Origin of the sequence: Cryobacterium aureum (assembly GCF_002954245.1) — a bacterium.
In the GTDB taxonomy this organism is placed as follows: Bacteria; Actinomycetota; Actinomycetes; order Actinomycetales; family Microbacteriaceae; genus Cryobacterium; species Cryobacterium aureum.
Map to the genome: position 1 here is coordinate 1 of NZ_PPTG01000027.1, position 54,841 is coordinate 54,841.

The 54,841-nt window shown below is 65.0% G+C and carries 50 protein-coding genes, 1 rRNA gene and 1 pseudogene; 7 read left to right on the forward strand and 45 right to left on the reverse strand.

Features of this window, described 5'->3' with window-relative positions:
- From CJ028_RS10315 to tyrS, 3 genes are all read right to left on the reverse strand, one after another.
- Positions 1–111 (reverse strand): 16S ribosomal RNA (locus CJ028_RS10315); the annotation flags it as partial.
- A gap of 600 nt (positions 112–711) precedes the next feature.
- Positions 712–1,251, reverse strand: coding sequence for a GNAT family N-acetyltransferase (locus tag CJ028_RS10320; protein ID WP_105035176.1), 540 nt, complete (start codon positions 1,249–1,251; stop codon positions 712–714).
- 56 nt (positions 1,252–1,307) lie between these two features.
- Entirely contained in the window at positions 1,308–2,609 is a 1,302-nt protein-coding gene (tyrS, locus tag CJ028_RS10325) for a tyrosine--tRNA ligase (protein ID WP_105035177.1), read from the reverse strand.
- 144 nt (positions 2,610–2,753) lie between these two features.
- On the opposite strand from tyrS, the gene CJ028_RS10330 reads away from it, so the two are divergent.
- Positions 2,754–3,383, forward strand: coding sequence for a DNA-binding protein (locus CJ028_RS10330; protein ID WP_105035178.1), 630 nt, complete (start codon positions 2,754–2,756; stop codon positions 3,381–3,383).
- Positions 3,380–3,979, forward strand: coding sequence for a hypothetical protein (locus CJ028_RS10335; protein ID WP_105035179.1), 600 nt, complete (start codon positions 3,380–3,382; stop codon positions 3,977–3,979). Before CJ028_RS10330 ends, CJ028_RS10335 begins: the two co-directional genes overlap by 4 nt.
- 55 nt (positions 3,980–4,034) lie before the next feature.
- Here the strand turns inward: CJ028_RS10335 and argH are convergent, their stop codons facing one another.
- The 14 genes from argH to CJ028_RS10405 form a co-directional block, all read right to left on the reverse strand.
- On the reverse strand, positions 4,035–5,471 hold the full coding sequence (gene argH, locus CJ028_RS10340) for an argininosuccinate lyase (RefSeq protein ID WP_105035180.1): 1,437 nt from the start codon (positions 5,469–5,471) through the stop codon (positions 4,035–4,037).
- Between the two features lie 7 nt (positions 5,472–5,478).
- On the reverse strand, positions 5,479–6,678 hold the full coding sequence (locus CJ028_RS10345; protein WP_105035181.1) for an argininosuccinate synthase: 1,200 nt from the start codon (positions 6,676–6,678) through the stop codon (positions 5,479–5,481).
- 167 nt (positions 6,679–6,845) lie between these two features.
- Positions 6,846–7,775 (reverse strand): ornithine carbamoyltransferase, encoded by a 930-nt coding sequence (argF, locus tag CJ028_RS10350; protein WP_105035182.1) that lies wholly within the window; start codon positions 7,773–7,775, stop codon positions 6,846–6,848.
- A gap of 104 nt (positions 7,776–7,879) precedes the next feature.
- Complete coding sequence (locus CJ028_RS10355) at positions 7,880–9,058, reverse strand: acetylornithine transaminase (RefSeq protein ID WP_105035183.1); 1,179 nt, start codon at positions 9,056–9,058, stop codon at positions 7,880–7,882.
- Entirely contained in the window at positions 9,055–9,969 is a 915-nt protein-coding gene (argB, locus tag CJ028_RS10360; protein ID WP_105035184.1) for an acetylglutamate kinase, read from the reverse strand. Before argB ends, CJ028_RS10355 begins: the two co-directional genes overlap by 4 nt.
- A gap of 2 nt (positions 9,970–9,971) precedes the next feature.
- Positions 9,972–11,153, reverse strand: a complete 1,182-nt coding sequence (argJ, locus tag CJ028_RS10365; RefSeq protein ID WP_105035185.1) for a bifunctional glutamate N-acetyltransferase/amino-acid acetyltransferase ArgJ — start codon at positions 11,151–11,153, stop codon at positions 9,972–9,974.
- Positions 11,150–12,235 (reverse strand): N-acetyl-gamma-glutamyl-phosphate reductase, encoded by a 1,086-nt coding sequence (argC, locus tag CJ028_RS10370; protein ID WP_105035186.1) that lies wholly within the window; start codon positions 12,233–12,235, stop codon positions 11,150–11,152. The genes argJ and argC overlap by 4 nt, the downstream gene beginning before the upstream one ends.
- A gap of 72 nt (positions 12,236–12,307) precedes the next feature.
- Positions 12,308–14,926: a phenylalanine--tRNA ligase subunit beta gene (gene pheT / locus CJ028_RS10375; protein ID WP_105035187.1), complete on the reverse strand. Its 2,619-nt coding sequence runs from the start codon at positions 14,924–14,926 to the stop codon at positions 12,308–12,310.
- The gene (gene pheS, locus CJ028_RS10380) at positions 14,926–15,984 is read right to left on the reverse strand and encodes a phenylalanine--tRNA ligase subunit alpha (protein WP_105035188.1); all 1,059 of its coding nucleotides are present in this window, start codon (positions 15,982–15,984) and stop codon (positions 14,926–14,928) included. Before pheS ends, pheT begins: the two co-directional genes overlap by 1 nt.
- A 29-nt stretch (positions 15,985–16,013) precedes the next feature.
- The gene (locus CJ028_RS10385) at positions 16,014–16,919 is read right to left on the reverse strand and encodes an amino acid ABC transporter permease (protein WP_105035189.1); all 906 of its coding nucleotides are present in this window, start codon (positions 16,917–16,919) and stop codon (positions 16,014–16,016) included.
- Positions 16,916–17,563, reverse strand: coding sequence for an amino acid ABC transporter permease (locus CJ028_RS10390; protein WP_105035190.1), 648 nt, complete (start codon positions 17,561–17,563; stop codon positions 16,916–16,918). The genes CJ028_RS10385 and CJ028_RS10390 overlap by 4 nt, the downstream gene beginning before the upstream one ends.
- Positions 17,564–17,720: 157 nt before the next feature.
- The gene (locus tag CJ028_RS10395; RefSeq protein WP_105035191.1) at positions 17,721–18,593 is read right to left on the reverse strand and encodes a glutamate ABC transporter substrate-binding protein; all 873 of its coding nucleotides are present in this window, start codon (positions 18,591–18,593) and stop codon (positions 17,721–17,723) included.
- Positions 18,594–18,644: 51 nt separating this feature from the next.
- Positions 18,645–19,433: an amino acid ABC transporter ATP-binding protein gene (locus CJ028_RS10400; protein ID WP_105035192.1), complete on the reverse strand. Its 789-nt coding sequence runs from the start codon at positions 19,431–19,433 to the stop codon at positions 18,645–18,647.
- Positions 19,434–19,563: 130 nt separating this feature from the next.
- Positions 19,564–20,001 (reverse strand): MFS transporter, encoded by a 438-nt coding sequence (locus CJ028_RS10405; protein WP_105035193.1) that lies wholly within the window; start codon positions 19,999–20,001, stop codon positions 19,564–19,566.
- Between the two features lie 40 nt (positions 20,002–20,041).
- Between CJ028_RS10405 and CJ028_RS10410 the strand changes: the two are divergent.
- A pseudogene (locus CJ028_RS10410) lies at positions 20,042–20,248 on the forward strand (MmyB family transcriptional regulator); the annotation flags it as partial.
- Positions 20,249–20,300: 52 nt separating this feature from the next.
- Here the strand turns inward: CJ028_RS10410 and CJ028_RS10415 are convergent.
- From CJ028_RS10415 to infC, 4 genes are all read right to left on the reverse strand, one after another.
- Positions 20,301–21,101: a TrmH family RNA methyltransferase gene (locus CJ028_RS10415; RefSeq protein ID WP_105035194.1), complete on the reverse strand. Its 801-nt coding sequence runs from the start codon at positions 21,099–21,101 to the stop codon at positions 20,301–20,303.
- Between the two features lie 156 nt (positions 21,102–21,257).
- Complete coding sequence (gene rplT / locus CJ028_RS10420; protein ID WP_104196972.1) at positions 21,258–21,650, reverse strand: 50S ribosomal protein L20; 393 nt, start codon at positions 21,648–21,650, stop codon at positions 21,258–21,260.
- Positions 21,651–21,702: 52 nt separating this feature from the next.
- Positions 21,703–21,897, reverse strand: coding sequence for a 50S ribosomal protein L35 (rpmI, locus tag CJ028_RS10425; RefSeq protein ID WP_092341054.1), 195 nt, complete (start codon positions 21,895–21,897; stop codon positions 21,703–21,705).
- Positions 21,890–22,549: a translation initiation factor IF-3 gene (gene infC / locus CJ028_RS10430; RefSeq protein ID WP_439099037.1), complete on the reverse strand. Its 660-nt coding sequence runs from the start codon at positions 22,547–22,549 to the stop codon at positions 21,890–21,892. Before infC ends, rpmI begins: the two co-directional genes overlap by 8 nt.
- Before the next feature lie 257 nt (positions 22,550–22,806).
- Between infC and CJ028_RS10435 the strand changes: the two genes are divergently transcribed.
- Complete coding sequence (locus tag CJ028_RS10435; protein ID WP_105035195.1) at positions 22,807–23,172, forward strand: DUF1844 domain-containing protein; 366 nt, start codon at positions 22,807–22,809, stop codon at positions 23,170–23,172.
- 78 nt (positions 23,173–23,250) lie between these two features.
- Here the strand turns inward: CJ028_RS10435 and CJ028_RS10440 are convergent, their stop codons facing one another.
- The 8 genes from CJ028_RS10440 to CJ028_RS10475 all read right to left on the reverse strand — a co-directional run bounded on the left by CJ028_RS10440 (position 23,251) and on the right by CJ028_RS10475 (position 33,426).
- Positions 23,251–24,039 carry a DNA-formamidopyrimidine glycosylase family protein gene (locus CJ028_RS10440; RefSeq protein WP_105035196.1) on the reverse strand — a complete coding sequence of 263 codons (789 nt, stop codon included), beginning with the start codon at positions 24,037–24,039 and terminating at the stop codon, positions 23,251–23,253.
- Complete coding sequence (locus tag CJ028_RS10445) at positions 24,032–28,660, reverse strand: ATP-dependent helicase (protein ID WP_105035197.1); 4,629 nt, start codon at positions 28,658–28,660, stop codon at positions 24,032–24,034. Before CJ028_RS10445 ends, CJ028_RS10440 begins: the two co-directional genes overlap by 8 nt.
- Positions 28,661–28,716: 56 nt before the next feature.
- Positions 28,717–29,595 carry an SseB family protein gene (locus CJ028_RS10450; protein WP_105035198.1) on the reverse strand — a complete coding sequence of 293 codons (879 nt, stop codon included), beginning with the start codon at positions 29,593–29,595 and terminating at the stop codon, positions 28,717–28,719.
- On the reverse strand, positions 29,595–30,341 hold the full coding sequence (priA, locus tag CJ028_RS10455) for a bifunctional 1-(5-phosphoribosyl)-5-((5-phosphoribosylamino)methylideneamino)imidazole-4-carboxamide isomerase/phosphoribosylanthranilate isomerase PriA (RefSeq protein ID WP_105035199.1): 747 nt from the start codon (positions 30,339–30,341) through the stop codon (positions 29,595–29,597). The genes CJ028_RS10450 and priA overlap by 1 nt, the downstream gene beginning before the upstream one ends.
- Before the next feature lie 150 nt (positions 30,342–30,491).
- Complete coding sequence (gene hisH, locus CJ028_RS10460; RefSeq protein ID WP_105035200.1) at positions 30,492–31,124, reverse strand: imidazole glycerol phosphate synthase subunit HisH; 633 nt, start codon at positions 31,122–31,124, stop codon at positions 30,492–30,494.
- The gene (gene hisB, locus CJ028_RS10465; RefSeq protein ID WP_105035201.1) at positions 31,121–31,744 is read right to left on the reverse strand and encodes an imidazoleglycerol-phosphate dehydratase HisB; all 624 of its coding nucleotides are present in this window, start codon (positions 31,742–31,744) and stop codon (positions 31,121–31,123) included. Before hisB ends, hisH begins: the two co-directional genes overlap by 4 nt.
- A 9-nt stretch (positions 31,745–31,753) precedes the next feature.
- Positions 31,754–32,896, reverse strand: a complete 1,143-nt coding sequence (locus tag CJ028_RS10470) for a histidinol-phosphate transaminase (RefSeq protein ID WP_105035202.1) — start codon at positions 32,894–32,896, stop codon at positions 31,754–31,756.
- A 101-nt stretch (positions 32,897–32,997) separates the two neighbouring features.
- Positions 32,998–33,426 (reverse strand): LysM peptidoglycan-binding domain-containing protein, encoded by a 429-nt coding sequence (locus CJ028_RS10475; RefSeq protein WP_105035203.1) that lies wholly within the window; start codon positions 33,424–33,426, stop codon positions 32,998–33,000.
- A gap of 291 nt (positions 33,427–33,717) precedes the next feature.
- Here CJ028_RS10475 and lexA point away from each other — a divergent pair, with 291 nt between their 5' ends.
- The gene (gene lexA, locus CJ028_RS10480; protein ID WP_105035204.1) at positions 33,718–34,422 is read left to right on the forward strand and encodes a transcriptional repressor LexA; all 705 of its coding nucleotides are present in this window, start codon (positions 33,718–33,720) and stop codon (positions 34,420–34,422) included.
- Positions 34,423–34,506: 84 nt separating this feature from the next.
- Here the strand turns inward: lexA and metE are convergent, their stop codons facing one another.
- Both metE and CJ028_RS10490 read right to left on the reverse strand, forming a co-directional pair.
- On the reverse strand, positions 34,507–36,849 hold the full coding sequence (metE, locus tag CJ028_RS10485) for a 5-methyltetrahydropteroyltriglutamate--homocysteine S-methyltransferase (RefSeq protein WP_105035205.1): 2,343 nt from the start codon (positions 36,847–36,849) through the stop codon (positions 34,507–34,509).
- 85 nt (positions 36,850–36,934) lie between these two features.
- Complete coding sequence (locus CJ028_RS10490) at positions 36,935–37,900, reverse strand: methylenetetrahydrofolate reductase (protein ID WP_105035206.1); 966 nt, start codon at positions 37,898–37,900, stop codon at positions 36,935–36,937.
- A gap of 412 nt (positions 37,901–38,312) precedes the next feature.
- On the opposite strand from CJ028_RS10490, the gene CJ028_RS10495 reads away from it, so the two are divergent.
- Complete coding sequence (locus tag CJ028_RS10495; protein ID WP_240607191.1) at positions 38,313–38,912, forward strand: M23 family metallopeptidase; 600 nt, start codon at positions 38,313–38,315, stop codon at positions 38,910–38,912.
- 94 nt (positions 38,913–39,006) lie between these two features.
- Here the strand turns inward: CJ028_RS10495 and hflX are convergent, their stop codons facing one another.
- Positions 39,007–40,599 (reverse strand): GTPase HflX, encoded by a 1,593-nt coding sequence (hflX, locus tag CJ028_RS10500; protein ID WP_105035208.1) that lies wholly within the window; start codon positions 40,597–40,599, stop codon positions 39,007–39,009.
- A 40-nt stretch (positions 40,600–40,639) separates the two neighbouring features.
- Here hflX and CJ028_RS10505 point away from each other — a divergent pair, with 40 nt between their 5' ends.
- A complete protein-coding gene (locus CJ028_RS10505; RefSeq protein WP_105035209.1) occupies positions 40,640–41,248 on the forward strand; it encodes a class I SAM-dependent methyltransferase in 609 nt (202 codons plus the stop codon).
- On the opposite strand, the gene dapF is transcribed toward CJ028_RS10505, so the two are convergent.
- The 13 genes from dapF to CJ028_RS10570 form a co-directional block, all read right to left on the reverse strand.
- Positions 41,245–42,126, reverse strand: coding sequence for a diaminopimelate epimerase (dapF, locus tag CJ028_RS10510; protein ID WP_105035210.1), 882 nt, complete (start codon positions 42,124–42,126; stop codon positions 41,245–41,247). The genes CJ028_RS10505 and dapF overlap by 4 nt on opposite strands.
- A gap of 53 nt (positions 42,127–42,179) precedes the next feature.
- Complete coding sequence (gene miaA / locus CJ028_RS10515; RefSeq protein WP_240607192.1) at positions 42,180–43,145, reverse strand: tRNA (adenosine(37)-N6)-dimethylallyltransferase MiaA; 966 nt, start codon at positions 43,143–43,145, stop codon at positions 42,180–42,182.
- 5 nt (positions 43,146–43,150) lie between these two features.
- Positions 43,151–44,755, reverse strand: coding sequence for a tRNA (N6-isopentenyl adenosine(37)-C2)-methylthiotransferase MiaB (miaB, locus tag CJ028_RS10520; RefSeq protein WP_105035211.1), 1,605 nt, complete (start codon positions 44,753–44,755; stop codon positions 43,151–43,153).
- Positions 44,756–44,828: 73 nt separating this feature from the next.
- Entirely contained in the window at positions 44,829–45,593 is a 765-nt protein-coding gene (locus CJ028_RS10525; RefSeq protein WP_240607193.1) for a regulatory protein RecX, read from the reverse strand.
- A gap of 59 nt (positions 45,594–45,652) precedes the next feature.
- The gene (gene recA, locus CJ028_RS10530; RefSeq protein WP_105035212.1) at positions 45,653–46,798 is read right to left on the reverse strand and encodes a recombinase RecA; all 1,146 of its coding nucleotides are present in this window, start codon (positions 46,796–46,798) and stop codon (positions 45,653–45,655) included.
- A gap of 319 nt (positions 46,799–47,117) precedes the next feature.
- Positions 47,118–47,342, reverse strand: a complete 225-nt coding sequence (locus CJ028_RS10535) for a DUF3046 domain-containing protein (RefSeq protein ID WP_105035213.1) — start codon at positions 47,340–47,342, stop codon at positions 47,118–47,120.
- Between the two features lie 95 nt (positions 47,343–47,437).
- Entirely contained in the window at positions 47,438–47,746 is a 309-nt protein-coding gene (locus CJ028_RS10540) for a helix-turn-helix domain-containing protein (RefSeq protein WP_092341034.1), read from the reverse strand.
- Positions 47,747–47,891: 145 nt separating this feature from the next.
- A complete protein-coding gene (locus tag CJ028_RS10545) occupies positions 47,892–48,413 on the reverse strand; it encodes a CinA family protein (protein ID WP_240607194.1) in 522 nt (173 codons plus the stop codon).
- The gene (gene pgsA / locus CJ028_RS10550; protein ID WP_105035214.1) at positions 48,406–48,999 is read right to left on the reverse strand and encodes a CDP-diacylglycerol--glycerol-3-phosphate 3-phosphatidyltransferase; all 594 of its coding nucleotides are present in this window, start codon (positions 48,997–48,999) and stop codon (positions 48,406–48,408) included. Before pgsA ends, CJ028_RS10545 begins: the two co-directional genes overlap by 8 nt.
- A 3-nt stretch (positions 49,000–49,002) precedes the next feature.
- Positions 49,003–51,912, reverse strand: coding sequence for an FtsK/SpoIIIE family DNA translocase (locus CJ028_RS10555; protein ID WP_105035215.1), 2,910 nt, complete (start codon positions 51,910–51,912; stop codon positions 49,003–49,005).
- Between the two features lie 97 nt (positions 51,913–52,009).
- Positions 52,010–53,236 carry an ABC transporter permease gene (locus tag CJ028_RS10560; protein WP_105035216.1) on the reverse strand — a complete coding sequence of 409 codons (1,227 nt, stop codon included), beginning with the start codon at positions 53,234–53,236 and terminating at the stop codon, positions 52,010–52,012.
- Positions 53,233–53,928 (reverse strand): ABC transporter ATP-binding protein, encoded by a 696-nt coding sequence (locus CJ028_RS10565; protein WP_105035217.1) that lies wholly within the window; start codon positions 53,926–53,928, stop codon positions 53,233–53,235. The genes CJ028_RS10560 and CJ028_RS10565 overlap by 4 nt, the downstream gene beginning before the upstream one ends.
- Entirely contained in the window at positions 53,925–54,599 is a 675-nt protein-coding gene (locus tag CJ028_RS10570; RefSeq protein ID WP_105035218.1) for an efflux RND transporter periplasmic adaptor subunit, read from the reverse strand. The genes CJ028_RS10565 and CJ028_RS10570 overlap by 4 nt, the downstream gene beginning before the upstream one ends.
- Positions 54,600–54,841 lie beyond the last annotated feature (242 nt).

The window sequence follows — 54,841 nt, forward strand, 5'->3', positions numbered from 1 at the left end:
CTCACCCGTTCGCCACTGATCCAAGGAGCAAGCTCCTCTTCACCGTTCGACTTGCATGTGTTAAGCACGCCGCCAGCGTTCGTCCTGAGCCAGGATCAAACTCTCCGTAAATGTTTGAATAGCTACCCGATTCATATAAATACAAACCGAACGCCCATCTAGTGCACCCACCAACCGGAATAGGTTGAGAAGATGCAAGTTTGAAACTGACAAGAACAAATCATTACTGACTTGCTTTGTTTAGTTGCCCAACCGAAGTCAGGACTTTTTCAATATTAATTCCAAAGGAATCTCTCAGCTGCAACCCGCTAGAAACGGGCCAACAACCACGAGGTTTTTGGCATTTGACATTGTGCACGCTGTTGAGTTCTCAAGGATCGGACACACCCNGAGTTCTCAAGGATCGGACACACCCAGCCGCCGGCCACGAAGACCATTGCACTGGAGTACTTCTCTTATTTCTTGTCGCTCAGTCAGAAGTCAATATCTCGTACTTCTGGTGAACTTCATCAAGTCACTGTCGCGCGGTAATTACCGGGCTATTTTGACTTGGGATTGGTCCCGCTTGAGGCCGGAAGCACTTGGCTTTTTCCGAACCTGTGGGGTGACTTAGATGACATTACGGTGAATCCTGATACCCCGCAACTCACTGCGTCATCCCGGGCGTGTCGTGGGCGGACATCCGCTCGAAGCATGCCTGAAACGCCACGGCTACTGCTCGGGGGCGAACGCCACGAAGAGTTCGCTCACGGAGTTGTAGTACTGGTCGGTTCGGCCCTTGTGCGTCATGCCGATACGCAGGCAGACCCGCTGCGACGGCCGGTTACTGGGCGTGGTCACCGCCACTACCCGGTCGATACCGGTCTTCCAGCCTTCGGCCAGTACAGCGGACGCCGCTTCGGTCGCGTAGCCGTGATGCCACGCGTTCGGGTGAAAGTGCCAGCCGATCTCGGTGTCCCCCGACGGCACGAGTGGAGTGACCGAGCTCGACGCCGGAATGGACTTGAGCAACAGGTTGCCGAAGATTTCGCCGGTGTCGGCATCCGTTACCGCCCGAATGGCGTGAACGGGATGCTCCATCCCCTGCCAGCGGTTGATCACCGCGACCGCCTCGGCGCGATCGGTCATCACCCGCGGGTGCAGCCCGATGTGCTGTTGCACAGACCATAGGGAGTACAGCCCGAAGACGAAGTCGGTGTCATCGAGGGTCCAAGGGCGCAGCAGCAGGTGTTCGGTTCGAAGAGTTTCCACGTCGACATCTTGCCACCCGCACCTGCCGACCCCATGCAACGGAGCCGCGCAGGTGACTACTCGACGAAAATACCGGCCAGCGTCTTCTTGCCGCGGCGCAGCACTGCTACTCCCCCGGGCAGCACGGATCCTTCAATGGTCAGGTCGAGACTGGTGACCTTCTCGTTGTTGAGATACACCCCACCCTGTTGCACCGCACGTCGGGCGTCACCGATGCTCTTCGACAGCTCGGTATCGACGAGCAGCTGCAGCACGGTCGCGTGCGGCGCCGTCGTGGTGTGCGGAAGTTCGCGCAGCGCGGCTTCGAGGGTATCCGGGTCGAGCTCGGCGAGGTCACCCTGGCCGAACAGGGCTTCGGCGGCGTGGATAGCGGCATCCGTTGCGGCTTGACCGTGCACGAGGCTGGTCACCTCGAGGGCGAGTCGGCGCTGCGCTTCACGGCGGAACGGCTCGGTTTCGACGAGTTCGGCGAACCTGTCGATCTCAGTGCGCGTGAGAAACGTGAATACCTTGAGCCGAAAGACCACGTCGGCATCGTCGGTGTTGAGCCAGAACTGGTAGAAGGCATACGGGCTCGTGAGGTTCGGGTCGAGCCAGACTGCGTTGCCCTCGCTTTTGCCGAACTTGGTGCCGTCGCTGTTGGTGATGAGGGGGGTGCCGATGGCGTGCACGGTGCCGCTTTCGGCGCGGCGGATTAGATCGGTTCCACTCGTGAGGTTGCCCCACTGGTCGCTGCCGCCGGTCTGCAGCACACAGCCGTAGCTGCGGAACAGTTCGAGGTAGTCCAGGCCCTGCAGAATCTGGTAGCTGAACTCGGTGTAGCTGATGCCGGCGTCGGAATTGAGGCGCGCGCTGACGGCATCCTTTTTGAGCATGGTGCCGACGCGGTAGTACTTGCCGATTTCGCGCAAGAAATCGATGGCGCTCAGCGGCGCGGTCCAGTCCAGGTTGTTCACCAGGGTGACGGCGTTGTCGCCTTCGGAGCTAAGAAACCGGGACACCTGCGCCTGCAGGTAGCCGACCCACTCGGCGACGGTGTCGGTGGGCGTGAGCGTGCGCTCGGCGGTGGGGCGCGGGTCGCCGATGAGTCCGGTGGAACCACCGACCAGGCCGAGCGGATGGTGTCCAGCCAGTTGCAGGCGCCGCATCAGCAGCAGCTGCACCAGGTTGCCCAGGTGCAGGCTCGCCGCAGTCGGGTCGAATCCGCAGTAATAGGTGATCGGGTCACCATCGAGCAGCGCTTTGAGCTCGGTCTCGTCGGTGGAGACGTGCACGAGGCCGCGCCAGTTGATCTCCTCCCACACGGAATCGAAGGAGGGATCATTGGTCTGCTGGGCAAGAATGGTGGGGTCTGACACGCGTTCAGATTACCAGCCGGGGCCGCCTCGCCGGGTCGGCGACAGCATCCGCTCCCCGTGCGTGTCAATTCAGCCTTAAGCCTATATTAGGTTTGATTTAGCCTGTGAGCTTAATTAGACTAAATACAGGACGGAGCCTGAGCCATGTTTGTCATCACCGCTGACCAGATCGACAGCCGCAACGATCACGATCGTGCGCGGGAGATGATCGCCCAACTCCTGGCGCAGAACCCGGATGCCTTCAGTCTGCCGCCCGACCAAACCGCCGGCGATGAGATTCAGCTGCTCGTATCGGCGGCCCAGCCGACGCTCTCCACCATTCTCGCGTTGCATCGTTCCGGCCATTGGAGCGTCGGGCTCGGAATCGGCGCCGTGCGCACGCCTCTGCCGGTGTCGACCCGGCAGGCCACCGGCGGCGCGTTCATCGCGGCCCGCGATGCCGTGGTGCGCGCGAAGCGAACCGAGGCGCACTTTGCCCTCGAGGTCAGCCAAACGGATGCCGCCGCCACTGATACCGCCGCCGGCATCGAGGCGCTACTCACCATGCTGTTGCTGCTGCGTCAACGCCGCACCCCGCAGGGCTGGGAGGCCGGCGACCTGTTCGAAAGCGGGCTGGCCCAAACCGACATCGCTTCGGAGCTCAAAATCACGACCGGAGCCGTGAGCCAGCGGCTCAAGGCGGCACAGTACCGGGTCGAGCAGGCAGCGCGGCCGGCGTTGGTTAGGCTGTTGGAGCAGCTCGACCACAACGCGAACGAATCGGAAACCCTATGACTTTCACCGTTCTCACGTTTCTGTACTGGGTCGCGCTGATCCTGGTTGCCCTCGCCTCGCTCACCTGCGCCGCGATCGCCTTCAAACTGCATCGTCAGCTCTACGCCATCGCCGCCATCGCGGGACTTGCCGTAGCGCTGGTGTTGGCCGCTGTAGCCGTCGGGCCCGGCCCGAGCGCTTTCGGCATTGTGCTCGGCATGCTCGCGCTGGCCCTGGCCGTTATCGGCGGCGGTCCGGTCGCGGTACTCGCCCTCGATCTCGCTACCAACAACTCGGTGCCGCCGGGCCAGCACGGCGGAATCATGGTGCTGAACGCCGGCAAACCGGCTCCGACCATGGCCGGGGTCAGGGACCCGGAAACCCACGAGGTGCTGCGCGGCGGCGTGACCATCGGCATCCTGGAACGGCTCGCCGTGGCCGGAGCGATTCTCGCCGGTTTCCCTGAGGCCATCGCCATCGTCGTCGCCATCAAGGGTGTCGGCCGGTTCACCGAGCTGGCCGCGGCCGAATCCCGCGAACGGTTCATCATCGGCACACTGTCGAGCCTCACCTGGGCCTGTGCCTGCGCCGCACTCGTGCCGATGGCGCTGGTCTAGCGCCGCGGTTTATTTCCTCGCAGGCACACGTGTGCGCCGCCGATACAGCACTGCTCTACCGGCTCAGTGCGGCCGTCAGGTCGCGCACGCGAGCCACGAGGTGGGCCCGCTGCTCGGCGACCCGCGCCGGCGCGGTTCCGCCGACGCCGTCGCGGCTGTCGACCGATCCGCGAATGGTGAGCACCTCGCGCACCTCGGGGACGAGGTGCGGCGACAACGCCTGGAGATCGTCGTCACTGACCTCGTGCAGGTCGAGATTGTTCGTCTCAGCGAACTTCACCAGGGACCCGGTAATTTCGTGCGCATCACGGAACGAGACGTGGCGTTTGACCAGCCATTCCGCGACATCCGTGGCGAGGGAGAAACCCTGCGGCGCGAGCTCAGCCATCCGCTCGGTGTGGAAGGTGAGGGTGGCGACCATGCCGGTGAAGGCGGGCAGCAGCACTTCGAGGGTGTTGATCGAGTCAAGGACCGGCTCTTTGTCTTCCTGCAGGTCGCGGTTGTACGCCAGCGGCAGCCCCTTGAGCGTGGTCAGCAGCCCGGTGAGGTTGCCGATCATGCGGCCGGATTTGCCGCGGGCGAGCTCGGCGATATCGGGGTTCTTCTTCTGCGGCATGATCGAGGAGCCGGTGGAATAGGCGTCGTCGAGGGTGACGAAACCAAATTCGCGGGTGTTCCAGAGAATGATCTCCTCGGCCAGCCGCGACATGTCGATGCCGATTTGCGCGGTGATGTAGGCGAATTCGGCGACCAGGTCACGGCTCGCGGTGCCGTCGATGGAGTTCTCGACCACGGCGGCGAAGCCAAGGTCCACGGCCACCAGGTGCGCGTCGAGACCGAGGGTATTTCCGGCGAGGGCGCCGGATCCGTAGGGGGACGCATCCGCTCGGCGTTTCCAGTCCGCGAAGCGGTCGAGGTCGCGCACGAGCGGCCAGCAATGGGCGAGCAGGTGGTGTGCGAGCAGCACTGGCTGGGCGTGCTGCAGGTGGGTGCGGCCGGGCATGATGGCGTCTTCGTGCGCTTCGGCCTGCGCGGCGAGGGCATCGATGAGTTCGATGACGAGGGACGCGAGAATGGCGGCGTGGTCGCGCAGCCACATCCGCACGAGAGTCGCGACCTGGTCATTACGGCTGCGGCCGGCGCGGAGTTTGCCGCCCACTTCGACGCCGATTATGTCGATGAGTCCCCGCTCAAGGGCGGAGTGCACGTCTTCATCAGCTTCGGCCGGAAGAAATTCGCCAACCCGAACGGCGCGCTCGAGTTCTTCGAGCGCGCCGACCATTTTGGTCAATTCGGTGTCGGTGAGATACCCGGCGGCGGCGAGGGCCCGAGCATGCGCCCGGCTGCCCTGCAGGTCGTATTCGGCCAGCATCCAGTCGAACTGGGTCGACTTGCTTAGCCGTGCCAGTTCCGGCGACGGTCCCCCGGCGAAACGGCCGCCCCAGAGGGCGCCTGCCTTGCCGGCGCGGTTCGCGTTCTTCTCACTCGACACGCGGGCCCTACTTTGCTGCGGCGTCGCGTCGTGCGGCGACCTTGCTCGGCAGCGACCACAGTTCGATGAAACCCTTGGCCATGGTCTGGTCGAAGGAGTCGCCGGTGTCGTAGGTGGCGAGATTGAAGTCGTACAGGCTGGTCGTGCTGGTGCGGCCGGTGACGACGGCGCTGCCGGCGTGCATTTTCAAGCGGATGTCGCCGGTCACGTACTTCTGCGTGTCTTCGATGAACACGTCGAGGCTCTTCTTCAAACCGGAGAACCAGAGTCCGTCGTAGACGAGCTCGGCCCACTTGCTCTCGACGCCGCGCTTGTAGCGGGCAACGTCGCGCTCCAGGGTCATGTTTTCGAGTTCCTCGTGGGCGGCGATCAAGGCGATACCGGCCGGAGCTTCGTAGATCTCGCGGCTCTTGATGCCGACCAGGCGGTCCTCGACGATGTCGACGCGGCCGACACCCTGATCGCCGGCGCGACGATTCATCAGCTGGATCATCTGCAGCGGGGTGACCTTCTTACCGTCGATGGCGACGGGCACGCCCTGCTCGAAGGAGATGACAACCTCGGTGGGGGCGCGGGTGATCGAGGGGTCCTGGGTGTAGGTGTAGAGGTCTTCGATCGGCGCGTTCCACGGGTCTTCGAGGAATCCGGTTTCGACGGCGCGACCCCAAACGTTCTGGTCGATGGAGTACGGGCTCTTCTTCGACTGCGCGATGGGCAGGTTGTGCTTGGCGGCGTATTCGATGGCCTTGTCACGGGTGAGCTCGAAGTCGCGCACCGGGGCGAGCGAGGTCAGGTCGGGGGCGAGGGCCGCGACGGCCGCTTCAAACCGAACCTGGTCGTTGCCCTTTCCGGTGCAACCGTGGGCGACGCTGTCGGCGCCGAGTTCCTTGGCGGTGGAGGCGAGGTACTTGGCGATCAGCGGACGGCTGATGGCCGAAACGAGCGGATATCGCTTCTGGTACAGGGCGTTCGCCTTGAGCGTGGGCACGATGTAGTCGTTGGCGAACTCGTCCTTGGCGTCGATGACGATGGATTCGACGGCGCCGCAGTCGAGGGCGCGCTGACGGATCACGTCCATGTCTTCGCCCTCCTGTCCGACGTCGACGGCGAGGGCTACGACCTCTTTGCCGGTGGCATCCTTGAGCCAGCCGATGCCGACCGAAGTATCCAGTCCACCCGAGTATGCAAGTACAACGCGTTCCGCCATGGTTCTCCCTAAATCTTGATCTGTCTAAAGTTTACGTGCTGGGGCCTGCGCCCCCGGTCGTCCGCCCTGTGCCGCGGACGGGGCCTGGGCCCCGTCCACGGGCCCAGTTTATAAACTGGGCCCCGGGTCGGGGCCCAGGCCCCGTCCCGATGGCGAGAGCGAGACGGTCAGGCCGCGTTTTGCGCGAGCAACCAGACCAGCAAAGCCTTCTGGGCGTGCAGGCGGTTCTCTGCCTCATCCCAGATGATGCTCTGCGCACCGTCGATGACCTCGGCGGTCACCTCGTAGCCGCGGTCGGCCGGCAGGCAGTGCATGAAGTGCGCGCCCGGCTTGGCCAGCCCCATCAGCTCAGCGTCGACCCGGTACTGGCCGAGGTCCCCGAGCCGCGCGGCCTTCTCCTCTTCCTTGCCCATCGACACCCAGGTATCGGTGATGACCACGTCGACGCCGGTGACGGCTTCGCGCGGGTCGGTAAACAGAGAAACCGAACCGCCGGTGCGGGCAGCGATGGCCGTCGCATCCGTTACCACCTGATCGGTCGGGGTGTACCCGACCGGCGAGGCGATGCGCACGTGCATGCCGGCGGTTGCTCCCGCCAGCAGGTAAGACTGGCCCATGTTGCAGGCTCCGTCCCCGAGAAAGGCGAGGGTTTGCCCGGCGAGGTCGCCGCGGTGTTCGCGGATGGTCATCAGGTCGGCGAGCAGCTGGCAGGGGTGAAAGTCGTCGCTGAGCGCGTTGATCACCGGCACCGTGGTGCCGAGGGCCATTTCTTCGAGTCCGGCCTGGCCGTAGGTGCGCCAGACAATCGCGGCGACCTGGCGTTCGAGCACGCGGGCGGTGTCGGAGGCTGTTTCCTTGCCGCCGAGCTGGCTGTTCGCGGTGCTGATGATGAGCGGGCTGCCGCCGAGGTCGGCGATCCCGACCGCGAAGGACACTCGGGTGCGGGTCGAAGACTTGTCGAAAATGACCGCGACGGTCTGCGGGCCGGTGAGCGGACGCACCGCAAATCGGTCTCGCTTCAGCTCCAGGGCCAGATCGAGAATCTCGGCCTGTTCGGCCGGGGAGATGTCGTCGTCGCGCAGGAAATGGCGGGTCACGGTGTCACTTTCGGTTGGAGTTTGTTCAATCGCAGAGCGGATGCTGCCACCCGCATGAGCCTCCCACGCCGGCCTGAACCGGTGCAAAGTGGGATTCGCCCAGCCTAGAGGCTGGCCAGGGCTTGCCCGAACCGCTCCTGGAAGTCGGCCAATTCGGCATCGCCCACGATCAGCGGCGGGGCAATGCGAATACTGGTCTCGTTGGCGGCGTTGATGATGAGGCCATGAGCCAGGGCCGCAGCGCCGAGCTTCAGCGCGACCGGTTCGGTCAGGCCGACGCCGAGCAGCAGGCCGCGTCCGCGAACCTCTTCGATCAGCGGCGAGTGGAACCCGAGAATGATCTCGCGCAACTGCTGGCCTCGTCGAGCGGCGTTCGCGGCGAGGTCGTCGCGTTCGATCACACCGAGCACCGCGTTTGCGGTGGCGGTGACGAGCGGGTTGCCGGCGAAAGTCGAACCGTGCTGGCCGCGCCGGAACAGGTCGGAGGCCCAGCCGAAGGTGACCAGCGCACCAATGGGAACACCGCCACCCATCCCTTTGGCGATCGTGACGGCATCCGGAAGAATCTCGGCGTGGTTGTAGGCAAACCAGGCGCCTGTGCGGGCGACTCCGGTCTGGATTTCGTCGATGATCAGCAAAACACCGTGTTCGGTGCACAGCTCGCGGGCGCGTTTCAGAAATCCTTCCGGCAGGTCGATGACGCCAGCCTCGCCCTTGACCGGCTCGAGGAACAGGGCGGCGACGGTGTTGTCGATCGTGGCTTCGAGGGCCTTGATCGTGCTGTCGATGTGTTTGACACCGCCGGGCACGGGTTCGAACGCCTCCCGCATGTGCGGCTTGCCCGACAGCGCAAGCGCGCCCATGGTGCGACCGTGGAAGGAGTCGTGCAGTGAAATGATGCGCGTGCGGTGGCCCTTATTGTTCAGCCGGGCCAGTTTGAACGCGGCCTCGTTAGCCTCGGCGCCGGAGTTGCAGAAGTAGACGCGACCTTCGTCGCCGGCACCAGTGATGCGCTTGAGGCGTTCAGCCAGTTCAATTTGCGGCGGGGTCGCGAAATAGTTCGAGACGTGGCTGATCGTGCCGATCTGCTTCGTTACCGCCGCGACGACCTCGGGGTGGGCGTGACCGAGCGAGTTCACGGCGATGCCGGCCAGAAAGTCGAGATACTTGGTGCCCTTCTCGTCCCAGACGTAACAGCCTTCACCGCGCACGAGCATAGCCAGCGGCGGGCTGAACGTGCGCATCATTGAATCGGCGAACCGGTTCTGCCAGTGTTGCGTCATGCGGGTACTACCTCCGTGCCAATGCCGCTTCCAGTGAAAATTTCGAGCAGGATCGAGTGCGGCACTCGCCCGTCGATGATTGCGGCCTTGGCGACTCCGCCGCCGACAGCGTCGAGGCAGGCCGTCATTTTGGGGATCATGCCCGATTCCAGCTCGGGCAGCAGGCCACGCAGCTCGAGAACATCAATGATGGAAACGAGCGAATCCCGGTTCGGCCAGTCGCGGTAGAGCCCAGCGACATCGGTGAGAATCACGAGCTTGGCCGCGCCGAGGGCGATCGCAAGTGCGGCAGCGGCAGCGTCGGCGTTGACGTTCAGGGACTGACCCGGAACATCCGAATCGGGAGCGATCGACGACACCACCGGGATGCGGCCGGCGGCGAGTTGCGCGAGCACCGCTTCCGGGTCGACGCCGACGACGTCACCGACGAGTCCGAGGTCGACCTCTTCGCCATCAATGACCACACCACGCCGCCGTCCCCGAAACAGGCCGGCGTCTTCGCCGCTGAGTCCGGCGGCGAGCGGGCCGTGCTGGTTAATGTGGCTGACCAGGTCGCGGTTGATCTGGCCGGTGAGCACCATGCGCACGACATCCATCGCTTCGGGGGTGGTCACCCGGTAGCCGCCAAGAAACTCGCTCTCGATGCCTAGGCGCTTCAGCATGGCCGAGATCTGCGGGCCGCCGCCGTGCACGACCACCGGGCGGATGCCCGCGTAGCGGAGATAGACCATGTCTTCGGCGAAGGCACGCTGCAACTCTTCGCTCACCATGGCGTTGCCGCCGAACTTCACCACGATGATCTGGTCGTGAAAGCGTTTGAGCCAGGGCAGGGATTCGATCAGCGTTGCCGCTTTAATGGATGCTTCGGCTTGGCTGGTCTCGTCGGGCTTCGTTCTGGGTGTCTCGGTCATGATCAGCTCGAGTACGCGCTGTTCTCTTCGACGTAGTCGTGGGTGAGGTCGTTGGTCCACAGCGTGGCCATTTCGCTGCCGGCGTGCAGGTCGATCAGTACAGTCACGCCGCGGCTCGAGAGGTCGACGAGGTCGCGCGGCTGGTCCGGCTCCCCTGCTGTGCACACCTGCACACCGTTGATAGCGACGTCGATGCCGTAGGGGTCGAACGCGGCGTCCTTGACCGGGACGGTTCCGACAGCGGCGAGCACGCGGCCCCAGTTCGGGTCGTTGCCGAAGATGGCCGACTTGAACAGGTTGCTGCGCGAGACGGCGCGGGCCACGGTGACGGCTTCGTCTTCGGAGACCGCGTTCGTGACCGTGATCGCCACGTCGTGCGCGGCACCCTCGGCGTCACCTTGTAACTGCAAGACGAGGTCGCGGCAGATCTCAATAAGCGCGGCTCGGAATTCGGCCAAGTCTGCGGCGACGCCGCTGGCGCCGGAGCAGAGCAGGCTCACGGTGTCGTTGGTCGACATGCAGCCGTCAGAGTCGAGGCGGTCGAAGGTGACCCGGGTGGCCGCGTGTAGTGCCGTGTCGAGCTCGGCCGAGTCGAGCACGGCGTCGGTCGTGATGACGACAAGCATCGTAGCAAGGCCCGGAGCGAGCATGCCGGCGCCCTTGGCCATGGCGCCGATGCTCCAACCGGCGGCAGATGTGTGCGCGGCCTGCTTCGGGCGCGTGTCGGTGGTCATGATCGCCTGCGCGGCCAGCAGGCCGGCGGCCGGCGTGGTGGCGGCATCCGTTTTGATGGCGAGGGTGGCGTCCCAGACGCCGGCGGTGACGAGGTCGAGGTTGAGCTGCTCACCGATCAGGCCGGTGGAGCAGACTAGAACGTCGCCGGAGGAGATGTCGAGGCGGGTGGCGACGGCTTCGGCGGTGGCGTGGGTGGTCTGGAAGCCGATGCTGCCGGTGTAGCAGTTGGCGCCGCCGGAGTTGAGGACGATCGCGCTGACTCGGCCATCACTCATGACCTGGGTGCTCCAGATGACCGGGTTGGCCTGGCAGCGGTTGCTCGTGAATACGGTCGCGGCGTTTTGCAGCGGGCCGAGGTTCTGCACGAGGGCGAGGTCGAGCCCGCCGGACTTCTTCAGGCCGGCGGTGACGCCGGCAGCAGCAAAACCGGCGGGAAGGGTGACACTCACGGAGCAACTCCATTCATGGTCAGACCGAGTGTTTCGGTCAGACCGAGGGCAATATTGGCGGATTGGATGGCAGCGCCGGCGGTGCCCTTGACCAGATTGTCGATCGCGGTGATGGTGACGACCCGACCGGCCGCTTCGTCGACGGCCAGCCCGATCAGAGCGGTGTTGGCGCCGAGCACGTCAGCCGTGCGCGGAAAGCGGCCAGCCGGAAGCAGGTGCACGAACGGTTCGTCGGCGTAGGCACTCTCCCAGGCGCCGCGCACGGCATCGGCGCTCGTTCCCGGCACAAGTCGGGCGGTGGCCGTTGCGAGGATGCCGCGGGCCATCGGCACGATCACCGGGGTGAAGGAGATGGTGGCCTCTCGTGGCGAAATGGATGCTGCGCTCGTCGGGTCGGCGATGCCCGGCGCTGCGGCCCAGCGCAGCGACTGCACGATTTCTGGAATGTGCCGGTGGGTACCGCCGACCGCGTACGGGTTGGCCGAACCGAGGATCTCGGCGGCGAGGTTGGGCAGCTTGAGACTCTTGCCGGCACCGCTCGGGCCGACGGCGAGCACGGCCACGAGGTCCTGCGCTTCGATCACGCCGGCGTGAATGCCTGGGGCCAAGGCGAGGGCGACCGTGCTGGCATTGCAGCCGGGCGCGGCGATGCGGCGAGCGCCGACGAGCCGGTCGCGCTGCTTGCCGTTCACGGTGGGCAGTTCGGGCACGCCGTAGGTCCAGGCACCGAAGTAGTCGCCGCCGTAGAATGCGGCCCAGTCGTCGGAACTTTCCAGGCGGTGGTCGGCGCCGCAGTCCACGACGAGGGTCTCGGCGGGCAGATGCGCGGTGAGTTCGCCGGATTTTCCGTGCGGCAGGGCCACGAAGACAACGTCGTGGCCGCTGAGATTCTGGGGCGTCGTGTCGACGAGGGTTAGGTGGGCGAGGGAACGCAGCGAGGGTTGCACGTCGATCAGTCGCTGCCCGGCGTTGCTGTGTGCGGTGACCGTGCGCACCTCGAATTCGGGGTGTCCGGCGAGCAGCCGCAACAGTTCGCCGCCCGCATACCCGCTCGCGCCCGCCACTGCCACCGAAAAAGCCATGAGTTAAACCTAGCGCGGCCCCGGCGGCCCCGTTTCCGCGGCCGCGCGGGGAGTCACGGGTGGGCACCAGCGCTACTCGCGCAGGGTGGCCCCGAAGCGGTCGGCGGCGAGGGCAACGCCGGCCAGACGGGCGGCGCTCGCCTCGGCGGCAGTCAGCGTGCGCTCCTCGCCGCGAAAACGCAGCGCGAAGGTGAGCGATTTCTGGCCGGCGTCGACGCCGGCACCGCGGTAGTCGTCGACCAGTTCGATGTTCTCGAGCAGGTTACCGGCCCCCTCAGCGACGGCCGCGCGTAAGTCGGAAGCCGGCACGGAGGCCGCGACGACGAGCGAGAGGTCCTGCGTGGCGGCGGGCATCGTGCGAATGGGCGTGACGGTGAGATCGCCGTCGGCCCGCGCGAAGACGAGCCCCAGGTTGATCTCCGCGACGGCAACGACAGCGGGCAGGTCGTAGTCGTCGGCCACCGCAGGAAGCAGTTCGCCGGCGAATCCGACCGACACCGTCGAAGCCGCGGCGGTCGCGGCGGAAACGGTGACGAACAACTCGGCGGTGCGGCCCGGGTGCATCGCCGGGTGCAGACCTTGGCGCACCTCGATACGCACGCCGGTGGCCAGAGCTACCTGCTGCACGGCGGCCAGCGCCGACTGCCAGCCAGCAGCAACGGCCGGCTGTCCCGGCTGGTGCCGCACGTCGTTGCCGACGAGAACGACGCCGACCAGGAGCGGCTGCGGAACGATTCCCGCGTTCAGCGCCGCCTCGGCCTCGGCGCTCGGGCGCTCACCTCCGGTGGGAAGCACGGCTGTGCCGTACGCCACTTCGGGTTCGGGCCGGAAAACCAGTCCCTGCTCGTAGATAGCGAGATCCACCAGTCCGCGTGAGCGGTTGCGGTGCGCGATCTGCAGCAGGCCCGGCAGCATCGAGGTGCGCAGGAACGGCGCCTCCCCGTCGAGCGGGTTCGCCACCTTCATCTGAGGAACCGCAACCGGCATAGCGGATGCCGCACCCGTCTCGGCAACGGTTGCTCCGGCATCCGCTGCACGGGTGGTCACGGGCGCAACCGCCACTCCAAACAGGTTGTTCGCCCGCTCGGACACGAACGGGTAGGTCAGCACCTCGGTGTGACCGGTTGCCGCGAGGGTCTGCGCGACGGTGCGGCGCAGCGTCTGCGTGCGGGTCAGGCCGCGGCCGGGCGGCGCGACGGGCAGCACCGAAGGAATGCGGTCGTACCCGACGATGCGGGCGACCTCCTCGGCGAGGGTCCACTTGTCAGTGAGGTCGGGTCGCCAGCTCGGCGGGGTGACCTGCAGGTCACCGTCGGCCTCGATCAGTGACGCACCGATGTCGACGAGGGCATCGCGCACCTCGTCACCGGTGTACGCCAGGCCAATGAGGCCAGATACGAACCCGGTCGGCAGCAGAATCGGCTGCGGTGCCGGGGCCTCGTCGTAGACCGAACCGAGGTCGTCGGCGGCTCCCCCGGCAAGGTCGACGAGCAGCTGCACGACTCGCGCAGCGGCAACAGCGGCAACGCGCGGGTCGACGCCACGTTCGAACCGCTTGCTCGCCTCGCTCGGCAGTTTGTGTCGGCGAGCAGAGCGCGCAATCGACACCGGGTCGAAGTTGGCGGCCTCGACAAGAACGTTGACGGTCTGCGCGGTGATTTCAGTGCTCGCCCCGCCCATCACGCCGGCCAGTCCTATCGGCCCGGATTCATCGGTGATCAGCAAATCTTCAACGCTGAGAGTGCGGGTGACCGCGTCGAGCGTGGTGAACTTCTCGCCGGCCGTCGCGCGGCGCACGATGATGCCGCCCTGTAGTTTGTCGAGGTCGTAGCCGTGCAACGGCTGGCCGAGCTCGAACATCACGTAGTTGGTCACGTCGACGACGAGGGAAATGGTGCGGATGCCCACCAGCCCCAGTCGCGCGATCATCCAGGCCGGAGTCGGCCGGGTCGGGTCGACGCCGCGCACGACGCGGGTCACGAACACGCTCGCGCCGACGTGGTCCCGAATCGGCGCCTGGTCGTCGATCGTGACCGGGAACCGGGTGACCGGGGCCACGACGGTGAGGGCAAGTGCGGGGTCGCGAAACGGCACGCCGGTGGCGTGCGAGTATTCGCGGGCGACACCGCGAATGGAGAAGGCGTAGCCGCGGTCGGGGGTGACGTTGATTTCGACGGCGCTGTCATCCAGGCCGAGCAGCGGGATGGCGTCCGTTCCCACCGGGGCGTCGATGCCGAGCGAGGCTAGGAGCAGAATGCCGTCGTGCTCGTCGCCGAGGCCGAGTTCACGGGCTGACGCAATCATGCCGTCGGAGACATGGCCGTAGGTTTTGCGGGCCGCGATCGGAAACGGGCCGGGCAGCGAGGCGCCGGGCAGGGTCACGACGACCTTGTCGCCGACGGCAAAGTTGTGCGCGCCACAGATGATGCCGTGCACGGCCGGGCCGCCGTCGGCGGCGAGTTCGTCGCCCGGTGCAACGCGCACCTGGCACCAGTTGATGGTCTTGCCGTTGGTCTGCTCTTCGCCGACGAATTCGAGTACCTCGCCGACCACGATCGGGCCGGAGACCTCGATTCGGTGGATGTCTTCCTCTTCGAGGCCGACGCTCACGAGCGCGGCGTGCACGTCTTCCGGCGTGGTGCCGGGCGCGAGGTCGACGTATTCGCCGAGCCAGCTCAGTGGTACCCGCATTAGAGGTTCATCCCGAACTGCTGGCTGAACCGAATATCGCCCTCGACCATGTCGTGCATGTCCTTTACGTCATTTCTAAACATCACAGCTCGTTCCACACCCACTCCGAACGCGAACCCGGAGTACACCTCGGGGTCGATTCCGGCCGAGCGCAGCACATTGGCGTGCACCATGCCGCAGCCGCCCCACTCGATCCAGCGTGCGCCGTCCTTGAAGGTGGGGTGCCAGACGTCGAGCTCCGCGCTCGGCTCGGTGAACGGAAAATAGTTGGGGCGCAGGCGCACCTTGGCTTCGGGGCCGAACAGTGCCTGCACGAAGTGATCGAGCGTGCCACGCAGGTTCGCCATGGTGAGTCCCTTGTCGATGGCGATGCCCTCGATCTGGTGGAACACCGGCGTGTGGGTCGCGTCGAGTTCGTCAGTGCGAAACACCCGCCCGGGCGCGACCACGTAGACCGGGAGCTCTCGCGACAGCAACGCGCGCAGCTGCACGGGCGAGGTCTGCGTGCGGAGAACGAGGTGGGCATCCGTCGGCTCAACGAAGAAGGTGTCCTGCATGGCGCGGGCCGGGTGGTCCTCGTCGAAGTTGAGACCGTCGAAGTTGAACCATTCGCTCTCCAGCTCCGGCCCTTCGGCGACTTCCCAGCCCATGGCCACGAACACATCGGCGGCACGTTCCATGAGAAGAGACGTAGGATGCCGCGCCCCGGCTTTCCAAGCGGAGCTCGCTGCCGTCACGTCCACCGTTTCAGCGAGCAGCCGCGCGGCCGCTTCAATCGCACCGATCTCGTCTTCGCGAGCGGTCAACGCCTTGGTGACGGTGCCGCGGGCCTGGCCGACGAGCTTGCCGGCAGCAGCTTTCTGGTTGCCGGGCACGCTGCGCATCAGCGCGTTGAGCTTCGACAGCGGCGACGACTCCCCCGCGTGCTCGCTGCGCACATGCTTGAGCAGTGCGGTCGTAGCAGCTACGGCGATGGCGGCCAGAGCGGCGTCAACCGCAGCGTTCACTGCCTCTTCGGTAATGGCGGGTGGGTCGATGGGACCAGCGGAATCAGACACAGTCCCTGAGTTTACCCGCCCGAGGATGCCTAGCTTCTGCTCTGGGCACCCAGCGCTTGCGGGTCGACCTGCACGGGGTCAATCGGAGGTGTCGAATCGTCCTTGGTGACGCTACCAGCCTGCGGGCCGGTGCGCTTGGCAATTCGGCGTGCCAGCCAGGACAGCGACAGGTTCATGGCCAGATAGATGGCGAGAACAATGAAGAAAAACGAGAATTTGTACTGTTCGCCGAAAAAGTTCGCCAACTGGTTCAGCCCGGCCCGGAGCAGTTCGTTGTAGCCCACGATGAAGGACAGCGACGTGTCCTTGAGTAGAACTACCAGCTGGGCGATGATGATCGGCAGCATCTGACGAAATGCCTGCGGGAACTCGATGCGGAACCGGGTGGCCACCGGGGTCAGGCCGATGGCGAGTCCAGCCTCGCGCTGCCCCCGCGGCAGGGCGTTGATCCCGGCGCGGAGTGCCTCACCGATGATGGCGCCGTTATACACGGACAGGGCAGCCACACCCGCCCAGAACGACCCGGTGGAGAACACCAGGAGGATGAAGAGCATCATGAGCAGTACAGGCATACCGCGGAAGAATTCGAGCAGCACCGTGGTGGGCACCCGGATCCAAGCGGATGCCGACAAGCGCCCGAAGGAGAACAGCACTCCGATCACGAGTGCGAAGACGGCGGCGACCGCGGCCATGCGCAGGGTCGCAAGGGCGCCGAACCCGAGGGTGCGCCAGACCAGCAGGTCGTTGAAGACGTCCCAGCGGCTAATGTCCCAGAGGCCGGGCTGCACGGCCCCGTTGGCGCTGGTCTTGGGCAGGCCGAGCACCACGATCAGGGCGAGTAAGCCACCGGCCAGGATGATCGTGCCGACAACGGAGATGAGACGCGATCGCGCGCGGGATTTCGGTCCGGGGGCGTCGTACAGTACAGAACTCATCGGAGCACCGCCACCTTCTTCTCGATCCTGCCGGCAATAAGGCCAAGAGGAATGGTGATGATCAGGTAGAACGCCGCGACCGCGAGCAAAATGGGGATGACGGCATCACCGCGGTCGTTGGTCACCTTGCGGGCGGCGCCGAACAGTTCGAAGACGAAGAACGCGCCGGCGACCGAGGTGTTCTTGGTGAGAGCGATGAGCACGTTGATCAGTGGTGGCACCACCATGCGGATGGCCTGGGGCATCACCACGAAGGTGAGCGTCTGTCCAAAGGTGAGGCCCACGCTTCGTGCTGCTTCGGCTTGCCCCACGTGCACGCCGTTGACGCCGGACCGAAGTGCTTCGGCCACGAAGGGAGAGGTGTATACCGTGAGTCCGATGGCTGCCAGCTGGAAGTATCCCGGACTGAATTCCAGAAGGGGCAGGAGGTAAGCGCAAAAAAACAAAACGAGCGTCAGCGGGGTGTTGCGAACAAGTTCCGTGTAGGCGGTCGCGAACAGGCGGAAGGACGAGATCGGCGAGATCCGCATGGCTGCGACGATCAGGCCGATTACGGATGCGCCGACTCCGGCAATGAGAAGCAGGCCCAGGGTGTTCCGGAAGCCGTCCAGGAACAGCGGCAGGTTGTCGATGACTGCGTCCACAACTCACCTCCTCGTCTTTGTCTGTCTGTGGGTCGGGCAATATTGGAACATGCTGGTGGTCACCGTGGCGACTCGCCCCAGGGCGGGTCGCCACGGCTCAGTAATACTGAGCGAGTGCTGGTCAGCGACAGCTGGCTAGCGATTTGCCGAAGTCGACCTAATAACGGTCGACGGCCGGCGGGGTGGGGGTGTCGAGCACGGTTCCTGCGGTGGATTCCCAGGCCGAGACCCAGCTTCCGTCCGCATAGGACTCTTCGAGCACGTCGTTGATGAAGTTGCGGAACTCGGTGTCGTCGTGCGCGAGGCCAATGCCGTAGGGCTCTTCGGTGAATGCGTTGTTGACGACCTCGAACTCTCCGGCGTTCTGGTCGGCCAGGCCGGCCAGAATCACGTTGTCGGTGGTCACCGCGGCGACCTCACCGCTGCGCAGCGGTCCGAGGCAGTTGGAGTAGGTGTCCGAGGCGATGATGTCGGTCGTGAACTCGGCGATGTTCTTCTCCGAGGTGGAACCGCTCACGGTACACACCTTCTTGCCGGCGAGGTCTTCGGGGCCGGTGATCTTGTCGGGGTTGCCCGCGAGTACGAGCAGGTCCTGTCCGGCAGAGTAGTACGGTCCAGCGAAGGACACGACCTCCTTGCGGGTGTCGTTGATCGTGTAGGTCGCGATCACGAGGTCGACCTGGCCGTTCTCGATGAACGGTTCGCGGTTGGCCGAAACGGCCTCGCTCCAGTTGATGCCTGAGGCCGGGATGCCGAGCTTTGCCGCGATGAGCTTGCCCATCTCAACGTCGAATCCGACCGGATCGCCACTGGGGCCGAGCAGGCCGAACAGCGGCTGGTCGAACTTGGTGCCGATGTTGATGGAACCGGCGTCGGCCAGGCGGGCCATGGTGCTTCCCTCAGGGAACGACACCGCCGTTTCCACGGGGGCGGCGGCATCGGTGGGGGCACCCGAGTCCGCGCAGCCACTGAGCACGAGCGCACTTGCGATCGCAATGGCCGAAATCACTAGACCTTTTTTGAGCCTCATGGTTTTTCTCCTGATTGCTGGTACTGCTGCTGTGTAAACCCTGTCCACCGATTAGTGGGCAAGTATTTTGGAGAGGAAGTCTTTCGCTCTCGTGCTTTGGGGGTTGGTGAAGAATTCCTCGGGAGTGGTCTCCTCCACAATCTCGCCCTCCGCCATGAAGATGACGCGGTCTGCGGCCTTGCGGGCGAAACCCATCTCATGCGTGACGACAATCATGGTCATGCCGTCGTTGGCGAGGTCGACCATGACCTCGAGCACCTCGTTGATCATTTCCGGGTCGAGGGCGCTGGTCGGCTCGTCGAGAAGGATGACCTTTGGATCCATGGCGAGGGCACGCGCGATGGCGACCCGCTGTTGCTGGCCACCGGACAGCTGTGCGGGCATTTTTTGCGCCTGATTGGCTACTCCGACGCGGTCGAGGAGTGCCATCGCCTTCTTCTCGGCGTCAGCTTTCTTCAGGCCGCGTACCTTGATCGGTCCGAGCGTGACGTTCTCGAGCACGGTCTTGTGCGCGAACAGGTTGAACGCCTGAAAGACCATGCCGACATCGGCCCGCAGGTGGGCCAGCGCTTTGCCTTCCTCGGGCAGTTTGACGCCGTCGATGGTGATGATGCCGTCATCGATAGTCTCGAGGCGGTTGATGGCCCGACAAAGAGTCGACTTGCCCGACCCACTCGGTCCGATAACTACGACCACTTCGCCGCGATTGACTACAGCGTTGATGTTCTTGAGAACGTGCAGTTCCCCGTAGTGCTTGTTGATGTCTTTGACGACGACTAGCGGTTCCCCCCGACGAACGGTGATGTTCGACGTAGCCGGGGACGAATCTGTTGGCTCCATACCCCCCAACTTAGGACAGAACAGCGGTCTAGACATGCCAAATGCCCGGACAGTAACGCATTTGTAACAGTCGAAGCCGTGACGATTTGTGATACGTAGCGAATGATCATCGGCTCATTGATCTGGGGGGTCACGCCTTCGGTTGGTTCGGCAGGCGCAAGAAGAGCTCGACAGCGAGCGATGCGACGAGGCACAGCGCCGCGTTGACGACGATGGCAACGATCGCGCTCATGATCGGGATACCCATCGTGATGCCTACCTGCTGGCTCATCGTGGCCAGTCCGGTGGCCAGCCCCTGCTCCCCGTCGGCGAGTCCAGAGGTGGCCGTGACCATGAATCCGACGATCACGACCAGGTTGGCCACCCCGCCCACGAACGTGGCGATGAGCAGCAACACGATGGAACTGTCGTTGGCGCCGAGGAACAGCAAGGCACCGGTCGCTGCTGCCTGCGCGGCAAAGCCCCCGACGATGGAGCGCTTCGTGCCCCATCGGTCGATCAGACGGGGGCCGACAACGCCGCCGAGCACGGTCCCTGTTCCCAGCACGGCGAAAGAGAGACCGGCCATCAGGGGCGAATAGCCCCACGTTTTCTGCGCGGAATTTGCGGGACTGTGGGCGAAGCATCCGGTTGCAATTTGTCTGGAGGGGCTCAAATACTTTCAGCATCCGATCGTCGGATCGCTGGAATTACACTTCGAGGTGCTCAGCACCCCCGACGATTCCGGCCACCGCATCTTGATCTACACCGCCGAACCCGGTTCGTCGAGTGCGGCCGCGCTGCAACTGCTGCAGAGCGCACCCGTCTGGAGCTAGAAACGCCCGAGGCCCGGCAGAACTGCCGGACATCGGGCGATGGTGCTGTGGCTCAGGCGCGCTGGGCGAACGCGCTCTCATACAGGCAAACGGATGCCGCGGTCGCCAGGTTCATCGACTCGGCTTCGCCATAGATCGGCACGCTGACGCTGCGGTCGACCCGGGCGAGGTCTTCGTCGGTCAGGCCGCGAGCTTCGTTGCCGAACAGCCACACGGTCGGAGCTGCGAGCAGCCCCTCGTTGCGGGCGGTGAGCAGGTCAGAGCCCTTGATATCGGCGGCGAACAGCTGCAGTCCGGCGGCGCGAGCACGGTCGAGCACGTCGGAAAGGTCGGCCGCGATGGCGACGGGGAGGTGAAAGATGGAGCCGGTCGACGAGCGGATGACCTTGGGGTTGTACAGATCGACGCTGCGACCGGTGAGGATGACGGCATCCGCGCCGGCGGCATCCGCTGCGCGGATGATGGTTCCGGCGTTTCCCGGGTCGCGCACCTCTTCGAGGATGGCGACGAGCTTGGGTTCGGCGTTGAAGATCTTCTTCACCGAGGTGGGGAACTGGTGGCAGACGGCAACGAAACCCTGCGGGGTGACCGTGTCGGCCATGGCCTCGAGCACCTCTTCGGAGACGAACTCCACCTCGACCTGAGCGTCAACGGCCTTCTGGGCCAGGTCGCTGTAACGGTCGAGCGCGGTGGGTGTGGCAAACAACTCCACGACGAGTTCTGGGCGAAAGGTGAGGGCTTCGGAAACGGCCTGCGGGCCTTCGAGCAGAAAAAGACCGGACTCGAGGCGCGCGTCGCGCTTGGCAAGTTTTGCGACGGCACGGACGCGCGGTGAACGTGGATTATCAAGCATGACGTTAAGTTTAGGTGCGCAAAGTTTAGGTGCACGACGAATGGGTACAAAAAAGGAGCGAGTGACCAAGTCACTCGCTCCTCGTTCTGAAATTTTGAACCGATCGCCACATTCACGCCCAGGAGGCAGCCGGTGGCAAACCGTTCGGTTGAAGCCTTACGCCGTGACGGCGACCTTCGGTGCCGACGTGTCGGCGGGAAGAGCTGCCTTGGCGCTCTCAACGAGGGCGGCGAACGTCGCTGCCTCGTTGACGGCCAGGTCGGCGAGGATACGACGGTCAACCTCGATGCCGGCCAGGCCGAGGCCCTGGATCAGACGGTTGTAGGTCAGGCCATTGGCGCGCGACGCAGCGTTGATCCGCTGGATCCACAGGCGACGGAAGTCACCCTTGCGTGCACGACGGTCACGGTAGCTGTAGGTGAAGGAGTGAGTGAGCTGCTCCTTCGCCTTGGTGACCAGGCGTGAACGCTGACCGCGGTAGCCCTTGGCGCGTTCGAGAATAACGCGACGACTCTTGTGGGCGTTTACGGCCCTCTTTACTCTTGCCATTTTTTACAAATCCTTATTCGTTGACGAGGCCTGGTAATACCGACCTAAAAAATTACAGACCGAGAAGCTTCTTGATGACTTTCTGGTCTGACTTGGCCAGCACCTGGTCCTGGTTCAGACGGGACTTGCGCTGCGTGCTCTTGACCTCGAGGTTGTGTCGAAGTCCGGCCTGCTGCTTCATGATCTTTCCGCTTCCGGTGACCTTGAAACGCTTCTTGGTTCCGGAGTGGGTCTTCATCTTAGGCATTCGGTTCCTCCTGTTTCGCTGCCTTATCGGCAACCTTGTCTGCCTTATCGGCGACCTTGTCTGCCTTCTCGGCAGCCTTGTGGGCGTTGATCTCGGCCTTGGCTTCTGACTTGTTCTTCAACGGGCCAATCACCATGACCATGTTTCGACCGTCGATCATCGGAGTAGATTCCACGGAACCGTACTCGGCGACATCCTCGGCAAATTTTTGGAGCAGTCGTACGCCCTGGTCGGGCCGGGACTGTTCACGGCCACGAAAAAGAATCATGGCCTTGACCTTGTCACCGCTCTTCAGGAAGCCTTCGGCGCGTTTGCGCTTGGTCTCGTAGTCGTGCGTATCAATCTTGAGACGGAAACGAACCTCCTTGAGGATCGTGTTCGCCTGGTTGCGCCTGGCCTCCTTGGCCTTTTGCGCAGCCTCGTACTTGAACTTGCCGTAGTCCATGATCTTGGCCACGGGCGGCTTGGCTTCGGGTGCAACTTCGACGAGGTCGAGGTCGGCATCCTGTGCCAGGCGCAGGGCAACATCAATCGCCACGACCCCGACCTGCTCGCCGTTGGGACCAACGAGACGAACTTCGGGGACGCGTATACGGTCATTTGTACGGGGATCGCTGATGCGTCTCTCCTCTTGGGTTATCTTCGTGATCACAACCAGCCAGCGGATGCTGACCGGGGACGAAGAGAGGAAAATCACGCGTTTTCCACAGCAACTTTGTCGTTGACGTGTTCCACACGACACCCTGTCTACCTTCGCTCTGCCACCTTCCCGAAGGAGGTGATAACGCGACGGCGGAGTGCAATCTACCCGGTAACCTTGATGAAGCGGTATGCGCGGGTGGGAGATTCTCCACTTTCGTACCGAGACTATTGTCCCGGAACCAAAGACGATCCTAGCAGAGGAATGCAGTGAGCAATAGTTCTGAAGAAGATGCGCGTTTTGAGCAGGATGCGGCACAGGCAACACGCGACATTGCCGATGTGGCCGCTGTGGAGATCATCACCACGGCTGCGGTGCACCTGATGAGTGCCGCCGCCGTGAAGTGCGGACTCGCCGAAGATCCCGACGCCCAGGTCGATCTCGATGAGGCGCGCAAGCTCATCACGGCTCTCGCCGGGCTGGTCACGGCAGCGGCTCCCGACATCGCCGACATGCATGCCCGTAGCCTGCGTGACGGGCTGCGTTCCCTGCAACTCGCGTTCCGCGAGGCATCCACCATTCCCGACGCGATCGGCGAGGGCCCCGGCGAGAAGTACACCGGACCGGTCAACTAACTTTCTTCGTTTCGAACGGATGCCGCCGGTCACCCCGACCGACGGCATCCGTTTTGCGTTCCCCGGCGGCGGCTCAAGTCAGGTTTGGCAGCGCGGGCACCAGAAGGTGTTGCGCTGCTCGATATCGCTGCGGCCCAGGGTGCCGCGAAGAATGCGGGCGCCGCAGCGCAGGCACGGCTGCCCGCCTCTCCCGTAGACCCACACCTGGGCTCCGCGGCGCAGGTTGCCGGTGGTCGTGCGTTCGTCGCGGTCTTTGTTGGCCAGGAGCAGGCGTCGGGCCAGGCTCACGAGTCCGGGCAGGTCGGTGACCTCGGCCATGGGGCGTGTCGGCAGTAGCCCGCGCAGAAAGCAGAGCTCGTTGACGTAGACGTTGCCGAGTCCGGCCAGGTTGCGCTGGTCGGCGAGGGCCAGAATGACCGGTTGTTCAGCCCGGGCAGCGAGGCGAGTAGCGGCCTCGGCGCGCTCACCCGCACTCCAGCCGGTGTCGAGCAGATCGGGTCCGAGGTAGCCGACCACCTCCGACTCGGACCGGGTCGATACAAGCTCCAACAGACCGAGCTCAAACCCGACTGCGACCCAGTCCGCTGTTTGCAGAACGATACGCGCTTGAAAGGCCGGCCGCTGCCACCGCGTGCCTGGTCTATACAGGTGCCAGGCACCCTCCATCTTCAAATGCGAGTGGATGCTCGTCTCACCGACCCGGTGCAGCAGGTGTTTGCCGCGACTGACCACTTCGTGCACGGTCTGCCCGGTGAGGTCAACGGTCGCGAATGCAGGTACCCGAATGTCGCAGCCGGTCAGGATGCTGCCGCGCAGGGCCTGGTCGAGGGTGCGCGCGGTGCGGTAGACGGTGTCGCCCTCAGGCACGCAGCCTCAGCCCTTTCGGAGTCTCGGTGAATCCGGCGGCGAGCAGTGCCACGCCCACGGCGGTGCCGATCACGAACACACCGTTAGCCGTTTCCACCGCGATCTTCTGCACCCGGCCGGAGGTGACGAGGGCGGCCAGGCTCAGGGTGGCAGCCGCGAGCATAGCGTCATCGGTTTCGAATGCGACGATGGTTTTACCGCCACGCTCGACGTAGAGCACCAGGGCACCGTCGACGAGCACGACGAGTGCACCTGCCTTGCGGCCCGGGCGATGGGTGGTCTCGCCGGGCAGCGTCGGCCACGGTAGTGCTGCGCCGTACGCGTTCGCCGGGTCGGTCGCGGCCAGGGCAACCGCGGCCATCCGCGCTGTGCTCCGTTGCCCACCCGACGTATCTGATACCCCGACAGCGAAGGTGCGCAGCCGGTCGATGGTGCCGCCGGTGGCGAACTGGGCCGCGCCGAGCCCCTCGATGAAATAGCCGCGCCGACAGCGTGCCATTTCTTCGAACCCGGTGAGCGTGCGGTAGACGAGGGAGAATCCGCCCAGAACACCCTCGGCCATGACCGCCCCCCGCGTCACCACACCGTAGCGTTCGAGCAGTGTCTCCCCCAGGGCGTGCGCGCGACGCGTTGGCGAGTCGTCGGCCACCGGAAGAATCGACCAGCGACCCGAGACCGTCGGCGGACCGCTGCGGCTCGGCAGGTTCGGCCGCGGCATCGACCGCCCGTGATGCAGGCGGGCGCGGGGCACGGCGCGGCTCTGCCGGTGGGCCGTGTGCCCTCCGGCCAGAAGTGACCGCACCGGAGCGAACGTGTCGTTGTTGATCAGACCGGCCCAGACCAGGTCCCACAGCGCGTACACCAGTGCGGCGTCGTCCTGGCTGCCGACGGCATCCGCCAACTGTCGGAAGAAGTAGGCACCGCCGCCGCCCAGAGTCGCGAGGATCTCCTGCTGTAGCGGCGTCGTCTCCACATCGATGGGCAGCGGGAGCGTGAGCTGGGCGGTTTCGGCGAGGTGCAGGCTGACCCAGCCGTCGTTGCCGGCCAGTGTTCCGGCGCCCGCCCAGAGTACTTCCCCCGCGTTGGTCAGTTCGTCGAGCATGCCCGGCTGGTAGTCGCTCACCCTGGCCGGCAGAATGAGCGTCTCCCAGGCGGACGCCGGTATGCGCGCCCCTTCGAGCTGTTCGACAACGGATGCGACGCCGTCGATTCCGCGCAGCTTTCCGCCCACGTGTTGCCAGGCCGGCAGAAAACGACCGATGGCCCGCTGGTCGACCGGTTCGACCTCGTGCCGAAGCGCGGCGAGGGAACGGCGGCGGAGGCGGCGGAGTACCTCGGAGTCGCACCATTCCAGGCCGGTGCCGTTCGGTCGGAATTCACCGGCCACGATGCGTCGGGCATCGGCGAGCCGGCCGAGGGCGATCTGCACAACGGCGATGCCAAGGCCGAACCGGTCGGCGACGGCGCTGGTGGTGAACGGTCCGTGCGAACGGGCGTAGCGGCTCACCAGGTCACCGAGCGGGTCGGCAACGGATTCGGTGAACGCGGCGGACACCCCGATCGGCAGGGGAACTCCGAGGGCGTCGCGCAACCGGCTGGCGTCTTCGACCACTGCCCAGCGCTCTTCGCCGCCGATGCTCACGCGCATGGCGCGGCGGGCGGCGACGAGGCTGAGCAGTGCCTCCTGCGCGAGAAGTAGGCCAGGTGGGTCGGGCGCGGGCTGGGCTGCCGTCTCAGGCGTGAGCATCCGCTCGGCTACCTCGACGGTACTGAGCGGGCCGAGGGTGCGCAGCAGGTCGGCGACTCCTTCCATGCCCTTGGCCAGGTAGTCGGGGGCGAGCCGTTGCAGTTCCCGGTCGGTCTGGTCGATGACGGTGGGGTCGAGCAGTTCCCGCAGTTCGACCCGCCCAAGCAGTTCGGCCAGCAGGCTCGAGTCGATAGCGAGGGCAGTGGCGCGCCGCTCGGCCAGCGGAGTGTCGCCCTCATACATGAAGGCGGCCACGTAACCGAAAAGCAGGGTACTGGCGAACGGACTGGCGGTCTCGGTCGTGGTCTCGACCAGGCGCAGCTCGCGGGAGGCGATCTGCCGGGCCAGCGCTCCGAGCGCCGGCAGGTCGTAGACGTCTTGCAGACATTCGCGCAGGGTCTCGAGAATGATCGGAAAGGTGGGAAAGGTGCGGGCCACGTCGAGCAGCTGCGCGGCCTTTTGCCGCTGCTGCCAGAGTGGCGAGCGGGCGCCGGGCTTGTAGCGGGGCAGGAGCAGCGCGCGGGCGGCGCACTCGCGAAAGCGGGAGGCGAACAGCGCGGAGCCGCCGACCTCGTCGGTGACCAGCTGTTCGAGCTCGTCGGGGTCGAACACGAACAGCTCACTGCCGGGCGGTTGGGTTTCGGTGTCGGGGATGCGCACGACGATGCCGTCGTCGCTCGCGACGCAGGAGCCGTCGATTCCATAACGTTCGCGCACGCGGGCTCCGACGGCAAGCGCCCACGGTGCGTGCACTGGGGTGCCGAACGGGGAATGCAGCACCACCCGCCAATCCCCCAGTTCGTCGCGGAACCGTTCGACCACGAGCGTGCGGTCGGTCGGCAGTTGCCCGGTAGCGGCCCGCTGCTCGTTTAGGAAGGACAACAGGTTGCTGATGGCGCGCTCGTCGAGGCCGCCCATTGCACAGCGGTCCCGCGCCTCATCCGCCGGCAGGCTTCCGACTTCGCGCACGAAAGCACCGATAGCCTGGCCGAGTTCGGCAGGGCGCCCGAGGCCGTCACCCTTCCAGAACGGCAGCCGCCCGGGCTGGCCGAACGCAGGCACAACGAGCACCCGGTCATGGGTGATCTCCTGGATGCGCCAGCTCGTAGTGCCGAGCGCGAAGACATCACCCACCCTCGATTCGTAGACCATCTCTTCGTCGAGTTCGCCGACCCGTTTGCCGGTGATCTGTTCGCCGCCGACCATGAATACGCCGAACAGACCGCGATCGGGAATGGTGCCGCCGCTCGTGACGGCCAGGCGTTGCGCGCCAGGCCGACCGGTGAGGCTGCCGGCGTCGCGATCCCAGACGATGCGCGGACGCAACTCGGCGAACTGGTCGGAGGGATACCGACCGGCGAGAAGATCGAGGGTGGCCTCGTAGACCGAGCGAGGCAGCGTCGCAAACGGTGCGCTGCGCCGAACCAGGTCGAACCAGGTCTCCACATCGATCGGTTCGAGCGCGCAGGCCGCGACGGTCTGTTGGGCCAGAATGTCGAGCGGGTTGGTGGGTACCTTGAGGGATTCGATGGCACCGGCTACCATCCGCTCGGCGGCCACCGCCGCGTGGATAAGGTCGGCCCGGTGCTTGGGGTAGATCACCCCGCGGCTGACCTCGCCGACCTGGTGCCCGGCGCGGCCGAGCCGCTGCAGCCCGCTCGACACCGACGGCGGTGACTCGACCTGCACGACCAGGTCGACAGCGCCCATATCGATGCCGAGTTCGAGGCTCGACGTGGCAACGACACAGCGCAGCCGGCCCGACTTCAAATCGTCTTCAATGAGCGCGCGCTGTTCTTTGCTGACCGAACCGTGATGGGCACGGGCGAGCAGCGGCTCCGCACCCTCGGTCTGGCCGCTCGCGCCCATGAGTTCGGCCGGCGGGCGAACGGCCGGAGAACCACCCCAAACGCCTCCATGCACAACGGGCACGAGAGCGGATGCCGCCAGCCTCTCGGCAAAGATCTCGTTGAACCGGGCCGTGAGCCGTTCGGTGAGCCGTCGGGAATTCGCGAACACGATGCTCGAGGAATGCGCCAGCACTTCGTCGACGATGGCCTCCTCGACGTGCGGCCAGATCGACCCGGTCTGCGGCGCCGAGGCCGACGTGACGCCCTCACGTTGCGGCACCGGCCCGAGGTCGCTCATATCATCAACCGGAACCACCACCCGCAGGTCGAACCGTTTCAACGCGGGCGGTGCCACGATCTGCACGGGGGCTGCTCCGCCAAGAAACCGAGCGACTTCGCTCTGCGGGCGCACAGTGGCCGACAACCCGATGCGTTGAGCGGGATGGTCGAGCAGGGCGTCGAGTCGTTCAAGGGATACCGCCAGGTGGGCACCACGTTTGCTCGCCGCGACCGCGTGTACCTCGTCAATGATGACGGTCTGCACGCCGCGCAGCGATTCGCGGGCCGCTGACGTCAGCATCAGAAACAACGACTCCGGGGTGGTGATGAGAATGTCAGGCGGCGAGGTGACCAATTTGCGGCGGTCGGCGGCCGGTGTATCGCCGGAGCGCACCCCAACCGTCACCTGCGGCGGCTGCAGACCGAGCCGCTCGGCGGCACGGCTGATTCCCACGAGGGGCGCGGTGAGGTTGCGCTCCACGTCCACCCCGAGAGCTTTGAGCGGCGAGATATAGAGCACTCGAGTGCTGGGCGCATCCAGCTCCGGACGGTCTGTCGCCAGCCGGTCTATTGCCCACAGGAATGCTGCCAGAGTCTTCCCCGATCCGGTCGGTGCCACGACGAGGGCGTGCGAGCCCTGCGAGATAGCCATCCACGCCCCGAGTTGCGCCGCGGTCGGCGCGTCGAACGCCTCGGTGAACCAGGCCCGGGCGGCCGGGGAGAATCGATCGAGAACGTCGGTCATACCGCCATTCTGGCCCGACCCACTGACAACCGGCTCAACCCGCGATTCAGAGCGGGCTACGCCGAGGCGACGAGCTTCACGCGCAACGAATCAACACCGGTCGTGATGATCTCGCTCTCCGACCAGCGAGTGCCGAGCCGGCTCAGAATGGTGTCCAGGTCGGGCTGGGTGAGTCCGTCGACCAGTTCCAGCTGGACCACGAGTTCGGGTCCCTCCAGCCGCCCCATCGGGTCGCCGGCGGAGAGTTGAATGGTCAGCACCGACAGTTCGGTCCCGATCGATGCCGTGAAGGCGTCGGCCACATAACGGCTCGCGTAACTCGGCGTCCAGGGCAGGGATTGGGCAATCGCCCAAAGCGCCGGTCGCCGAATGACGAATTCACCGGGCGAGGTGGGGTCGAGCACGACGAGGTCGGTGTTTTCCTGCGCGGCAGCCAAGGCTACGCGCACGGCATTCGCTGGAACGGGTCGGGCGAGGGGATTCCACGCCGTCATGGCGGCGGTCGACGAGAAGGCGGGCAACACGGTACGGCCGTCGGGGCCGGCCACGGTGATGATCGACAGTTCCTGGGTTTTATCGATCGTCTGCCCGCGTGCGTTCAGAGCGGCTTCGCCGAGCTTCGTCACCAGCGGGATGAGCAGACGAGAACCGCGGATGGCATCGATCACGCTTTCTTCCCCGGCCTCCCGGGCCTGAAAGCGAGCGAGGGCCTCGGCTAGGGCTGCAGGGGCTGACCCGTCGTCGCCGGCGTCGAGATTGGCCTCGAATTCGCGGCCGGCCCAGGGCTGACCGGCCGAATCGGCCAGCTCGCTCGGCTGACCCAACTCACCCGGCTGTCCCGGCGAGCTCGGGAAACCGGGCTGGCCCGGCGAGCTCTGTGAACCCGGCCGACCCGACGGATCGCCCGTTGAACCGAGGTTGCGCGCCTTCGCCATTAGTCCCCCGCGACGTCCAAGGCCTCGGCCAGGGTGAACGCGCCGGCATAGAGCGCTTTGCCCACGATGGCGCCTTCAAGACCGAGCGGCACGAGCTCGCGCAGCGCTTCGATGTCATCGAGGCTGGAGATGCCGCCGGAGGCGATAACCGGCTTGCGGGTGCGATCGAGCACCTGGCGGAGCAGGTCGATGTTCGGCCCTTGCAGGGTGCCGTCTTTGGTGACGTCGGTTACGACGTATCGGGCACAGCCGGCCGCTTCGAGCCGTTCGAGTACCTGCCAGAGGTCGCCGCCGTCTTTGGTCCAACCGCGGGCGGCGAGGGTGGTGCCGCGCACGTCGAGACCCACGGCAACGGCATCACCGTATTGCGCGATCACGCTTGCCGCCCACTCCGGGTTTTCCAGGGCTGCCGTGCCGAGGTTTATGCGTTTGACGCCTGTGGTCAGTGCAGCTTCCAGCGATTCGTCATCGCGGATACCGCCGGACAGTTCAATATTGACGCCCTTGACCTGGCGAATGACCTTCTTGATCACACCGGTGTTGGTACCACGGCCGAATGCCGCATCGAGGTCGACGAGGTGGATCCACTCGGCGCCCTGCCTCGCCCAGTCGGCCGCAGCGTCGACGGGGTCACCGTAGTTCGTTTCCGTACCCGCCTCGCCCTGCGTCAGGCGCACGGCCTTGCCGCCGGCCACATCGACGGCGGGCAGGAGGACGAGCCTCGGTGTTTTGTTGAACTCGCTCATTGGTGTCCTCGGTTGGTGCGGTCGCATGCTGCGACCAATGTCATGACAGGTGCTGTGCGTCGTGGGGAAATGTGATGGTGGGCAGGAAGTGGTGCGGGTTGTGAAGTCTAGGCGCGCAAAGCGCGTGGCGCACGGTCTAATGGCGCAGGTTTATTGGCGCAGGGTTCCGATCCAGTTCTTCAACAAGCGGATGCCTGCCTCCCCCGATTTCTCCGGGTGGAACTGGGTGGCGCTGAGCGGACCGTTCTCGATCGCTGCCAGGAACGGCGCTCCGTGTTCGGCCCAGGTGAGCCGTGGTTCGGGAAACGGCGGCATGACCTCAAGGGTCCAGGACTGGGCGGCGTAGGAGTGCACGAAATAGAACCGCTCGTCTTCGATCCCTCTAAAAAGCTCGGAGCCCGGTGCGCTCGTGACGGTATTCCAGCCCATGTGCGGCAGGATCGCGGCGGGAAGTTCGGTGACTGTTCCCGGCCATTCGCCGAGGCCCTCGGTATCGATTCCGCGTTCGACTCCGTGCTCGAACATGACCTGCATGCCCACGCAGATTCCGAGCACCGGGCGATCACCGGCCAGGCGACGATCGACGATTTCGTCGCCGCGCACCGCTGTGAGGGCATGCATCACGGCGCTGAACGCACCGACACCAGGCACGACGAGGCCGTCGGCTTCAAGGGCGACTTTGCGATCGCTCGTGAGGGTGACGTCGGCGCCGGCCAGTTCGAGCGCCTTGACCGCGGAGTGCACGTTACCGGTGCCGTAGTCAAAGACAACGACCCGGGTCACAGGGCTCCCTTGGTGGAGGGAATGCCTTGCACGAGCGGGTCGAGAGCTTTGGCGAGTCGGAACGCACGGGCGAAGGCCTTGAACTCGGCTTCGGCGATGTGGTGCGGGTCGCGGCCGCCCAGCACCGTGACGTGCACGGTCAGTCCGGCATGGAAGGTGATCGCTTCGAACACGTGACGCACCATGGAGCCGGTGAAGTGCCCGCCGATAAGGTGGAATTCGAAGCCGGACGGCTCGCCGGTGTGCACGAGGTAGGGGCGGCCCGAGATATCGACGACGGCTTGGGCGAGCGCCTCGTCAAGTGGCACGAGGGCATCGCCGTAGCGGGAGATGCCGGACTTGTCGCCGAGCGCCTGGCGAATAGCCTGGCCGAGCACTATTCCCACGTCTTCGACCGTGTGGTGCACGTCGATTTCGATGTCACCGCTGGCGCGCACCGTGAGGTCAGTCAGGGAGTGCTTGGCGAAGGCCGTCAGCAGGTGGTCGTAGAACGGCACCGAGGTGTGGATCTCGCTGACGCCGGTGCCATCGAGGTTCAGCGAGAGATCGATGCTGGATTCACTCGTCTCCCGTTGCAGGTGTGCGACACGGGGCGCGGAAATGCCAGCAGGTGAGCTCATAGCGCTAGTTTATTCGGCTTGGGGCGACTCGGTTTGACCGGACTGCTCCGGTCGTCCGAGGCGGGCCAGGGCATCAAGGAACAGCGAGGTCTCTTTCTCGGTGCCGGCCGTCACCCGCAAGTGGTTCGGGATGCCGACGTCACGAATTAAAATTCCCTCCGCGAGCAGCGCCTCGAAGGTCGCCTGCGGGTCGGCCACTCCCCCGAACAATACGAAGTTGCTCCAGCTTCGGTGCGGGGCGTAGCCCAGGCGGGCCAACTCATCGACGAGCCGGTCGCGCTGCCCTCGAATGTCGTCGACCATCGCGAGCATCTCCGCGCTGTGGGCGAGGGCAGCGTTCGCCGCCGCCTGGGTGAAGGCAGAGAGGTGGTAGGGCAGGCGAACCAGGCGCAGGGCATCCGTTACCGCCGGATCGGCGGCCAGATAGCCCACGCGAGCACCGGCGAAGGCGAAGGCCTTGCTCATTGTGCGCGAGACCAGCAGGCGTTCCCGGCCCGGCAGCAGAGTGAGCGCGCTCGGGGTGCCCGCGGGCGCGAACTCGGCGTAGGCCTCGTCGACGACGACAATGCCGTCGGTTGCGTCGTAGACGGCGGCGATGGTCTCAAGCGAGAGCGGGGTGCCGGTGGGGTTGTTCGGTGAGCAGAGAAAGATGATGTCGGGGTTGGTGCGGGTGACTTCGCTCACGGCGGTGGCCGGCGAAAGCTCGTAGTCGTCGTCGCGGGTGCCCGCAATCCAGGTGGTGTCGGTTCCAGCCGCGAGAATCGAATACATCGAATAGGTCGGGGCAAAACCCATCAGGCTACGCCCAGGACCACCGAAAGCCTGCAGCACCTGCTGGAGCACTTCGTTGGAGCCGTTGGCCGCCCAGATGTTCTCGGCACTTACTCTGTTGTCGGCGCTGAGCCCCTCGCGCAGATACCGGGCCAGCGCCTCGCGCAGCGCGGTGAACTCGCGGTCGGGATATCGATTCACCGAATGGATGGCCTCGGCCAGGCCGGCGAGAATATCGCGGGCCACTGCTTCGGGAATGGGGTGCGTGTTCTCGTTCACGTTCAGGGCCACCGGAACGTGCAGCTGCGGAGCACCGTATGGTGTCAAGCCTTGCAGATTGGTGCGGAGCGGAAGATCGTCGAGACTGGTCACAGTCTCCATGCTACGACCCTGTGCTGGCACGCATTGCTACTCGCCTAATTCTGCTCGCCGAATTATTCGCGCCTCATAATGCGCGACTCATCATGCGCGACTCATCAGGCTCAGGAGTTGGCGGGGAGCTCCAAGCGCTGGCCGGGCTGCAACGTTTCGACGGTGAGCGCGTTCAGTCGCTTGATGTCGGCGACGACGTCGCGCGGGTCGGCGGACGGCGAGATCTCTTCGGCGAGGTCCCACAGGGTCTGGCCAGGTTCGACGGTGACGAACCTGGCGGACCCGACGTCGGTCGGCGAGTAGGCGAGCGTCGCCACGATTCCGGATTCGGTCGTGTAGGACGTGAGGTCGATGCCCGTGGCGGAATCCGATGCGCCGGCCGCTCCCCCGTTGAGGGCGAACGCGACGGCGCCGATCACGAGCGGTACGGACGCGAGAGTCGTGAACACCATTCGCCCACGGCGGGTGAGGCGAAGATGGGTGACGGGTGTGAGAGATGCGCCGTATTCACGGGCTGCAGGTGCAAGTGCTGTGGTCATGTCAAACCTCCAAGGTCGGCGGGCTGCGAGTCTCGTATTCGGCCATCGGCCGGGATGGCCGAATACGAAACTATGTTCCGAATATAACTTCGAACAATCGAACATGCAAGCTTTTTCTGATCCTCACCCGGAATTTCACACAACACACTCGAATAAGTGTTTGTTTCAGGGCCTGGAACTGGATAAACTTTCGATAAGACAATTGCTTGTTTTACACTCAACCAGACACCACTGACATCCCCGCGTGACACGGTTTCAAACCACGCGGGACCGACTCCAGGAGGGCACATCGTGACACAAGACACCAGCGGTACCCGCGACAAGGGCGGCACCCGGCGCCGAAAGAGTTTGAGCCAGCGCCAGCTCGCTATTCTCGACGTGATTCAGCGCTCGGTCAGCTCGCGCGGCTACCCGCCGAGCATGCGTGAGATCGGTGACGCGGTCGGGCTCGCCTCGCTGTCGAGCGTGACCCACCAGCTCAATCAGCTCGAGCTCAGCGGCTACCTGCGCCGCGACCCGAATCGACCCCGGGCGCTCGAAGTGCTCATCGAGATTCAGCGGGCCCCCGAAGATGTCGGTTCGGGCGACCAGGACAGCTTTCACCCCGGGGTGCAGGTCGGCGACGCCGCGATGGTGCCCCTGGTCGGTCGCATCGCGGCAGGCATTCCGATCACAGCTGACCAGCAGATCGACGAAATTTTCCCGCTTCCCCGCCAGCTCGTGGGGCAGGGAGAGCTGTTCATGCTCAAGGTCGTGGGTGAGTCCATGATCGACGCCGCTATCTGCGACGGCGACTGGGTCGTGGTTCGCCAGCAGAAGACCGCGGAGAACGGCGAGATCGTCGCAGCCATGCTCGACAATGAAGCAACGGTGAAGGTGCTGCGCAAGCGCGACGGCCACACCTGGCTATTGCCGCGCAACAGCAACTTCGAACCGATTGTCGGCGACTTTGCTGACATCCTCGGCAAGGTCGTCGCGGTGCTGCGCTCGGTCTAGGTGATTGCCCCGCGATAACGCCGTACGACGAAGGCCCGACCACCAACCGGTGATCGGGCCTGTTTTCGGTCTGCCTTTGTTGGGCTACACGTCGACGGTGGCACCGAGGCGCGCGCGCACCACGCGGGTCGCAGCGAGCATGTTGTGGAGCGACTGCACGGTCTCGTCATAGCCACGCGTTTTCAGCCCGCAGTCCGGGTTGACCCAGACCTTCCGGGCGGGAATGGATTCCAGAGCGGTGTCGAGCAGGGTCGTCAGTTCGTCGATGCTCGGCACGCGCGGCGAGTGGATGTCGTAAATTCCGGCGCCGATACCGTGGTCGAATCCGCCCGCCTCGATCTCCTGCACAACTTCCATGCGCGACCGGGCCGCTTCGATGCTCGTGACGTCGGCGTCCAGGTTGCGGATGGCTTCGATGACAACACCGAACTCCGAATAGCAGAGGTGGGTGTGGATCTGGGTCGCATCCGCTACCCCGGAAGTGGCGAGCCGGAAGGACCCGACCGACCAGTCCAGGTAATCGGCGTGGTCCTTCTTCTTCAGCGGCAGCAGTTCGCGAAGGGCAGGTTCATCCACCTGCACGATCTTGATGCCGGCGGCCTCGAGGTCGGTGATTTCATCGCGCAGCGCCAAGGCCACCTGACGGGCGGTCTCGCCGAGCGGCTGGTCATCACGCACGAAGGACCAGGCCAGAATCGTCACCGGCCCGGTGAGCATGCCCTTGACCGGCTTGGTGGTGAGGCTCTGTGTATAGGCCGACCAGTCAACGGTGATCGGTGCCGGGCGCGACACGTCGCCCCAGAGAATGGATGGCCGGGTGCAGCGGCTGCCGTAGGACTGCACCCAGCCGTTCTCGGTCACGGCAAACCCGTCAAGGTTCTCAGCAAAGTACTGCACCATGTCGTTGCGTTCGGGTTCTCCGTGCACGAGCACATCAAGTCCGATCTCTTCCTGCAATTGCACAACGCGGCCGATCTCGGCGCGCATCAGGTCGCGGTAGGCATCTGCCTTCAGAGTTCCCTTCAGGAACTGGGCCCGTGCCCGGCGAATGTCGGCGGTCTGTGGGAAGGATCCGATCGTGGTCGTCGGCAGCGGCGGCAACTGCAGCACGGCATCCTGAGCGAGCAGTCGATCGGCGTAGGCGCCGCGGCTGAAATCGGCCTCGGTCAACGCGGCTGCACGGGCCCGCACCGACCCGTCCCGCACGCCGGGAGCGCTGCGCCTGGCCGCTTGCGCCGCCTCGGCGTCGGCCAGCGGCCCAGCGATGGCCTCTCGTCCGGCGGTGAGCCCGAGGGCGAGGCTGGCGACCTGGCCCACCTTTTGGTCGGCGAAGGCCAGCCAACTGGTCAGTGACTCCGGCAGCGACGTTTCGTCTGCCACGTCGTGGGGCACGTGCAGCAGTGACGTCGAGGTGGAAACCGATACCGCGTCGGACAGGGCGCGCACGCTCTCTGCAGCCTCGAAGGCGCCGGCGAGATCGCCGCGCCAGATGTTGTGGCCGTCGATCACCCCGGCGACGAGGGTCTTACCGTCCAGCCCCGGTACCGCCTGCGGCAGAGTTCCCCGCACCAGGTCGAGACCGATTGCTTCGACGGCTGTGGATGCGAGAACCGGGAGGGCATCATCGAGGCTGCCATAGGGAGCCGCAACAAACAGGGCCGGCCGGCCGGTCAGACGTCCGAGCACTCCATAAGCGGATGCGACAGCCGCCAGCGTCTCGACGCGCGGCACGTCGATGGATTCGCTGACCAGACCCGGCTCGTCGAGCTGCACCCAGTCGGCTCCCGCATCCGCTAGCCGCGTCAGGAGCGCCGCGTAGGCGGGAATGAGGTCATCGAGCCGGGACAGCGGGGAGAACCCAGCCGGGGCTTCGTCACTCGCCTTGCTGAGCAGCAGGAACGTGACCGGTCCGACGAGCACAGGGCGGGTGAGGAACCCGGCCTCTTTGGCCTCGACAAACTCCCGCACAATGCGATCCCCGGCCAGCGAGTACACGGTCTCCGGACCGATCTCGGGCACGAGGTAGTGGTAGTTGGAGTCAAACCACTTCGTCATTTCTAGGGGCAGGTTCTCGCCCTCTCCGCGGGCGAGCGTGAAGTATCCGGCGAGATCGAGGGTGCCGTCGGCAGCGACGAGCGAGGCGAACCGGGCCGGAATCGCGCCGACGGCAACGATGGTGTCGAGCACCTGGTCGTAGTAGGAGAACGACTCGGGGATGGACGAGTCGGTGCGGCCCAGGCCGAGACTGACCAGCCGGTCGCGGGTGGACTGGCGCAGGCCGGCGGCGACGGCTTCGAGGGCGGGCGCGTCGATCGTTCCCGACCAGAACGCTTCGACGGCTTTCTTCAGTTCCCGCCTTCTTCCGATGCGCGGGTAGCCGAGGATGGTGCCGGTGGGAAACGTGCTGGAGACTGGCGAAATGGGCATGGTGATTCCTTCACTGGAGCGATCATGGCTGGAACTGTCGGAGGAACGAACGTGGTGGTGGGCCGCGGCGCGTGAGCGGCGTGGCCTAGGGCATGGCAGCGGGCACCGGCAGTGCCCCACACCCCTCAAGGACCCGAAGCACGGTGTCGTGCTGGTTGAAGGCGTAGAGGTGGAGCCCAGGGGCACCGCCGGCGAGTACGTCCTGGCCGAGGCGTACGGCGTAGTCGATGCCGATCTGGCGCTGACCTTCCTCGGTCGGTTCGACCTCGAGCTGGATGGACAGTTCGGCGGGCAGCTTTTCGCCGGAGAGCTGCAGGATGCGGCGCAACCGATTCGGGCTGGTGACCGGCATGATCCCGGGAAGAATAGGAAAAAGTACCCCGGCTGAGCGCGCCCGCTGGATGAAGCTCAGGTAGTCGTCGGCGTGGAAGAACAGCTGGGTGATCGCCAGGTTAGCTCCGGCGGCCTGCTTGGCGAGCAGGGTGTCGATGTCCTGGGTGACCGACCGCGAGTTCGGGTGGCCGTTCGGGAAGGCCGCAACGCCGATGCGTACCTTGCTCCGTTCCGTTTTCACCCCGCGGGCACCGGGCAGGCCCGGAATCACCGTCTCGATGTAGGGCACCCGTTCGGTCTGCACTCGGTGGATGAGCTGCACCAGCTCACCCGCACTGTGCAGGTCCCCGAGAAAGGTAGTGTCGCCCTCCTCTGCACCCTGCGGCGCGTCGCCGCGAATGGCCAGAAAGCTGCGGATACCGGCATCGAGAAACTCGCGAATGAGGCGGCTGGCTTCTGCGTGCGAGGAGCCGACGCAGGTGAGGTGAGCCATGGCATCCACTTCACTATGGTCCTTGATGTAACGCAGAACGTCGAGCGACGAGTTGCGCGACGAACCGTTGGCACCGTAGGTGACCGAGATAAACTCGGGGCCAGCGGCGGCCAGATGATCGATAGTGCGGGTGAGAGCGGATGCTGCGGCCACCGATTTCGGCGGATACACCTCGAACGAGAACGCCGGGCGGGCGTTACACGCGGTAGGCGTTGGGGCGGTCATGATTCCTCATTCGGCAGGAGCGGTACAGCGGGTGGTGGCCGGGCGGCCGCGGGCACACCAGAAGTCTGGTGGGTTTTCGCGGGCGGGTGCCGGGCTCGGCTGTCGCTCCATGCCGAGGAACGAATTCCTTCGGCAACGATTGATTAGACACTAACAACACCAGCGTCGGGTCGGGCGAATGTGACAGTTCGTGTCATCGCTCAAAACAGGTTGCGGCGCAGCGCTTCACCAGCGTCTAGGTCAGCTCAATCTGCAGTGGCGTGCGATCTAGTCGGACCGGGTCGGATGTGCTTTTCGTTACACTGAGCGTGTCGCTCGTCTGGACGACACCACTTTTCGCGCAGCCGGAGGAGGTGCTGGAATGTTGGAAACTTCTCCCGTTGTGCTCCGGTTACCGTTCCGGGGCCGGTGGATGGCGGAGAACAGCCCGGCGAACCGCGTTCCTAGCCATGGCACGCACCTTTTCGGCACGACATTCGCGATCGACTTCATCGCTGTCAACGAACGTGGCCTTTCGGGCAAGCGCGGCTGGCGCTCGGTGCTGGCAACAGAACCGCCTGAGGTCTTTGTCGGATTCGGCGCACCAATCCTCGCGCCGGCATCGGGCACGGTAGTTGCTGCGATCGACGGTGAGCTCGATCACGAGGCCCGCCGCTCACAATTGGCGCTCATTCCTTACGCGCTCTCTCAAGCCCGGCGTATTCGGACAGGCGTGCGCGCGATCGCCGGGAATCACGTGGTCATCGCGATGGGTCCTTTCGGGCCCTTCGTGCTCATCGCGCATCTGCGGCGGGGCACGGTGAACGTCGCAGTGGGATCGGTCGTCGAGGTGGGCGACACCATTGGTTCGTGTGGAAATTCGGGCAACAGCACGCAACCGCACGTGCACGTGCAGGTCACGGACTCGACTGTCTGGCCGACAGCGCGCGGCCGTCCGATCATCTTTGAGCGCCCTCACGTCAGCGGTGACAACTGGCTGCCAAGAAACGGCGAGGCATTCAACGCCTCATGAGTTGACTCCCACATTTGCTGAGAAACTGAAAGGTATCCGCTCAGAACGGTACGAAACCGCCTCAGGCCGCCGCGGTTATGACGCCCCCGACTGCTTAGGCAGGGAGCGTCGGCAGAATAACGAAGGGAGCGAACTGCGGCTCGATCTCGGGCGTGACGAACGCCGTGACATGGGTGCCGGTCTCGACGTATTCGGTCGTCTCGATGCGGCCCACGTCGTGCAGCACGGCGATGAGGTCGCCGCGGTCGTAGGGAATGAGCAGGTCGAGTTCGATCTGGGGGGTCGGCAAAAGCAGCGCGACCGCGGCGAGCACGGTGTCGATGCCCTCACCGGTGCGGGCCGACACGAACGTCGCCTTCGGCTCCAGGCCACGCAGCACGAGCCGGTCGTCGTCGCTGATCAGGTCGCTCTTGTTGAAGACGACCAGTTCGGGAATATCGCGGGCGCCGACCTCGGAGACGACGTCGCGCACGGTAGCGAGTTGCGCGACCGGGTCGGGGTGCGAGCCGTCGACGACGTGCACGATGACGTCGGCGTCGGCGACTTCTTCAAGCGTCGAGCGAAACGCTTCAACCAGTTGGTGCGGCAGATTGCGCACGAAACCGACAGTGTCGGTGAGGGTGTACAGGCGTCCGTCGGCGGTTGTCGACTTGCGCACGGTAGCGTCGAGGGTCGCGAACAGGGAGTTCTCGACGAGCACCCCGGCCTTGGTGATGCGGTTGAGCAGGCTGGACTTGCCGGCGTTGGTGTACCCGACGATGGCGACCGAGGGAACGGCGTTGCGCTTGCGGTTGGCGCGTTTGGCTTCACGGGCCGGTTTCATCTCGACCATCTGCTTTCGCAGTTTGGACATCCGGGTGTGAATGCGGCGTCGGTCGAGTTCGATCTTGGTCTCACCGGGTCCACGGGAGCCCATTCCTGCACCCGTGCCACCGACCTGGCCACCCGCCTGGCGGGACATCGAGTCGCCCCAGCCACGCAAGCGCGGCAGCATGTAGGCCATCTGCGCGAGTTCGACCTGCGCTTTGCCCTCGCGGCTCTTGGCGTGCTGGCTGAAAATGTCGAGGATCACTGCGGTGCGGTCGATGACCTTCACCTTGACCACGTCTTCGAGCGCACGACGCTGGCTGGGTGCCAGTTCGGTGTCGGCGATGACGGTGTCGGCGCCGAGCGCCTTCACGATGTCGGCCACCTCTTGCGCCTTACCCTTGCCGAGGTAGGTGCTCGGGTCGGGGGTAGCCCGCCGCTGCAGCAGACCGTCGAGCACGGTCGCTCCGGCGGTTTCGGCGAGAGCGGCCAGTTCACGCATGGAGTTTTCGGCGTCGTCAACGGTGCCGTGGGTATATACGCCCACCAGCACGACGTTTTCTAGGCGCAGCTGGCGATACTCAACCTCGGTGACGTCTTCGAGTTCGGTGGAGAGTCCGCCGACTCGCCGCAGGGCGTTACGATCGGCACGTTCGGACTGGTCGCCGTCGTGGTCACTGCCGTCATACTCGCCGGAGGCGTGAGTCTGCAGGGCCTGGGCTGCCCCGCTGCGGAACAGGGAGTAGCCGGCAGCTTTGCTGTCGGCGCTGGCCAACACGCGCGCGACAACATCATCTGCGTCTAGGGCTATTGCGCCGGTGTTTTCTACCGCGTCGTTTTCTACTGCGTCGTTGCCCGAGGGCGCCGTTGGATCATTCATCCCATTAACCTTAGTTCAACGAAGTTGAAAGGTTCCTCCTATGTCGTCCGACCATTATTTTTCTCCGGCGCCCGGCACCGTACTGAAAACTAGGCAGATCACGGTGCAGTTGCACGGCCAGGACCGTGAGCTGACGACCGCAAACTCGGTCTTCAGCCCCGCCCACATTGACGGTGGCACCGAGGTTCTGCTCAAGTACGCCCCCGAGCCGCCCCTCACCGGCCACTTTCTCGACCTCGGCTGCGGCTGGGGCCCGATCGCGCTCCACCTCGCCCTGGCCTCACCCGAAGCCACCATCTGGGCCGTCGACGTCAACGAGCGTGCCCTCGATCTCGTGCGCACCAACGCGGCCTCTCTCGGCTTGACCAACATCAACGCCGTGCTGGCCGCCGACGTGCCCCCCGATATCAGCTTTCGGACCATCTGGTCGAACCCCCCCATTCGCGTCGGCAAGGACGAACTACACGGCCTCATGCAAACCTGGCTTCCCCGCCTCGAACCCGAAGCGGATGCCTGGCTCGTCATCCAACGCAACCTCGGCTCGGACTCGCTCCAGCGTTGGCTCGCGGCCGAACTCCCCGACAACTTCGAGACCACGCGCGAGGCCATCAGCAAGGGCTTCCGAGTGTTGGCAGTGCACCGCGACTAGCCCAGGTTCAGAACCCCGTCGAAGACCAGCTCGGCCGGCCCGGACAGCGACACGTGCTCGCCGTCCTCGGCCGGGAACATCCGTACCCCGAGCACTCCCCCCGGTACCTCGACTCGCCATTGGTGCGGCGCCGATTTGCCGGCCCAGTGCCGTGTCGCGAGAGCAGCCGCGACCGCTCCGGTGCCGCAGGACAGCGTTTCCCCGCTGCCGCGTTCGTGCACGCGCATGCGGAAGCGTCCGACGCCGTTGACGACCAGCGGGTCGTTCGGGACCACGAATTCGATGTTCACGCCGCCGGCCGGTTCGGGCTCGAGTTGCGGAATGAAGGTGAGGTCGGCCGCATCGAGTTCATCGTCATCGGCGAGGGCGACGACCGTGTGCGGGTTCCCCACGTTGATTCCGAGGCCGGGGCGCGCTACGGGCAGGTTCTTGGTACGTACGAGTGGTTCGGTCCCGTCGAGCTTCCACCGGCCGAGGTCCACCTGGAAACCGGAGGCGTTGCGCTGCACGTCGCGCACGCCGCCGCGGGTGCCGATCGTGAGGGTGTCGCCGGGCAGCAGCTCAGCGAGGTCGTTCTCGAGCAGGAATTTGGCATACACCCGGATACCGTTGCCGCACATTTCCGAGACGGTCCCGTCGGCGTTCCAGTAGTCCATGAACCACTCGGCCGCGTCGTCTTCGGCGAGAGCGGCCGCACCGTCGGGAAGGTTCTTGCTGCGCACCGCACGGATGATGCCGTCGGCTCCGACGCCGAACTTGCGGTCGCACACGGCACGAATCTGCGCCGGAGTGAGCTCCATCGTGCCGTCGGGATCAGCGAACAGCACGAAGTCGTTACCCGTGCCGTGGCCCTTAGTGAAGTTCAGAGTGATGCCCATGCTCCCAGTTTACGGGGCGGTCACTGTGAGACTTTCCGGGCGACTCAGCTCGGTCATGCCGGCAGGGCACTGGGCGCACTGCCCCGGGCAACGTGTGCGAGGGCGTCATCGACCCGGTCGGCCGCATCGGATTCGATCCAGTGTGTGTGCGCATAGCGTTTGAACCAGCTCACCTGGCGGCGGGCATAACGCCGCGTGAGCTGCTGGGTGGCCTCGATGGCCTCCGCCTGGCTGTGCATGCCGTGCACCTGGCCGAGCGCCTGGGCGTAGCCGATTGCGCGGCTCGCCGTCACTCCGCTTTCGATGCCGGCCGTGAGCAGGTCGCGCGCTTCGTCGACAATGCCGGCCGCCCACATCCGTTCGACCCGGGCATCGAGCCGGGGGGTGAGCTGCTCGCGCGGTGTGCGCAGGCCGAGCACCACGCTGGGCTGCCAGTAGACGGGGTTCTCCGGTAGGGCAGCCAGGTGCGGGGCTCCGGTGAGCTCGACGATCTCCAGGGCCCGCACCAGTCGACGACCGTTGCTCGGACCGATGCGCGCGGCCGCCTGTGGGTCGACAGTCTGCAGCCGGGCGTAGAGCAGGCCGGGTCCGCTCGCGCTGAGTTCGGCTTCCAGCCTGGCGCGCAGCACCGGATCGGTGCCGGGAAACTGAAAGTCGAACACGACCGACGAGACGTAGAGTCCGGAGCCGCCGACCAGGATGGGCACGGCCCCGCGCGCGCGGATCTCGGTAATGGCGGCGCGGGCATCCGTTTGGTAATTGCTGACGGTGGCCTCGTCGGTCACGTCGAGCACATCGAGCAGGTGGTGCGGAACGTCGCGGCGTTCCGGCACGGTGAGCTTGGCCGTGCCGATGTCCATGCCGCGGTAGAGCTGCATGGCATCGGCGTTGACGATTTCGGCCGGCTGACCACGGGCAATCAGCCGTTCGGCCAGGTCGAGGGACAGCTCTGACTTGCCGGTGCCGGTGGAGCCGACGATCGCAATCAGTGCCGCCGGCTCCCCTGGTTTAGACGACACGGCTCCTAGCGTTCGTCGTCGTTCACGTTGTAAATGGGGATTGTGGTGGAGCCACCCTCGAGCCGCAGGCCGATCGTGGGAAGACCGAGCGAAACTGGACCTGCACCACTCGTTGCGTCACCGTGTGCTGGAACGCCGCAGGATTCGGCTTCCATGCGGTCCCACGCGTCGCCGGCCCGAGTCTGCCGGATTCGCAGCGGCGCACCGTCGGTGGAATCGGCGATCAGGTGGAACGGTGCGGCCTGGGTGACCACGACGGTGACCATATCGCCGGGCCGGGGCCGGGGCGAACCGGCCGGCACATCGAAGTGCACGAGGCGGCTGTCGGGAGCGCGCCCACTCAGCCGGTGGGTGTCGCTGTCTTTGCGGCCCCCGTTGGCGACAAGGAGCTCAACCTCGCGGCCGACCATCGCCTGGTTCTCTTCGAGGGAGATGCGTTCCTGCAGAGCAGCCAGACGTTCGTAGCGGTCCTGCACGATGGCCTTGGGTACCTGGTCGGGCATGGTCGCTGCGGGAGTACCCGGACGAATGGAGTATTGAAACGTGAACGCCGTCGCGAACCTGGCCTGCTCGACAACCCGCAGGGTCTCCTGAAAGTCCTCTTCGGTTTCGCCGGGGAAACCGACGATGATGTCCGTGCTGATGGCCGCGTTCGGCATCTGTGCCCGCACCCGGTCGAGAATGCCGAGGAACTTCGCCCCGCGGTAGGAGCGACGCATCGACTTGAGAATGCGGTCAGAGCCGGACTGCAGCGGCATGTGCAGTTGCGGCATCACGGCCGGTGTTTCAGCCATGGCATCGATGACGTCGTCGGTGAACGCGGCAGGGTGCGGGCTGGTAAAGCGGATGCGCTCCAGCCCCTTGATTTTACCGGCCGCGCGCAGCAGCTTGCCGAAGGCCAGACGGTCGCCGAATTCGACCCCATAGGAGTTGACGTTCTGGCCGAGGAGGGTGACCTCGATGGCGCCGTCGTCGACGAGAGCCTGGATCTCGGCGAGGATTTCGCCCGGGCGGCGGTCCTTCTCCTTGCCGCGCAGAGCCGGCACGATGCAGAAGGTGCAGGTGTTGTTGCAGCCAACCGAGATGGAGACCCAGCCGCTGTAGCTGGAGTCCCGTTTGGTGGGCAAGGTCGAGGGGAAGGTCTCGAGCGACTCGAGAATTTCGAGTTGAGCCTCGCCGTTGTGCCGGGCACGTTCGAGCAGGCTCGGCAGGGAGCCCATGTTGTGGGTGCCGAAGACGACGTCGACCCACGGTGCCTTCTCGAGGATGGTGGTCTTGTCTTTCTGAGCGAGGCAGCCGCCGACGGCGATCTGCATGCCCGCGTGCTTGCGCTTGACCGAGGCAAGGTAGCCGAGGTTGCCGTAGAGCTTGTTGTCGGCGTTCTCGCGCACGGCGCAGGTGTTGATCACGACGATGTCGGCCTCGCCGCCGTCGGCCGAAACATAGCCAGCCGCTTCGAGCGAGCCGCTGAGGCGTTCGGAGTCGTGCACGTTCATCTGGCAGCCGAACGTGCGCACCTCGTAGGTGCGTGCGCGCCCCGACTCGTCGATCGCGGCTGCCGAGGGGGTGATCACGGTTCGGCGGGCTAGTTCGGGGGCGACGATACTCATAGTGGGTATAGTTTACGCGAGCAATTCGGTGTGCGTGCCGTGAGCCTGACGCGAGCCTGCACCAACGGCCCCATCAACGAAAGCGTACGCGGGAGGTGCCACCGCCGCCACGGCCGTCCATAGCGGCTTTAATGGCGAATCGTACCGCCGATGAGCTGTACCCCTTGCGCATCAGAAAGCCGGTGAGCCGGCGGTCGATGGTCTGGTCGTCGAAGCGTTCCATTTGCCCGATGCGCTTAGTGGCCAGGTCGATGGCGCGTTCGACTTCGTCGTCGGGAAGTTCTTCAAGTTTGTCCTGCATGACGCTCGGGTCGAGTTTGCGCCTGCGCATTTCAGCTTCAACGCCCGTGCGGCCGAGGCCCTTCCGTGCGTTGTGGCTGTGGATGATCTGATCGGCGAGCTTGGCCTCGTCGAGGTAATTCAGCTCGATGAATTTCTCGACGATCTCACTCGCCGCATCGGAGTCGACCCCGGTGGCGTTCAAGACCAGGAGGGCTTCGACCGTGGAAAGGGAGCGGCCGCGCAGCCGGTGCAACAGTACCTTTTCGGCCCGCTCCCGCTGATCGGCTACCTCGGCGGCAAAGTCAGCGGCTGATGCGGCTTCGTCGTCGACCTGGTCGTTGTCTCCACCATCAGCCTCGTTGTCGGCAGCGGCCTCGGCAGCCTCCGCCTCTCGAACGGCAGCGGCCGCCGCAGCAAACCGGTCGACCTCTGCCGGACGTGGTTCGAGCGGCGAGCGGCGTTTCATGCCCGGGGCAGCACCGGGCAGGTAGGTCACGGGAGCCAAACCGGCGTCTGCTAGTTCTGCTGCGTCATCCCGGGGCTCGAAGTGCACCATTGGCGTGACCTGCCTTTCGTTGTCGTGCTGCGGTACTGCTGTTGGATGGTGCGGCCTGGTTAGGCGGTCTTGCGGGCAGGGGGCGCCTTGGTGACGACGGGGCCACCGGTCAGCAGGGCTGCGGCATCCGCTTCGGCCTTAGCCTTGGTTTCCGCCTCCAGCGCGATAGCGGCAGCGGCCTTTTCGGCGGCCTTGGCCGCGATACCCTCCGGACCGACACCGAGCTTGATCAGAATCTTGCGCTCGATCTCGTTAGCCATGTCGGGGTTCTTCATCAGGAAGTTGCGCGAGTTCTCTTTACCCTGACCGAGCTGGTCGCCGTCGTAGGTGTACCAGGCGCCGGACTTCTTGACGATGCCCTGGTCGACACCGAAGTCGATCAGGCTACCCTCCCGGGAGATGCCGATGCCGTACATGATGTCGAACTCGGCCTGCTTGAAGGGCGGCGCCATCTTGTTCTTGACGACCTTGACCCTGGTGCGGTTACCGATGGCATCCGTGCCGTCTTTGAGAGTTTCAATGCGGCGGATGTCGAGGCGCACCGAGGCGTAGAACTTGAGGGCTTTACCGCCCGAGGTGGTCTCGGGGCTGCCGAAGAACACACCGATCTTCTCGCGCAACTGGTTGATGAAGATCATGGTGGTGTTGGTCTGACTCAGGCCACCGGTGAGCTTGCGCAGGGCTTGGGACATGAGCCGGGCCTGGAGGCCAACGTGAGAGTCGCCCATCTCACCTTCGATCTCGGCGCGCGGAACCAGGGCTGCAACGGAGTCGACGACGATGAGGTCGATGGACCCGCTTCGCACGAGCATGTCGGCGATTTCGAGGGCCTGCTCGCCGGTGTCGGGCTGGGAGACGAGGAGGGCGTCAATGTCGACACCAAGCTTCTTGGCGTATTCCGGGTCGAGGGCGTGCTCGGCGTCGATAAAAGCGGCAATACCGCCGTTCTTCTGCGCGTTCGCGATGGCGTGCAGGGTGAGAGTGGTCTTACCCGAGGATTCTGGACCGTAGATTTCCACGATGCGACCACGCGGCAACCCGCCTATGCCGAGTGCGACGTCGAGAGCGACCGACCCGGTGGAAATGGTCTCGACGGGGGCACGTTCGTCGCTGCCGAGGCGCATCACCGATCCCTTGCCGAACTGACGATCGATTTGAGCGAGGGCGGTTTCGAGGGCTTTCTCGCGGTTCGCTTGTGATGCCATGGTGGTGATCTCCTTGGGTTCTGCACTGGCGCCGGCTGTGAACGGCGCTGCGGGTATGCATGGTGGCGCCTATAGGCTGTCGGTCCGCGCACCGGGAGAACCCGATGCCCGTTTCGACAAGGCATTTGCCGACTTTCTCTGACAAATTCGACTGTACGCCGCACCTCCGACACTGGTCGGGAGCACGATCAAACGGTGCGCAATCTGTCAGATTGTCCGCTGTGGAGGAGCCTATCAATCCCGAACAGGTATTCGAGCATTACCGAGAATGTTTTGCGGCGTGTCGAAGTATCGGCCTAACCGGGAACCCGGATGGGCGTTACTGGCGCGGAGCAGGGATGCCAGCGCCGTACCACCGGCTGTGCGGCACGTCGACTTCGGCGCAGAGCGCCAACCAGACGTCGCGGGCGGGAACGCCAGCAGCGAGGGCCTGATCGGCGGTGCGCCCATCGAGCGGGGTGAGAACGAGGTCACGGGTGAGCACGCGCCCGTAGGCGTCGCCGAACTCTTCTTTCATCGCGGTGCGAAATTCACTGAGTCGCACGACACTCCTTCCCGCTGAACAGACAACCACCGCCGACACTCGGTGTCGACGGTGGTTGATGATGCTGAAAATCCTGGAACGCTACCGGTTGATGACTAACGCACCATGAGATCGGCATCAAACGTGTTGACGAACTCGTCCGGTACCGTGTCGGGGAACTGATCAATTCCCTCGATGACGGCGAGACGATCGCCAACTTCGCGCATGATGACCGAGATCGGGGTTTCCAGTGCATCGGCGACAGAAGCGAGAATCTCCGAAGAGGCCTCTTTCTGTCCTCGTTCTACCTCACTGAGGTAGCCGAGCGCGACGCTGGCTTTGCTTGCGACCTGACGCAGGGTACGCCCCTTTTGCAGGCGGAAGTCCCTGAGCACATCGCCGATTTCCTGACGAACAAGAATCATCGGAACCTCCTTCTTATGCCTAATAACTACCCGGAATGCGATGCTGGATGCTTACAATACTGCATTCATCCGACGCACTGACACTACCGAGAATCACTGGGCTTTGCTTGTGAATGTATTCGATGTAACCAGCCCGTAACAGTAACTATTCCGCGTCCCCCTGCGCTATCAGCGCACGCACAGCATCGATCGCCTGACGTACCGTTTCGGCGCGAATCTCGCCCCGGTCGCCGTGAAGGTGCAGCGGCACCGCCCAGGAACCGGTCCCTTTGGAGAGGCCGATATAAACCGTTCCAGCCGGATGCCCGCCGTCCGGGCCTGGCCCGGCCACACCGGTGGTCGACACGCCGATGTCGGCGCGGACGTCGTTCACCGCGAGCAGGGTGCGCACTCCACCGGCCATCTGCTTGGCGACGTCGGCATGGACGGGGCCGTGCACGTTCAGCACACTGCTGTCGACGTGCAGCAGGCTGCGTTTCAGAGCAGTGTCGTAGGCAACAACTCCCCCACGCACCACAACGGATGCCCCGGGGATGCGCACAAGTTCAGCCACCAGCAGCCCGCCGGTCAGCGACTCGGCCACGGCGATGGTGAGGTGGTGGGTGGTGAGTTCCGCGATCAGCTCGGCCGTGGCATCCGCTGGAGTCGGTTCTGCCGGGTCAGGCAACGTCAGGCTTTCGCAGTCGCCAGGCCGAGACGAGGTAGTCGAGGCCGGAGACCACGGTGAGCACGAGGGCTATGGTCATGGTCGCCGTGTTGAGCCAATGCACCCACTCGCCGAAGACCAGCCAGAACGGCAGCAGGGCGAGCGAGATCGACACGGACTGGGCGATGGTCTTGAGCTTGCCGCCGCGGCTGGCCGGAATGACCCGGTCGCGCAGCATTACGAAGCGAAACACGGTGATGCCGATTTCGCGGACCAGGATAACGATGGTCACCCACCAGGGCAGCTCGCCGAGGATGGACAGGCAGACCAGGGCACCACCGGTGAGGATCTTGTCGGCGATCGGGTCGAGAATCTTGCCGAGGTCAGTCACCAGATTATGTCGCCGGGCGATCATGCCGTCGATACCGTCGGTAGCGATCGCGATGATGAACAGCACGGCGGCGGCCCAGCGCAGGGCGTCATGCGCGCCGTTGTCGGCCAGCAGCATCCAGATGAAGACCGGAGCAAGCAGAATGCGCACGACCGTGATGAGGTTGGGCACGTTCCAGTTGCTGGGGCGGGTGACGGATTCGTACGGTGTCGCCATGGTTCAGTCCCTGCCGGTTAGTTTCCAGGCGTCCTCGTCGTCCTCGGCGCCATCCACCTCAGAATACCCCTGTGACATTTTCTCCACCGGGTCGTCGGCATACCACGCGTCGGGCGCCGCATCGCCACGAGGATCGACGGACTGTGCCTTCAGTGCGTGCTGCTCGTCGTCGGAACCGCGCAGGCGGGCGAGCACGCTCGGCAGCTGTTCAGCATTCACCAACACGTCACGCGCCTTGGAACCTTCGGATGGGCCGACGATCTCGCGGGATTCGAGCAGGTCCATCAAACGGCCGGCCTTGGCAAAACCGACCCGCAACTTACGCTGTAGCATCGACGTCGACCCGAACTGGGTCGAAACGACGAGTTCGGCCGCAGCGAGGAGCACCTCGAGGTCGTCGCCGATATCAGAGTCGATTTCCTTGCGCGGGGCAACCATGGAGACATCGGGCCGGTAGTCCGGCCGAGCCTGCATGGTGACGTGCTTGACCACCTTCTCGATCTCATCCTCGGTGACCCAGGCGCCCTGCACGCGCACAGCTTTGGAGGCGCCCATCGGCAGGAACAGCGCGTCACCCTGACCGATGAGCTTGTCGGCGCCGGGCTGGTCGAGGATGACCCGGGAGTCGGTGACGCTCGTGACGGCGAAGGCCAGCCGCGACGGCACATTGGCCTTGATCAGCCCGGTGACTACGTCGACGCTGGGCCGCTGGGTGGCCAGCACGAGGTGGATGCCGGACGCGCGGGCAAGCTGGGTGATGCGCACGATGGAGTCTTCAACGTCGCGCGGGGCGACCATCATGAGGTCGGCCAATTCATCGACGACGACGAGTAGATAGGGGTACGGCTTGAGTTTGCGTTCGCTGCCGACGGGCAGCACGATCTCGCCATTGACGACCGCTTTGTTGAAATCGTCGATGTGACGAAAGCCGAAGCTCGCGAGGTCGTCGTAACGCATGTCCATCTCTTTCACGACCCACTGCAGCGCCTCGGCCGCTTTCTTCGGGTTCGTGATGATCGGGGTGATCAGGTGCGGTACTCCGGCGTAGGCGGCGAGCTCGACCCGCTTGGGGTCGATGAGCACCATGCGCACGTCGCTCGGCTTGGCGCGCATGAGCAGGCTGGTGATCATGGAGTTAACGAAGCTCGACTTGCCCGAGCCGGTGGAACCGGCCACGAGCAGGTGCGGCATTTTTGCGAGGTTGGCGATGACGAAACCGCCGCCGACGTCTTTGCCGACACCGATGGTCATCGGGTGGGTGGCGTTGGTGGCGGTGCTGGAGCGCAGTACGTCGCCGAGGGTGACGATTTCACGGTCGGTGTTGGGGATCTCAATGCCAATGGCGCTCTTGCCGGGGATGGGCGAGAGGATGCGCACCTCGTTCGACGCAACGGCGTAGGAGAGGTTCTTGCTGAGCGCGGTGACCCGCTCCACTTTGACGCCCGGGCCGAGTTCGATCTCGTACTGGGTGACCGTCGGGCCACGGGAGAATCCGGTGACCTTCGCGTCGACCTGGAACTGGCGAAGCACCTCGGTGATCGACTTGACGACGTCATCGTTGGCGGCCGAGCGCGCTTTGGCCGGCGGACCGGCGGTGAGAGTGGATGCCGCGGGCACGAGATATGGAATGGCCGGGTGGGGATCAGTGGACGCGAGGGGCGGCAGGGACGCGCCGGAGGCATCCACTGCCTGGCTCAGTTCAGGGAAGACGTCGTCGAAGCCGGGGAGCACCTCGGTGTGCCCGGACGGGTCGTCGGAGTGCAGGCCGGTGGACGGACCGGTGCCGAGGTCGACCTCGCCGGTGAACCGTTTGACGGCGAGCTCGGCCTTGCGCAGGTCTTCGAGCACCTCGGTGCCGTAGTGGTCGCGTTCGGGCGGCGCGGTGTGGTCGGTGACTTCGGATTCGATGGCGCTGTCGAAACCGCCGCGCGACTGGTTGCCGCCGAGCAGAACGCTGAGCGGGTCGGCCGGGGCCGGGCCGGGTTTCGCTTCTTTGCCGTTTTTTTCGGTCGACAAGGCGCTGCCGAAGTCGGGATCTTCCTCGCGCTTGCTGTTGTTTCGGCGCCACCACGGCAGCGCGCCTTCAGAATCGTCATCATCGACGCCGTCGAGCTCGACCTGCGCGGTCTTGCCCGGTTTGGTGCCCCTTGTCGTTTTCGCGGCCGCTTGTTCTTCGTCAGCCGTCAGTTGGGCGCCGAACAACCAGTCGTAGAGCTCGCGGGAGCGCTGGCCGACCCGGTTCGGCGGGGTCTTGGTGATGATGAACAGGCTCAGCAGTAAGAGCAGGATGACGACGATTGTGGCGCCGATCGACGTGGTGAGCATGATCAGCGGGGCGGCGATCATCCACCCAATGACGCCGCCGCCCAGGGCGAGGACCGGCATACCGTCTTGCGGCTGGGGCTGCACGCCGAAGATATGGCAGAGCCCCGAGATGGTCACGAGCAGCAGGCTGAGTCCGATGCCGATACGGCCGTTGTCGTGCACCGAACTGGGTTTGCGAAAGAGCCAGACCGAGAAGAGCAGCAGAATAACCGGCAGCGCGAAAGCTACCCGGCCGAACAGGCCACCGAAAGTGTACGCGTCGAGCTGCTGGGCGACGAGGTTGTTAATCAGAAACCATTCGACGATGGCGCCGGAGATGGCGAGCAGAACCAGAAAGAACGGCAGTCCGTCGCGGCGCTCGTCTTTCGAGAGCTTTTCTGGGCCGAGGGCACGGGCGGCCCCACCCGTGAGATGAGCCAGGCCCATCCAGGCCCGGGCGCCGACGCTCGGCTTCACGTCGACGGCGGTGAACTTGACGGTTTTCTGCGCGGCGGTACCGCCGACGCTCGTCGCCCTCGTTTTGCGCGCCGGAGCGCCCTTCGCTGCCGGGGTGCGGGCACGCCCGGTCGACTTAGTGCTCGTAGCCATGAAATAACGCTACCAAGCACCGCCGACATTCAGCCGACCCCACGCCCACGGCCTGCGTGGCTGGTGGGCGAAGCCGGGAGGCGGCATCCGTTCAATTTCAATAGCGGATGGCGTCGATCACCTTCACCCGCACCGCTACCAGCGCGGGGATCAGCCCGGCCAGGGCGCCCACGACCGTCGCACAGACCAGCCCGAGGATGGCAGCTTCGACCGGGAACGGTGGAAAATCGGTGACCTGGCCCTGGCTGATGAAGTCCTCGACAAACGGGCTCTTGACGATGAGCACGGCGGCGATCACCCCGATAATTCCGGCGACGACGGTCGCGACGACGCTCTCCATCATGACGGCGAAGAAGACTCGCCCGGCGGTCGCTCCGAAACTACGCCGAATGCCGATTTCCCGAATCCGCTGTTTGAGGGTGACCAGGGCGATATTGACCAGGCCCAGCGCACCAAGCAACAACACCAGTCCGGCGATGGCGCCGACGGTGAGCTTGAGCGAGAGATACGGGTCGCCCTCCATATACGCTGCGTAGTCCTGCCGGTTCACCTGAACGGATGCCGCACTCCCCAGAGCACCCTGTACGTCACGCTGCAGCGCGGTCACCAGCTGCTCGGACACGTCGACCGGCACCCACAGCTCGTAGGACGGCGGCCCAAATTGCAGGTTCGGGTCGGAGACGACCGGACTGATGGCCGTGAGCGCATCGGCCAGCATGTACATGGCCGGTTCGGTCTCCCACGACAGGGCGGGGTAGACACCGGTTACGACGGCCGTCGTCGTGCGTTCGCCCACCAGAGTCGCGGTCGGATGGGAGCGCAGGTCGGGTCGGCCGAGGCGGTCCCAGAAGATGGAGTTGATCAGCACGGCCGGCGCGAGCCGGGCCTGATCCTCGTCGGTAAACCAGACGCCCTTCTCGAGGGTGATGCGGTGCATTGTGCCGTAGGGCTGGTCGACTCCGATGGTCTGCACCGGCACGGCGCCGTCGGCGAATTGCACCGTCTGGCTGTTGTTGACTACCCGGCTGGCGTAGTCGATTTGGTAGCGTTCGAGGGCCGTACGCCAGATTTCGGGCATTTCAGGCGGGGTGGACCCATCGTTCATCGACACGTATAGGGAGAGGCTGGCGGCGCGCCCACCCGAGCGTTCGCTCGATTCCACGGTCGCCTGCTGGGCGACCGCGCCGAGACCCACCACGGTCGTGATGGCACAGACGGCGACGGCCACACCGATCAGGGACAGCATTACGCGGGTCTTGTGGATGCGCACTTCCTGCCAGGCCTCGATCACAGCGCCGACCAGGTTGCTCGCGGCGCGCTTCATGCGGGCACCCTACTTGTGACCTGCAAGACGCCGTGGTCGAGCCGCAGATGCCGATTCGCGCGGGCGGCGATAGCCGGATCGTGGGTGATGGTGACGAGGGCCGCCCCGGACTCAGTGGCGACCTCGTCGATGAGGTCCATCACGGTTTCACCGGTCTCGAGGTCAAGGGCGCCGGTCGGTTCGTCGGCGAGAATCAGTCGCGGACCACGAACCAGGGAGCGGGCGATCGCGACGCGCTGTTGCTCACCGCCGCTCAAACGGTCGGGCAGTGCGGCGAGGCGGTCGCCGAGGCCCACCCGTTCGAGCATCTCGGTTGCGATGCGGGCACGCTGCCAGAACTGGCGACCCTCGGCGTAGAGCAGCGGGGTCATCACGTTTTCGAGAGCGCTGCGGCCCTGCAGCAGGTTAAACTGTTGAAAGATGAAGCCCACCTCGCGGCCGCGCAGCCGGTCCCTGGCGCCGGAGGACAGTTCCTGCACCGCGCGGTCTTCGAACAGCATGGTGCCGCTCGTGGGGTTGTCGAGCAGCCCGAGCAGGTTGAGCAGGGTGGTTTTGCCCGAACCGGAGCGGCCAACGATTGACACGCGGTCGCCCGCATCGACGTCGAGGTCGACCCCGGAGAGGATGGTCAGCGGCGGCGCATCTATGAGCTGCACGGTGCGGGTGACGCCCTCAAGGTGCAGGAGAGTCAATGGGAGATCCCGCTGCTGGAGATGCTGGGGCCGAAGCACACTTCACTTCCGTCGGGTTGCAGGTCGCAGCCGCCCCCGGGAGTCACCGCGCTGGCACCCGGCACGAACTGGTTGACCAGGTCGCCCTCCACGAGCCCGTCGATGACCTGCACGTTGATGCCGTCGGTCATGCCGAGCGTGACCGGGCGTTCCTCGGTGCCGCCGTCGGCCAGCACGAACCAGACGATGCCGGTTTCAGCGGACCCCTTGACCGCGGTGGTCGGCACGACCAGCACGTTCTCGGCCAGACCGGCGGCGATGGTGATCTGCGCGGCGAGGCCGGCGAACACGGTCACCTCGGCCGGGATGGCACAGCTGACGGTGGTGCCGCTCGCGCCCGCTTGACCTTCGGCCCCGCCGTCACCGCTGGCCGACTCCCCGGCCAGCGGGGTGGTGATGGTCAGGCCGGTGCAGGTGAACGGTGCCGGCCCGTTGGTGATCGCGACGGATGCTTCGGTCGGCTTGGTCAGCAGCCGATACTGCTGCTCGGGGCTGAGTGAGCCACTCACCGAGAAGCTGGGTGGTGCCACCTGGCCCGTGGCGTCCCCGACGGCCACGCTCTGACCGTGGATCACGCTGAGTGAGCTGAGGATTCCGGTAATCGGGGCCAACACCTTGGCGAAGGTGATCACGGGTTTGGGTTGGGTGATGGTGATGTTACCATCGGCATCCGTTGTTTCGACGGGGTCTTTGATTGTCTCGACTCGAATGTCGTAGATTTTGGGCTCTCATGATGTAACCGTGGGGCCGTTGGGAGCGCCTTAACGGCCGCACGCCGCTCTCCGCCTAGGTTTCTAACTGTCAAAGGTAAGAAACTCGGGAACGGAAAAAGCGGCGTGCGAACTCTAAGAATATGGCGAACCCTCCTCGGTGT

Bases quoted from the DNA above. Each gene is read 5' to 3' on its own strand.
- dapF (WP_105035210.1), bottom strand. From the start codon at position 42,126: ATGGGCATCACTCTGAACTTCACTAAGGGCCACGGCACGGGTAACGAC.
- CJ028_RS10555 (WP_105035215.1), bottom strand. From the start codon at position 51,912: ATGGCTACGAGCACTAAGTCGACCGGGCGTGCCCGCACCCCGGCAGCG.
- CJ028_RS10490 (WP_105035206.1), bottom strand. From the start codon at position 37,900: ATGACCGCCCCAACGCCTACCGCGTGTAACGCCCGCCCGGCGTTCTCG.
- CJ028_RS10525 (WP_240607193.1), bottom strand. From the start codon at position 45,593: ATGGTGCACTTCGAGCCCCGGGATGACGCAGCAGAACTAGCAGACGCC.
- metE (WP_105035205.1), bottom strand. From the start codon at position 36,849: ATGCCCATTTCGCCAGTCTCCAGCACGTTTCCCACCGGCACCATCCTC.
- pgsA (WP_105035214.1), bottom strand. From the start codon at position 48,999: ATGGCGACACCGTACGAATCCGTCACCCGCCCCAGCAACTGGAACGTG.
- pheT (WP_105035187.1), bottom strand. From the start codon at position 14,926: ATGCGGGTACCACTGAGCTGGCTCGGCGAATACGTCGACCTCGCGCCC.
- CJ028_RS10450 (WP_105035198.1), bottom strand. From the start codon at position 29,595: ATGGCGAAGGCGCGCAACCTCGGTTCAACGGGCGATCCGTCGGGTCGG.
- CJ028_RS10540 (WP_092341034.1), bottom strand. From the start codon at position 47,746: ATGATTCTTGTTCGTCAGGAAATCGGCGATGTGCTCAGGGACTTCCGC.
- priA (WP_105035199.1), bottom strand. From the start codon at position 30,341: ATGAGCGAGTTCAACAAAACACCGAGGCTCGTCCTCCTGCCCGCCGTC.
- hflX (WP_105035208.1), bottom strand. From the start codon at position 40,599: ATGAATGATCCAACGGCGCCCTCGGGCAACGACGCAGTAGAAAACGAC.
- CJ028_RS10445 (WP_105035197.1), bottom strand. From the start codon at position 28,660: ATGACCGACGTTCTCGATCGATTCTCCCCGGCCGCCCGGGCCTGGTTC.
- CJ028_RS10385 (WP_105035189.1), bottom strand. From the start codon at position 16,919: ATGAGTTCTGTACTGTACGACGCCCCCGGACCGAAATCCCGCGCGCGA.
- CJ028_RS10330 (WP_105035178.1), top strand. From the start codon at position 2,754: ATGTTTGTCATCACCGCTGACCAGATCGACAGCCGCAACGATCACGAT.
- CJ028_RS10470 (WP_105035202.1), bottom strand. From the start codon at position 32,896: ATGGAGACTGTGACCAGTCTCGACGATCTTCCGCTCCGCACCAATCTG.
- CJ028_RS10405 (WP_105035193.1), bottom strand. From the start codon at position 20,001: ATGGCCGGTCTCTCTTTCGCCGTGCTGGGAACAGGGACCGTGCTCGGC.
- argC (WP_105035186.1), bottom strand. From the start codon at position 12,235: ATGGCTTTTTCGGTGGCAGTGGCGGGCGCGAGCGGGTATGCGGGCGGC.
- miaB (WP_105035211.1), bottom strand. From the start codon at position 44,755: ATGAGTATCGTCGCCCCCGAACTAGCCCGCCGAACCGTGATCACCCCC.
- CJ028_RS10560 (WP_105035216.1), bottom strand. From the start codon at position 53,236: ATGAAGCGCGCCGCGAGCAACCTGGTCGGCGCTGTGATCGAGGCCTGG.
- CJ028_RS10495 (WP_240607191.1), top strand. From the start codon at position 38,313: ATGGCGGAGAACAGCCCGGCGAACCGCGTTCCTAGCCATGGCACGCAC.
- CJ028_RS10415 (WP_105035194.1), bottom strand. From the start codon at position 21,101: ATGCTTGATAATCCACGTTCACCGCGCGTCCGTGCCGTCGCAAAACTT.
- recA (WP_105035212.1), bottom strand. From the start codon at position 46,798: ATGGCATCACAAGCGAACCGCGAGAAAGCCCTCGAAACCGCCCTCGCT.
- rpmI (WP_092341054.1), bottom strand. From the start codon at position 21,897: ATGCCTAAGATGAAGACCCACTCCGGAACCAAGAAGCGTTTCAAGGTC.
- CJ028_RS10505 (WP_105035209.1), top strand. From the start codon at position 40,640: ATGTCGTCCGACCATTATTTTTCTCCGGCGCCCGGCACCGTACTGAAA.
- hisB (WP_105035201.1), bottom strand. From the start codon at position 31,744: ATGAGCTCACCTGCTGGCATTTCCGCGCCCCGTGTCGCACACCTGCAA.
- CJ028_RS10475 (WP_105035203.1), bottom strand. From the start codon at position 33,426: ATGACCACAGCACTTGCACCTGCAGCCCGTGAATACGGCGCATCTCTC.
- argB (WP_105035184.1), bottom strand. From the start codon at position 9,969: ATGACCGAGACACCCAGAACGAAGCCCGACGAGACCAGCCAAGCCGAA.
- CJ028_RS10355 (WP_105035183.1), bottom strand. From the start codon at position 9,058: ATGACGCAACACTGGCAGAACCGGTTCGCCGATTCAATGATGCGCACG.
- CJ028_RS10400 (WP_105035192.1), bottom strand. From the start codon at position 19,433: ATGGAGCCAACAGATTCGTCCCCGGCTACGTCGAACATCACCGTTCGT.
- CJ028_RS10335 (WP_105035179.1), top strand. From the start codon at position 3,380: ATGACTTTCACCGTTCTCACGTTTCTGTACTGGGTCGCGCTGATCCTG.
- rplT (WP_104196972.1), bottom strand. From the start codon at position 21,650: ATGGCAAGAGTAAAGAGGGCCGTAAACGCCCACAAGAGTCGTCGCGTT.
- CJ028_RS10395 (WP_105035191.1), bottom strand. From the start codon at position 18,593: ATGAGGCTCAAAAAAGGTCTAGTGATTTCGGCCATTGCGATCGCAAGT.
- CJ028_RS10345 (WP_105035181.1), bottom strand. From the start codon at position 6,678: ATGGCGGAACGCGTTGTACTTGCATACTCGGGTGGACTGGATACTTCG.